The sequence below is a fragment of the Micromonospora sp. NPDC050187 genome, from assembly GCF_044459745.1.
In the GTDB taxonomy this organism is placed as follows: domain Bacteria; phylum Actinomycetota; class Actinomycetes; order Mycobacteriales; family Micromonosporaceae; genus Micromonospora.
Map to the genome: position 1 here is coordinate 1 of NZ_JBITJH010000024.1, position 57,671 is coordinate 57,671.

Here is a 57,671-nt window from a genome sequence, read left to right on the forward strand (position 1 = left end):
TGCGCCCGCTCCGCGGACGACAACCGTCTCCCTGGCATGAACCCTCATCCTCACGAGAATCCACCCCGTTGCAACAACCACTTGAACCCAAGCCGACCGGATGCCCCGACATGCCGTACCTCCAGTCGATCAGGGTCGGGCGCACGTGCCGATGGTCGACGGTGCGCGCGGCCCGCGTCGGGCGTCGGAAACGGCTCGTGGTCACGCCCGGTCCGGCCTACCATCTGCCGGTGATCGACCACGGACTCCGCGACCGCACCGGACGACTCGTCACCCTCCGCGAGGTGGACGACGGCAACTGGCGTGCCGTCGCCGACGTCGCGCCCCACGACGACCAACGTCGGTTCGTCGCCGCCCTGGCAGCCCGCTACCTGCTGCTCTCCGCCCGGGAGGACGTCTGGCGGTCGTTGGCCGTCCACGCCGACGACACGGTGGTCGGGCATGTCATGTGGGCCGTGGACGAGGACGGCTCGTACTGGCTCGGTGGCATGGTCGTCGACGCCGCCGAGCAGGGCCGGGGGCTCGGGTCGGCCGTCCTGCGGACCGTCACGGCCTGGCTGGCGGGCCAGCCGGGGTGCCGGGCGATCCGGCTGTCCTACCACCCGGAGAACGCCCCGGCGCGGCGGCTATACGAGTCGTCCGGCTTCCGGCCGACCGGCGACACCGAGGGTGACGAGATCGTCGCCGAGCTGAGCCCAGTCGCCGCGCACTGACTCCGGCCGCCGTGCCCTGACCTGGATCGACGCGCTGAGCCCGGCCGTCGCGGCTCGACCCGCGCTGACCCGCCGACGGCGCCTCGACCTAAGCGGACCCCGGCCGCCGCCGTCCGAACGGCCCTGGCCCGGCCGCCGCCGTCCGAACGGCCCTGGCCCGGCCGCCGCCGTCCGATCAGGTGAGCAGGCGCAGCAGGGCGGCGGTGCCCGCGCCGAGCGCGACCACCAGTAGGAAGGGCGCGCGCAACAGCACGGCCACCAGGGCGACGGCGAACCCGGCCGCCCGGGCGTCCAGCGCCAGGTGCGACCCGGTGGCGAAGGTCTGCACGGCGACGAGGGCGGCCAGCAGGGCCACCGGCAGCAGGGCGGAGGCCTCCTCCACCTGGGGTCTCTCCAGCACCGACCGCGGCACGGCGAGGCCGACGAGCTTGAGCAGGTAGACGCCGAGGGTGCCGAGCAGGATCGCGGTCCACATCAGCGGTCACCGTCCCGGCCCGCGCCCGGCACCGATGCGGCCTCGGTGCTCTCCCGCCGGTCCACGCCGGTCGGGACGGTGCCGGACCGGTCGCGCCGGCCGCGCAGGGCCACGAGCACCGCGACCAGTCCGGCGGCCAGGACCGGAAGACCGGCGGGCAGCACCGGGACGGTCAGCAGCGCGGTCACGGCGGCGGCGATGGCGACCGCCCAGAGACGCCGGTCCCGCAGCCGGGGCATGAGCAGGGCGAGGAACGCCGCCGGCGCGGCCACGTCGAGTCCGAGCGCCTCCGGGTCGGGCAGCACCTGGGCGCCGAACGCGCCGACCAGCGTGGCCAGGTTCCAGAACACGAAGACCGAGATGCCGGTGGCCCAGAACGCCAGCCGGGCCTGCCGGGGCTCGTCCCGGACCAGCGCCATCGCCGAACTCTCGTCGATGACGAGCTGCGCGCCGAACAGCCGCCGCAGGCCGCGTACCCGCAGCAACGACGAGAGGTTGAGCCCGTAGAGGGCGTTGCGCACGCCCAGCAGCGTGGCGGTGGCCGCGCCGGTGAACGCCCCACCGCCGGCCGCCAGCACACCGATCACCGCGAACTGGGACGCCCCGGAGAACATCAACAGCGACAGCGCGCACGCCTGCCACACCGAGAACCCGGACACCACCGCCAGGGCCCCGAAGGACAACCCCAGCGCACCGACCGCCACGCCCACCCCGGCCGCGTCGGCCAGCACCGCCCGCCGGGCCTTCAGCCAGTCCTGATCGACCACCGCGACACCCACGCCGTCCCCCCTCCCACCGGAGCCACCGAATCTCCGGCGCCCGACCGTGCCCATCATGCCGGCGGGCCGGAAGGGCAGGTCAGGCGGTGTCCCGGACGGCCTCGGCGAACACCTCCGAACGGTGCTCGAAGTTGCGGAAACGGCCGTAGCTCGGGGCGGCCGGCGACAGCAGCACCACCCCGTCCACGGGAGTGAGCTTGCGGGACAGCCGGACCGCCGCGACCAGGTCGTCGGCGAGTTCGGTACGCACCCGGGGCAGCCCGGCGAGGGCCTCGACGATCCGGGAACCGCTGTCCGGGATGCCGATCACGGTGATCTCCCGGTCGGCCAGGTGCTCCCGGAGCGGGGTGTAGTCCAGCCCCCGGTCGGTGCCGCCCACGATCACCGTCAACGGGCGGGTCTCGTACGCGTCGATCGCGTGCATCGCCGCGTACGGGCTGGTGGCGAGGGTGTCGTCGACGAAGGTCAGCCCCGACGGGTCGGCGATCTCGGTGAGCCGGTGGGCGAGCCCCTGGAACGTGGTGACCGCCGCCGCGACCTCGTCGGGCCGGGCGGTCACGTCCACGCCGAGCGCGTCGAGCACCGCCAGGGCCACGCACAGGTTGCCCGCGTTGTGCGCGCCGACCAGTGGCAGCGTCGTACGGGCAAAGAGCGGTCGGTCGGCGGCGTGGAACCACGGCGTGCCGTCCGGGCCGGTGGCGACGTGGAAGCCGTCGGGGCGGCCGGCGCGCACCGCCGGGCGGTCGCCCAGCTCGGCGGCGAGCCGCTCGTCGGTGCCGTTGACCACCACCGTCTCCGGGCCGTGGGCGAGCAGGTTGAGCTTGTCCCGGTAGTACTCCTGCTCGCCGCCGTGCGCGTCCAGGTGCTCCGGGAAGAGCGCGGTGACCACCGCCACCCGGGGCGAGTCGGTCAGGTCGCTGCACTGGTAACTGGAGAGCTCCAGCACGTACAGCTCGGCCTCGGGCAGGTCGAGCAGGGGCACGCCGATGTTGCCACCGAACACGTTCGGCCGGCCGAGCGCGGTGAGCAGGTGGCTGATCAGGCTGGACGTGGTGCTCTTGCCCTTGCTGCCGGTGACCCCGACGGTGCGGCCGGCGTGGTCGGCCATCCAGAGCGCGCTGCCACCGGTGACCGCCACTCCCCGGCGACGCAGCTCGACCAGCCACGGGTGGGTCTGCGGCACCCCCGGCGAGCGGACCACCACGTCGGCGGCGGCCAGCCGGGCGAAGCCCTCCTCCCCGGTGACCAGCGGCGCGACCTCGGCCAGCGGCCCGGACCAGTCCAGCGACAGGAAATTCGCGCTGTCGTCGACGGCGACCAGCGCCGCCGGTCCGTGCGCCGCGACGGCGGTCACCGCGGCCCGGCCCTCCCGGCCGGTGCCCCAGACGGCGACGGACCGTCCCCGCAGGTCAGACAGGCGCACAGGGGATCTCCTCCAGCCGGGTACGGGCTCATTTGTCACGGCCTAGTATGGCGTGTGCCCAACGAACAGCTCCGGCGGATGGACGCCTTCACCTTCCCGTCCCGCTCGATCGACCCGGCCACCGGCGAGGTGCGTCTCGACTACGCGCTGACCGGCCCGGACGGTGAGCGGCGATTCACCGAGGTGATCACCCTTCCGCCACCGCCCGAGCCGCCGTCGGAGGCCACCCTCGCCACTCTCGACCGGGTGCTCGACCTGCTGCACCTGGCCGCCGGCGTGAGCTACTACAAGGCCGCCGCCCCACCCCGCCTGGTCGCGCCCGCGCCGCTCGGTCCGGACGCCGCCGCACTGCTCACCGCCGTCTACACCAGCGGCCTCGCCGAGTACGCCTACCGCAACCAGTTGCCGCACGTGCTGGAGCTGACCCCGGAGATCCCGACCGGGTCGGTGCCCCCGGCGGCCCCGGTGGACACCACCGACCGGCGTCCCCTCTCGGCGGTCGGCGGCGGCAAGGACTCCATCGTCAGCCTGGAGGCGCTACGCCGGGCCGGCATGGAACCCGTGCCCTTCTCGGTCAACCCGAACCACGTGATCGACGCGGTGAACGCGGCGTCCGGGCTGACCCCGCTCGCCGCCCGGCGGCGGCTCGACCCGGCGCTGTTCGCCCTCAACGAGGCCGGCGCGCTCAACGGCCACATCCCGGTCACCGCGATCAACTCGCTGATCGCCGTGGCCACCGCCGTGCTGCACGGGCTCGGGCCGGTGGTGATGTCCAACGAGCGCTCCGCCTCCGATCCGAACCTGGTCTGGAACGGTCACGAGGTCAACCACCAGTGGTCCAAGGGCGTCGAGGCGGAGGGGCTGCTGCGGGCCGCGCTCGCCGAGCACGCCGGACTCACCGAGCCGTACTTCTCGCTGCTGCGCTCCCTGTCGGAGCTGCACATCGCCCGTCTCTTCGCCGCCTTCACCCGGTACGACGACGTGGTGACCAGCTGCAACGCGGCGTTCAAACTGCACGACCCGAGCGCCCGCTGGTGCCGGGACTGCCCGAAGTGCCGGTTCGTCTTCCTCGCCCTCGCCCCGTTCATGCCCCGCGAGCGGATCACCCACATCTTCGGCGGCGACCTGCTCGCCGACGACACGCAGATCCCCGGCTACCGGGAACTCCTGGGCGTGGACGGACACAAGCCGTTCGAGTGCGTCGGTGAGGTCGAGGAGTCGGTGGTGGCGTTGAGCCTGCTGACCGGGCAGGAGCAGTGGCGGGACGCTCCGGTGGTCCGCGCCCTGGTCGAGGCGGTACCGGACACCGCCTGGTCGGCGGCGGCGGACTCCGACGTGTTCACCCCGGGCGGGCCGAACTTCGTCCCTCCGGCGTACGCCAAGGCCCTGGACGCGCTGGCCTGACCCGCGCCGCCGCCCGTCGTGGCCGACCCGGTTCGGCTCCGTCGGCGCGTGCGGTTACCGCCACCGGGGATTGACACGAATAGGACCGTCGGGGATATTCCTAGCGGCATGTCGGAGCCCGAGAGGAGAGGCGAAGTCTGGAGTTTTCAACCGACACCGGCCACCTGAAAAACAACCGGAACTCCCCCTGCCACGCGGGCACGAATAAGGCTTAAGCGATGATCAAGAGAACCGTCGAGTTCGCCAAGCACCACACACCCAACCAGATGCGCATTCTGGTGCGACGGGCGCAACTCGAAGCCCACAACAGCAAAATGCGAATCACCGTTCCGGTGGTCGCCCGGTGCGAGTACGACAACATCTACCACTGTACGGTGCACAAGACGGGCAGCCAATGGATCAAGGCCCTGTTCAGTGATCCCACGGTCTACCGCCATTCCGGGTTGCTGCCCTACGATCCGCGCTTCTACAAGCGCCGGTCCCTGCCGGTCGTCCCGCGCGGCCGCGCGGCCCTGGCCCTTTTCCACTCCTATCCACGCTTCGAGAAAATCGAGAAACCCGGCACCTACCGCGCGTTCTTCGTGATCCGCGACCCGCGCGACATCGTCGTCTCGAGCTACTTCTCCCTCAGGAACTCGCACGCACCGATGGGCGACATCCCGCAGGCGCGGAAGATCCTGCGCGAGAAGCCGATGAAGGAAGGGCTGCTGTACTGCATCAATCGCCTCTCCGAGAGATACACATTCAAGCAACTCCGGTCCTGGGCGGTCGCCCCGGAATCCGAGACCTTCCGCCTGTTCCGGTACGAGAACCTGACCGGCGAACGGCAGATGGACGAAGTGGACCAGTTGATGCGGCACTGCGGGATCACCCTGCCGCCATCCGAACTGGAGGACCTCCTCGCCCGGTACAGCTTCTCCAAGATGCGGAAAGACCGGGAGAGCGCGGGGCAGATCTCCCACTACCGGAAGGGCAAGGCCGGCGACTGGCGCAACCACTTCGACGACGAACTCTACGAGGCTTTCACCGCGGCGACGGGTGACCTCGTGGAGGTCCTCGGCTACCCGGCGCGTGACCAGACTCCTTGAGGCGTGACCAAGGCTCCCTGAGAATGGTGCCGTCCATCCGCCCGACTCGGCGACGCTCGCCGACCGGCGGTCAACGGGTGCGGACGGCGTCCAGGGCGAGCAGGGCGACGTGCAGGGAGAGGCAGGCGTCCACCGAGTCCAGGTCGGCGTCGAGGATCCGGGCGATCCGGGCCAGCCGCTCGTAGAACGCCGGCCGGGACAGGTGCGCGGCGGCAGCCGCCGCGGACTTGTTCCGGCCCTGCTCCAGGTAGGCCCGCAGCGTCCCGAGCAACTGGTCGCGGGGATGCCGGGCGTCGTACGCCAGCAGCGGCCCGAGTTCCCGCTCGACGAAGGTCTGCACCCGAGGGTCCTCCCGCAGCAGGTGCAACAGCCCGGCGAGGCCGACGTGCGGCAGCCGGAACACCGGCAGGTCCCGCCGGTCCCGCCGGGCGGCGTCGGCGACCTGTCGCGCCTCGACCAGCGACCGGTGGGCCTCCCGGAGGCTGCCCACCCCGGAGCCGGCCGCCACGAGCACCGCGCCGGGCGTGCCCGGGGCGGGACGGGCGTCGACGCGTACCCGGCGCAGCGCGGCGGCGAACGCGGCCAGTGCCTTCGCCTCGACGGTCGGGTCGGCGAGCGCGAGCAGCGCCCCCACCGCCTGGTCGTCCAGCGCGCTGGTCAGCGCGGTCAGCTTCGCCTCCCGTAACGCCTGCCCGACGGCCTCGGCCAGATCCCGCAGCCGCGCCGGGCCGGCTTCCTCCGGCCCGTCGTCGGTGTCGTCGGCGCGGTGGCGGACGACCACGCCGACCAGGTGCCGCCGGTCCAGGGTGACCCCGATCGCGCGGGCCCGCAGGGCCACCTCGTCCACCGGTCGGGAGTGATCGAGCAGGGCGGTGAGCAGGGTCCGGTGCAGCTGCCGTTCCAGCCCTTCGGCGTCCCGGCGGATCAGCCGGCCGAGCGCCAGGGTGGAGGCGGCCCGTTCGACCAGGATGGTCAGCCGGGTCGGCGGGGTGGTCCCGCCGGGCGGGGCGGTGGCGGCCTCCCCGCCGGGCCAGCGCAGCAGCAGCCGACCCCAGTCCTGTTCCCGCGCGCCGACCGTGGTGACCAGCCAGCCACTGTCCACGTCGTACGCGGTGCGCCCGGCCGGCTGGATGCGCCGGGAGTGCTGCTCCCAGCCGTCGAGCAGCAGTTCCGCGCTCTCCCCCGCCGGGTCGTAGGCGAGCACCTGGCGGGCCAGGTTCTCCAGCACCACCGGGCAGGCGGCCAGCTCGGCGGCCTGCCGGACCACCTCCTGCGGCCCCGCCCCGGAGACCGACAGTTCGGTGAACCGCTGGTGGATCTCCTCGGTGGCGCGCAGTTCGTGCAGTTGGGCGTCGACGATCAGCGCGTGCACCGCCTCGGTGATCCGCACGAACGGGGTGGCCCGGCGCAGTTCCACCAGGGGCAGCCCGCGTCGCGCGGCGGCGGCGGCCATCACCCGGGGCACCCCGCCGAAGTACCGGCGGCCCAGCTCGACGACGAGGCCGGAGACCCTGACGTCGGCGAGCGTCTCGATGAACGCACGCAGCCCCGCGTCGTCGGCGGGCAGTCCGATGCCGGTGGTGAGCACCAGCTCGCCGCCCCGGAGCAGGGTGGCGATGTCCGGCACCTCGGCGACGTGCACCCAGCGCACCGGCCGGTCCACCGCCCGCTCCCCGGCGACCAGGCGCGGCGCACCGTGCCGGACCGGATCCAGCGCCAGCACCTCACGGACGGTAGGGAACACGGGCGATACGCTACCGTGCGTGATACCGCCTCCCCGCGCAGCACTGACGGGGGGGGCGGACCGGTCGGCCGGATCGGCCGCCCTGGTAACGCGGGCTCGTCGGCCGCGCGGGAGAATCGGCCCGTGCCGCTAGTGACCGTGACTGACCCTGACGACCCCCGCCTCGGCGACTACCACGCGCTGACCGATGTCGAGCTGCGTACCCGCTGGGAGCCCCCGCACGGGCTCTTCATCGCCGAGGGTGAGTTGGTCCTGCGTCGCGCCCTGCGCGCCGGCTACCGTCCCCGTTCGTTCCTGGTCGATGAGAAACGAGCCGACCAACTCGCGGACCTGCTCGACCTGGACGCCCCCGCGTACGCCGCCGCGCCGGACGTGTTGGCGCGGGTGACGGGCTTCCATGTGCATCGGGGTGTGCTGGCGAGCTTCCACCGGCAGCCCCTACGGCCGGCGTCGGACATCCTCGCCGGCGCGCGACGTGTCGCGGTCCTCGAGGACGTGAACAACCACACGAATCTCGGCGCCATCTTCCGGGGCGCCGCCGCCCTGGGGATCGATGCCGTCCTGCTCTCCCCGACCTGCGCCGATCCGCTGTATCGCCGCAGTGTGCGGGTCAGCATGGGCGAGGTGTTCGCGATCCCGTACGCCAAACTCGATCCCTGGCCACAGGCCCTGACCGACGTACGCGCGGCCGGGTTCACCGTCCTGGCGCTGACGCCGTCCCCCGACGCGGTGCCGATCCAGCGCCTGGCCGAGGAGCAGCGACGTCGGGCCGCCCTGCTCCTCGGCGCGGAGGGTGCCGGGCTGACCGAGGCGGCGATGCGAGCCAGTGACGTACGGGTCGTCATCCCGATGCGCCGGGGTGTCGACTCCCTGAACGTCGCCGCCGCCGCGGCGGTCACGTTCTGGGAGTTGGGGCGGGACGACTGAGGCAACCCCCGTCCTGACCCGTTCGGCGCGAGTCGTCAGTACTTCATGACGCAGTAGACGACGGTCGGGTTCGTGAACCGGTACCAGCGGTTCCACCGGTAGTCCCGGGTGCACCGGTCACCGTTCGAGGCACCGGGGACGATGTCGATGACGTGCACCGTGCCCTTCGCCTTGCACTTCGGGGCGCCGACGATCCAGCCGTCGCCGGTCGGGAACTTGTAGCAACGGTTGCGGACCAGGTGCAGCTCCAGGCACAGCCGGTAACCGTTCTCGGTGATGTACGCGGACCGGGGGTCGGCGCAGGCGTTCTGGGCGGCGTCCACCGACACCACCCGGTAGGTGCCCATGGTGCCGTTGCAGTTGCCGATCCCCTGGAAGTCGCCGGTCGCGCTGACGCTGATGCACTGCCCGATCCGGGCCGGCAGCGGTGCCGGCGCGCTGGTCGTGGGGATCGGCTCCGGCGGCGAGTAGGTGTCCCGGACCGACGGAGGTGGAGGTGTCGTCCACGACGGAACGGGCCCGGCGACGCCGGCCGATCCACCCGGCGACTTCCGTTCGGAGGTGTAGACCATCGCCGCGCGTACCCCGATTCCACAGATCCCGAGCAGACACAACGCCAGCAGAGCGGCGACCAGACCGATGACGAGGGGTGCGTTGCTCTTCGGCGTCGCCGGCGGGAATGGCGGCATACCGGGCACCGGTGCTCCTGGAACACCGGGAGCGGGATAGGTCGGCGGTGGTGGGGACGGATATCCGTGGCCGGGCGGTGCCACCGAGCCGGATTCCGCAGGAGTTGCGCCGGGCTGATCGGGCATGCCTGGCGACGGAGGCGATGTCACGCGGCGATTGTGGCACGCATCCATGAAGGACTGTCACCCACGTGCGGCACGCACTCGGCGTGCCATTCCGTCGCAGGCCCGAAATTCGACTTCGACCGGGAACCGTGTTGACGGGATCACTGCGGGTGAAAGCTTGATCGAGGCATTGAAGTGGCTCACCGGCAGCGGCATGATTGCCAGGCACCGGGGGGAGCGGCATCGGTTTGGGTGGACCAGCAGAGGTGGACCGGGCGTGGGGCGACCTGCGTCTCGTGGCCACCGCACACGCGGTGTCGACCTTCGGCAGCTTCCTGAACCTGGTGGCGCTGGGCCTGTTCGTGCTGCACCTGACCGGCTCCACGGTGCAGACCGGCGTCTTCATGGCCGTCCGCCTGGCCGCCGGTTTCCTCGCCGGACCGGTCGCCGGCCGGCTCGCCGCGCGCCTGCGCCGCCCGTACCTGATGATCGGCGCGGACCTGGTCGCGGCCGGCATGCTGACCCTGCTGGTGGTCGTCCCGGCCGGAGCGCGGACCACCGTGCTGTACGGGCTCGCGGTCGCGCTCGGCGTCGGGCAGACGCTCTGGGGCGTGGCGATGCGCGCGCACCTGCCCACCATGGTCGGGCCGGACCGGCTGACCCGGGCCAACGGGCTGGTGGTCACGCTCCGCTCGGTGGGGATGCTGCTCGGGTTCGCCTCGGCGGGCGTGCTCGTCGGGTGGCTCGGCTACCACGTGGCGTTCCTGGTCGACGCCGCCACGTACCTGCTCTCCGCCCTGCTCCTGGTCCCGGTGGCCCGGCGCACCACGGCCGCCGACCGGTCGGCCGCCACCACGGGCGACACGGCGGGAGCGACGGCCGTTCCGGGCGGGCAGCCCGCCACCGCCGGTCGGGCGTCCGGCCGGTTCGGCCTGCTCCGGGCCGTCGCCCCGGTGGTGCCGGCGATGATCGCGGTACGCGCCGCCGACGCCCTCGGCTCCGCGTCGCACAACGTCGGGCTGCCGGTGTACGCGACCCTGGTCCGCCCGGACTCCCCCGCCACGTTCGCCGCCACCTTCACCACCGCGTGGGCGGCGGGCAGCCTGCTCGCCGGGCGCTGGGCCGCCCGACGGGCGAAACGCTCGGGGCACGGCCCCACCGAACTGCCCTTCGGCGTGGCCACCTGCCTGATGTCGGTCTGTTTCGTGCTCGCCTTCACCGGCCTGCCGGTCTGGCTGCTGATCCCGGTGACCCTGGCGGCCGGCGCGGCCGACGGCTACGCCGAGATCAGCTACACCACCCGCCTCCAGGCGGTCGACGCCGACCTGCGGCCCCGCCTGTTCGGCTTCGCCAGCGCGGCGCAGAACGCCGGCTTCGGACTCGGCATGATCGTCTGCGCCGCGCTGCTGGACCGGTTCCCGCCGCTCCCGGTCGTCGGGACCGCCCACGGGCTGGCCCTGGCCGTCGCGCTCGTCTTCCTCGTCGCCCACGTCCGCCTCCGGGCCGCAGCACGCCGTCAACCTGCCGAGGTAGCCCCGTGACCGTTCCCCACCCGTCCGGCCGTCGTCCCGCCGTCAGCCACGGCGGTGACCTGCCCGACGACCCGAAGCACCCCCGGACCCTGGGCGAGGCGCTGACCCACGCGGCGGAACGCTTCCCCGACGCCGGCCTCCACCTGGTTGCCGCCGACGGCGGCACCGACCTCCTGACCCACCCCGACCTGCTCGACCGGGCCCGCGCGGTCCGCGACGGCCTGCGGACCCGGAACGTGGCTCCCGGTGGGTACGCGATCCTGCGGGTCGGCGCATCCGTCGAGTACTGGCCGGCGTTCTTCGGCTGCGTGCTGGCCGGGGTCGCGCCGCTGACCACCGCCGCCGGGCCCGACCACGCCGCGGACTCCCCGGCACTCGACGCGCTCCGGCACGCCTGGCGCACGCTCGGCGAGCCGGTGGTCGTCGCCGGGACCGCCGACGCGGCCGGGCTGCGCCGCCTCCCGCTCGGCGGGCGGGTGGTCACCGTGACCGAACTGGCCGACGGTCACCGGCCCGCGCCGGACACCGACCACCGGGCCGCGCCGGAGGAGGTGGCGATGCTGCAACTCTCCTCCGGCAGCACCGGCACCCCGAAGATCATCCCGTTGACCCACCTCGGCCTGTCCCAGTACGCCCTCGGCGCGCGGGAGATGCTCGACATCCACCCCGGCGACGTCCTGCTCAACTGGCTCCCGGTGGACCACGTCGCCGGGCTGCTCCTCTACCACCTCGGTGGGGTGTTCCTCGGCGCGACCAGCGTGCACGTCGACACCGAGCGGGTGCTGGCCGACCCGCTGCGCTGGCTGGAACTGATGCGCCGGCACCGGGTCACCCACAGCTGGGCGCCGAATTTCGGGCTCCGGCTGGCGGCCGACGCGGTCGCCCGTGACCCGGGCCGCCGGTGGGAGCTGGGACACGTACGGCGGATGGTCAGCGGCGGCGAGCAGTGCCGTCCCGAGACCTTCGACGCCTTCGTGGCGGCGACCGGCGTGCCGGCCGCCGCGATGACCCCGGCCTGGGGGATGTCCGAGACCAGCACCGCGATCACCTTCGCGTCCCTCGGCGAGCCGGGCTGCCGGCAGCTGGTCCGGACCGCCAGCCTCGACGGCGACCTGGAGTGGGCCACCGCCGACGACGATCCCGCCGACTGCGTCGAGTTCCTCTCGGTCGGCGCGCCCGCCCCCGGTGCCACCCTGCGTATCGTCGGCGCGGACGACGAGGTGCTGCCCGAGGGGCGGATCGGGCGGCTCCAGGTCCACTCGCCCCGACTCACCCCCGGCTACCTCGCCGACCCCGAGGCGACCCGCGCCGCCCTGCGACCCGGCGGCTGGTGGGACACCGGCGACCTGGCGTACATGGTGGACGGCCGGATCACCGTCACCGGCCGGGAGAAGGACCTGGTCATCATCAACGGGCACAACCTGCCCTGCCACGAGGTCGAGCAGGTCGCCGGGGAGGTGCCCGGCGTCGCCGCCGGACTGGTCGCCGCCTGCGGCGTACCGGACCCGCGCACCGGGACCGAGTCGCTGGTCCTGTTCCACGTTCCCGACCCCGACCCGGGCCGGCCGGCGCCGGAGGTGGCCCGGGACGTCACCGCCGCCGTGGCCCGACGCTGGGGCACCGCGCCGGCCCGGGTCGTCGTGGTGCCCGCCGCGGAGTTCCCCCGCACCACCGGGGGGAAGATCCAACGGGCCGCGCTGCGCCGCCGTTTCACCGCCGGCGAGTTCGACGCCGACCGTCGCCCGGTCCCGGCCGCCACCCCGCCGGCCGCGTACGCGGCCGCCCCGCCCTCCCGGGCGGCGGTGCGTCGGGCGGTCGTGGACGCGCTCGGCGACCTGCTCGGCGGGCCGGTCGAACCCGACCGACCGTTCTGGGAAATCGGCATCGGCTCGGTGCAGATCGTCCGGCTCCGAGCCCTGCTCGAACAGGCCCTCGGCCGGCCGGTTCCGCCGTCGGCGTTCTTCGCGCACCCGACCGTCGACGCGCTCGTCCGGCACCTCACCGACACCGCCCCCGCCGGCTCCACCGGCCCCGCCCCGGTCGACCGGGACCACCGGATCGCGGTCATCGGGATGGCGGGCCGTTTTCCCGGCGCGGCCAGCGTCGACGAGTTCTGGTCGAACCTCCTCGCCGGGGTGGAGAGCGTCCGCTTCTTCACCTCCGACGAACTGGCCGCCGCCGGGGTGCCGGACGCCGACGACCCCGGATTCGTCGCGGCCAGCGGCGTCCTCGACGACGTCGCCGGCTTCGACGCGGGCTTCTTCGGCATCAGCGCCCGGGAGGCCGAACTGCTCGACCCGCAGCACCGGCTCTTCCTGGAGACCTGCCAGCATGCGCTGGAGGACGCCGGATACGCCGGTGACGACGACCGGAACCGGGTCGGGCTCTTCGCCGGTGGTGGGATGAACCTCTACACCCATCACACCTACCTGAGGAACAACCTCGACGCGGCCACCCGGGCCGACGACCCGGCCACGGTGATCGGCACGGCACTGGGCAACCAGCCGGACTTCCTCGCCACCCGGGTCGCGTACCGGCTGGGGCTGACCGGGCCGGCGGTCACCGTGCAGACCGCCTGCTCCACCTCACTGGTGGCGGTGCACCTGGCTGCCCGGTCACTGCTCACCGGGGACGCCGACCTGGCGGTGGCCGGCGCCGTCGCCGTGCACGTCCCCCAGGTCACCGGCTACCGGCACACCCCCGGATCGATCCTCTCCGCGCAGGGCCGGTGCCGGCCCTTCGACGTCGCCGCCGACGGCACCGTCGGCGGCAACGGGGTCGCGGCGGTGGTGCTCAAGCCGTACGCCCGCGCCGTCGCCGACGGCGACCCGGTGTACGCGGTGATCCTCGGTTCGGCGGTGAACAACGACGGCGCGGGCAAGGTCGGCTTCACCGCGCCGAGCGTGACCGGGCAGGTCGAGGTGATCCGGCAGGCACTGCGGGACGCCGCCGTGCCCGCCGCGTCGATCGGGTACGTCGAGGCGCACGGCACCGGCACCGCCCTCGGCGATCCGGTGGAACACCACGCCCTCGCCGAGGCGTACGCGTCGGCCCGGCCGTTCCTCGGCTCGGTCAAGGCGAACATCGGCCACCTGGACAGCTGCGCCGGCATGGCCGGGCTGGTGAAGGCGGTGCTGGCGGTCCGGACCGGCCGGATCCCACCGCAGATCAACTTCACCCGGCCGGTGGTCGACCTGGCCCCCTTCAGCGTCACCACCACCGGCACCGGGTGGTCCGACTCCGGCATCCCACGCCGGGCGGCGGTGAGCGCCCTCGGCGTCGGCGGCACCAACGCGCACGTCATCGTCGAGCAGCCACCCGGGCCGGTCGTCGCCCCGTCCGCCACGGTGTCGACCGACGGTGCCGCAGTCGTCGCCCCGCCCACCATCCTTCCGGCCGCCACCGCGTCGGCCGCCGGTGTCGCAGCCGTCGCGCCAGCCGGTGCCGCGCCGCAGGGCACGCTTCCGCCGGACACCGTCCGCCCGCAGGCCGCCGCACCCGGCCTGCTGCCGCTCTCGGCGGCCGACCCGGCGGCGCTCACCGCGCTCGCCGCCCGTCACCGGGATCACCTGCGTACCCACCCCGACCTGGCGTTGGCGGACCTGGTGACCACCACGGGCCGAGGTCGCCGGCACCTGCGTCACCGCCTCGTCGCACGGGGCGACTCCCCCGCCGATCTCGCCTCGGCGCTGGACCGGTTCGTCGCCGGCAACGCCACTCCGGGCACCCTGGTCGCCGGCACGGCCGCCGCCGGGCCGGTCGTCCTGGCCTTCCCCGGACAGGGCGACCTCCGTCCGGTGCTGCTGCCGCTCGCGGACCGGTTCCCGGTGGTACGGGACGTCCTGGCCGAGGCCGCGTCGGCGTACCGGGACGCGGTCGGCGGTGATCTCCTCGCCCGCCTGCGGGAAGCCCCCGGCCCCGCCGGGGCCGCCACCGACCTGGCCCAGCCGGTGCTGGTCGTCGTCGGGCTGGCTCTGGCCGAGCTCTGGCGTTCCTGGGGTGTCACCCCCGACTACGTGCTCGGCCACAGCGTCGGCGAGTACACCGCCCTGGCCGTGGCCGGCGCGTTGCCGTTCGCCGACGCGGTACGCCTCGCCGCCTGGCGCGGCCGGCTCATGCACGACGAGATGGAACCGGGCGCGATGCTGGCGGTGCTCGCCGAGCGGACGGTCGTCGACGACCTCATTGCGGGCAGCCCGGTGGAGGTGGCTGTGGTGAACGGCCCCGACCGGCACGTCCTGGCCGGGTCACCCGACGACGTCGCCGCCGTCGCCGCCCGGGCGGCGCGACTCGGACTGTCGACCCGGCGGTTGCCGGTGACCCGGGCCTTCCACTGCGCCGCGATCGAGCCACTGCGGGACCGCCTGCGGGACCTGGCCGCGCGGGTGGACCTGCGACCCGTCCGGATGCCCCTGGTCAGCACCGTCGACGGTCGGGTTCGCGAACCGGGCTGGCGGCCCGACGCCGAGCACCTGTACCGGCAGGCGCGCGGGACCGTCGAGTTCCACGCCGCCGTCCGGACGGCCGTCGATCAGGACGGCCGGACGTTCGTCGAGGCGGGACCGGAGGCCGCGCTCACCCGGCTGGCCCGGTCGACGGCCACCTGGATCCCGTCCCAGCGGCGCGGACTCGATCCGGTCGACGGGGTGTGGCAGGCCGTGGCGGAGCTGTACTGCACGGGCACGCCGGTGGACTGGGCAGCGGTCACCGAGGACTGCGCCGGACGCCGGGTGTCACTGCCCGGGTACCCGTTCCAGCGCCGCCGGTACTGGATCGACACCCACCCGGTCCCGACCACGGCCCCAGCCCCGGCGCCGGCCTCGCCCTCAGCCTTGGTCCCTGCCCCGGCTTCGGCCCCGGCTTCGGCTCTGGGTTCGGGTTCGGGTTCGGCTCTGGGTTCGGGTTCGGCTCTGGGTTCGGGTTCGGAGATCGGCGGTGCTGCCCCGGCGGTGCGGGCAGCTCCACAGGACCCCGCACCCGACACCACCGCCCCAGCAACCGCCATCCCGACTGCGGCGGTCGGCGGTGCGGTGCTGGACCGGGTCCGCGCGTTGACCGCCGGCAAGCTGGGGCTCGACGTCGCGGCGGTCCGCCCCGACGAGACCTTCTTCGCACTCGGCGCGGACTCCCTGCTGCTGATCAGCATGTCCCGGGAGATCGACCAGGCCTACGGGGTTCGGGTCCCGATCCGGGAGCTGTTCGAGGTCGTCGACACGCCACGTCGACTCGCCGAGCGAATCATCGCCGGCTCCGGCCGATCCCTGGCCGAGCCTGATCCGTCGCGGTCGCCGTCGCCGTTGACGGTTGCGTCGCCGTTGACGGTTGCGCCGCCGTTGACGGTTGCGCCGCTGTCGCCGGGTGCGGCGCCTCGCCATGCGGGAAGTCGGGCTGTCGAAGGGCCCGGGACACCCCCACCTGCCGCAGCTGAAGTGGATCAAGGGGGTGACGCGCGGCCGGGAGAGGCAGCGGGACGTGGCGCGATCGAGGGGGCGGCATCGGGGGGCGATCTGAGCGCGATCATCCACCGGCAACTCGACCTGATGCAGCAGCAACTCGCCCTGCTCGGCGCGGTGGGGGCATCCGTACCGATGGCGGTGGCCGCCGAAGCCCCGGTCACGCCGGCGCAGGTGGGCGGGGCCGGTACGGCCGGAGCGGTCCGGCCCGGGGCAGCGGGGACGGAGGCGGCCGAAGACACCGTCGACGTCAGTCTGTACTTCTTCGGAGACTATCCCGACCAGCGCGCCGACGACCGGTACGGCCTGATCCTCGATGCCGCGCAGTACGCCGACGCCCACGGGTTCCACGCCGTCTGGTTCCCGGAACGGCACTTCCACTCCTTCGGCGGCATCTTCCCGAACCCGTCGGTGCTCGCCGCCGCGCTCGCCGTACGGACCAGCCGGATCCGGCTCAACGCCGGCTCGGTGGTGCTGCCCCTGCACCACCCGGTCCGGGTGGCCGAGGAGTGGTCCATGGTGGACAACCTCTCCGGCGGCCGGGTCGGGCTCGGTTGTGCCCCCGGCTGGCACGCCAACGACTTCGTCTTCCAGCCGGAGAACTTCGGCCGGCACAAGCAGGTGATGTACGAGCACCTGGAGACGGTGCGCCGGCTCTGGCGAGGCGACTCGGTCACCGCCCGGTCCGGCAGCGGCGACCCGGTCGACGTCCGGCTCTTCCCCCGGCCGGTGCAGGACGCCCCGCCGTTCTTCACCGCGATCGTCGGCAACCCGGACAGCTACCGGGAGGCCGCCCGGCGCGACGTCGGGGTGGTGACGAACCTGATGACCCAGGACGTCGCCCAGCTCGCCGAGAACATCGCCCTGTACCGGCGTACCCGCGCCGAGCACGGCCTCGACCCGGCCGCCGGCCGGGTGGTGGTGTTGCTGCACACGTACCTCGGCGACGACCTCGACCGGGTACGCGAGGCGGCGTTCGACCCGTTCTGCGCGTACCTGCGGTCGTCGTTCAGCCTGCTCGGACAGGTGGTGAACAGCCTCGGGATGAGCATCGACCTGGCCGACACCCCGGACGAGGACGTCCGGTTCGTGCTGTCCCGGGCGTACCAGCGGTACTGCGAGCAGCGGGCGTTGATCGGCACCCCGGAGAGCTGCCGTGACGTGCTGGACGCGGTACTCGACGCGGGCGCCGACGAGATCGCCTGCTTCGTGGACTTCGGGCTGCCCGCTCCCGCCGTCCGGGCCGGCCTGCCCTTCATCGACGCGCTACGCCGGGCCACGCCGCGCCGCCGGGCCACGCGAGCAGGCAGCCGGGCCACGCGGGCAGGCAGCCGGGAGGAGACTGCTCCGCTCACGCCCGGACAACGCCGGCTGTGGCTGGTGGAGCAACTCCACCCCGGCACGCCCGCCTACACCGAGGCGGTGGCGGTGCGACTGCGTGGCCCGCTGGACGTCGCGGCACTGCGCGCCGCGCTCGGCGACGTGGTGGCCCGGCACGCCCCACTGCGCACCACCTACCGCGAGGTCGACGGCGAACCCTGCCAGGTCGTCCGGCCCTCGGTACCGGTGGAGCTGCCGGTGCGGGACCTGGCCGGGCGGGCGGAGGAGGCGGCCGTCACGGAGGTGATGGCCGGGGAGAGCCGGCGGGTCTTCGACCTGGCCGAGGGGCCGGTGTTCGCCTTCACGCTGCTGCGGCTCTCCGCCGACCACCACGTGCTGGTGCTCGCGTTCCACCACCTGTCCACCGACGGCGGCTCGTACGCGGTGCTCACCCGGGAGGTCTCGGTCGCCTACCGGGCCCGGGTGGCCGGCACCGCCCCGCAGCTGGCCGCTCTGCCGGTCGACTATCCGGAACTGGCCCGGACCGTCGCCGCCGGACGGCATGCCGGCGCGGCCGACGGGGACCTGCGGTACTGGCTGGCCCGGTTCGACCCGCCGCCGCCCACCCTCGTCCTCCCCTCCGACCTGCCCCGTCCGGCCCTGCCCTCACCGGCCGGCCGGAGCGTCTTCACCGAAATCCCGGCCGAGCTGGCCGCCCGGATCCGGCGGTTCAGCGGGGCGGAACGGGTCACCCCGTTCACCACGCTGCTCAGCGCCTTCGGCGTCACGCTGTTCCGGTTCAGCGGGCAACCGGACCTGGTGGTCGGCACCGGGTTCGACGGCCGCGACGAGCGCACCGCCGACCTGGTCGGATTCTTCGTCGACACCCTGCCGCTGCGCCTGGACCTCACCGGCGATCCGACCTTCCGCGAGGTCCTCACCCGCGTCCGGGCCACCGCCGCCGACGCCTACGAGCACGCCGCCGTGCCGTTCGACGCCCTGGTCCGCGCGCTCGCCCCACACCGGGAGGCCGGCCGGCACCCGCTCTTCGACGTCGTCGTCGAGTACGAGACCGGCGGCGCGTTCGCCTTCGACCTGCCCGACGTGACGGCCGAACCGCTGCCGGTGGGGCTGGACAAGGCCCCGGTCGACCTCATGGTCTACCTGTCCCACGTCGACACCGTCCGCTGCCACGTCGAGTACCGCACCGAGGTGTTCGACCCGGTGACCGTACGCCGGTTGCTCGACCGCTGGGTCCGGCTACTCGACCGGCTGACCCGGGAACCGGACGTCCCGCTGTCCCGGCTGGCCGAGACCGTCGAGGTGTACGCCGGGCGGGACACCGCACCCACCGCCGATCGACTGCACGACCGGGTCCTCCGGCAAGCCGATCGGACGCCGGACGCTGCGGCGGTGGTGGGCGGCGCGACCCGCTGGACGTACCGGGACCTGCGGGTGTGGGCCGAGGCGCTGGCCCGGCGGATCGCCCTCGCGGGCGTCGGGGCGGACGATCTGGTCGCGGTGCTGCTACCCCGCCGGCCGGAGCTGGTCGCGGCGCAGCTCGGGGTGCTGCTCGCCGGGGCCGCATTCCTGCCTCTCGACCCCGACCTGCCGCCCGCCCGGCTGGCCGCCCTCCTCGCCGACAGCGGTGCCCGGCTGCTGGTCACCTCCACGGCGCTCGACCACCCGGCGGACCCACCCCGGATCCTGATCGAGGAGGTCCCCGGGGACGCGGATCCGCGCCGGCCACCGGGCGACGCCGGCCCGCCCGCCGTACCCGGCCCGGAGCACCTGGCCTGGTGCGTCTACACCTCCGGCTCCACCGGCCGTCCGAAGGGGGTGCTGGTACCGCATCGCCCGGCCGTCCGCGCCGTCACCTGGCACGTGGAGGCGCTCGGACTGACCGGCGCGGACGTCGTCGCCCACGGACTCGGCCTCGGCTTCGACGCGAACCTCGCCGAGATCTGGCCGGCGCTCACCGCCGGAGCGACCGTCCGGCTCGTGCCCGACGAGGTCCGCAGCGACCCGGCGGCGCTGTGCGCCTGGTGGGCCGAGTACGGGGTGACCGTGGCGTTCCTGCCGGCGCCTCTCGCGGAGCTGGTCTTCGCGTCCCCCGTGCCGCCCCCCGCCACGCTGCGGACCCTCGTGGTCGGGGGCAGCCAGCTGCGCCGCCGGCCGCCGCCCGGCTTCCCCGCCATCGTCGTCAACGCGTACGGCCCGACCGAGGCGACCGTCGTCACCACCGCCGGGCCGGTCCCTCCCGACGGCACCGGCCCGATCGACATCGGCGTCCCGGTCGCCGCCCACCGCCTGTACGTGCTCGACCCGCACGGTCGGCCCGTCCCACCCGGGGCGGCCGGCGAGCTGCACGTGGGCGGCGACGGGCTGGCCCGGGGCTACCTCGGTCGGCCGGCGGAGACCGCCGCCGCCTTCCCGCCCGACCCGTACTCGACCGTGCCGGGTGCCCGGATGTACCGGACCGGGGACCGGGTACGGGTGCGCGGCGACGGGACCCTGGAGTTCCTCGGTCGCTTCGACGACCAGGTCAAGATCGCCGGTCACCGGGTCGAGCCGGGTGAGGCCGCCGGGGTGCTCGTCCGGCTGCCCGGCGTCCGGCAGGCCACCGTCGTCGCCCGGTACGACCGGGGTGACGAGCCGTACCTCGCCGCGTACGTGGTGCCCGCCGACGACGGTGAGCCACCCGCCGCACGCGAGGCCCGGTTGACCGCCGCCCTGGCCGACCGGCTCCCGCCGTACCTGGTGCCCCGGGCGTGGGTGCTGCTGGACGCGCTGCCCCTCGGGGAGACCGGCAAGGTCGACCCGGCCCGGTTGCCCGCCCCGGAGGCGGCGACCGGCGACCAGGTCCCGCAGGCAGGTGTGGAACAGCTCGTCCACGACGCCTGGTGCGCCGAGTTGGGCGTGGCCCGGCTGCCGCTGGACGCGCCGTTCTTCACCGCCGGTGGACACTCGCTGGCCGCCGTCCGGCTCGCCAACCGGCTGTCCGGGCTGCTCGGCACCGAGGTCGGCGTGCACCGGGTCCTCCAGGCTCCCGGCATCCGGGCGATGGCCGCCGCCCTGTCCCGCACCACCGGTGCGGCCGGGGAGAGCGCGCCCGTGGAGGAGAACGCGCCGGCGACGTACCAGCAGGAGCTGATGTGGCACGGGCAGCGACGGGCCCCGAACCCGGCCGCCGTGCACATGCCGGTCCGGGTCGCCCTCACCGGCGACCTCGACGTGCCGGCGCTGCGGGCGGCGCTGGACGCCCTGGTCGCCCGGCACGGCGCGCTGCGGACCCGCCTGGTCGAGCGGGACGGGACAGTGACCCAGGAGGTGCTCCCCCACCGGCCGCTGGTCCTTCCCGTGACGAACGTGCCGGAGTCGGAGGTGGACGCCTGGTGCGTGACGACCGGCCGGGAACCGTTCCCGGAGGACGGACCGTGGCTGCGTGCCCGGCTGGCGCGGTTGGCCGGTGACCGGCACGTGCTCATGCTCGTCGTCCACCACCTCAACGGCGACGGTTGGTCCATCCAGCAGTTGCTGCGTGAGCTGGAGGAGGCGTACCCGACGCTGCGGTCCGGCCGCCCCCTCCCCCGCGAGCAGGCCGGTGGCCTCCGGTACACCGGATACGCCCGCCGGCAGCGGGACGCCGACACGCCGGAGCCGGTCCGGCGGTACTGGCGGGAGCAGTTGGCGGGCGCACCGAGGAGCCTGTCCCTGCCGACCGACCGGCTCCGGCCGGCAAAGCTGAGCGGCGACGGCGACGAGTACGCCTTCGACCTCCCCGCCGCCCTCGCCGAGCGGGTGCGCCGGGCCGCCGGATCGTCCGGCAGCGTCCTGCCCGTCCTGGCCAGTGGATGGGCGCTGCTGCTCGGCCGGCTCACCGGAACGGCCGACGTGGTGCTCGCCGCCCCGTACGCGCACCGGGAAGCCGCCGACGTCGAACCGGTCGTCGGTCTGTTCACCAGCGTCGTCCCGCTGCGGGTGCCGCTGGCCGGGGCGGGTTCCTTCGCCGACCTGGTGGCCCGCACCGACCGGGTGTTCCTGGACGCGCTGCGCCACCAGCCGGCCCCGGTGGGCGCGATCTACTCCGCCGTCGACCCGACGTGGCGGCCCGGAGAGCCGCCACCGGTCGGCACCGCCCTGTTCGGCTGGAACCCGGGGATCCCGTCGCTGTCCCTGCCCGACCTCGACACGGAGGTGGTGGACCTGGGCCTGGCCTGCGCCCGCCGCGACCTGGGGGTGGTGTTCTCACCCGTCGGGCCGGTGCTGCGCGGCGTGGTGGAGTACTCCACCGACCTGTACGACCGCTCCACCGTGGCCCGCTGGTGCGCCGAGTACGTCGACCTGCTCACCGCCGCCCTCGCCGACCCGTCCGGCTACCGGTCACCGCCAGTGGGGAGGGAGCCGGGCGACCCCCGCGACACCCGGCCCTGAGTATCGTCAGCCGATGACCGACCACCATCTCGACGACGTCCGCGCGCTGTACGACACCGTCGCCGAGAGCTACCACGACCTCGTTCCGCCCCGTTTCGCCGAGGATGCGGTCGGTCGGGGCATGCTGGCCGCCTTCGCCGAACTCGTCCGGGCCGACGGCGGACGCCCGGTCGCCGACCTCGGGTGCGGGCCGGGCCACGTCACCGGGCATCTCTCCGCGCTCGGTCTGTCGGTCAGCGGCATCGACCTGTCGCCGGCGATGGTGGCGATCGCCCGCCGTTCCCACCCCGCTCTGCGTTTCGAGGTCGGATCGATGACCGACCTGCCGCTGCCCGACGCGGGGCTCGGCGGGATCGTCGCCTGGTGGTCGATCGTCCACACGCCGCCGCAGGTCCTCCCGAGGATCGTCGCGGAGTTCCACCGCACCCTCGCTCCCGGTGGGCACCTGCTCCTCGGGTTCCACGTCGGCGACGAACTCGTCCGCCGCGACGGCGCCTACGGCCACCCGGTCACCGTCGAGTCCTACCGGCACCCGCCCGAGTGGATCGCCGGCCTGCTGGAGCGGGCCGGGTTCACCGTCACCGCCCGGCTGGTCGAGGGGACGGGCGCCCAGCAGGCGTGCCTGCTGGCCCGTCGGCCAGCCGCCGACTGACACCGCCCTCGCCTGCCCTTTCCCTTGACAGGATTTCTTGTCAAGGGAAAGGTGGGAGCATGTCCATCGAAGCTGTAGACGTCATCGCGGCTCCGGCCGCGGCGATCGTGGCGCTCGATCCGGTCCGGTCCCGCATGCTCGCCGAGCTCCGCCAGCCCCGCTCGGCGACCGAGCTGGCCCGGGCGCTCGGCCTGCCGCGTCAGCGGGTGCACTACCACGCACGGCAGCTCGAGGCGCAGGGCCTGGTGACCGGTGCCGGCGAGCGACGCTGGGGCGGGCTCACCGAACGGCTGCTCGTCGCCACGGCCGAGGCGTACCTCGTGTCCCCCGAGGTGCTCGGAGCAGCCGCCGCGCGCCCGTCGCCGGACGAACGCCCGGACCGCCTCTCCGCCGCCTACCTCGTCGCGGTCGCCGGCCGGGCCGTGCAGGAGGTCGGTGCCCTGCTGCGCCGGTGCCGGGAGACCGGGCAGCAGGCCGAGACGTTCGCCCTCGACGCCGAGATCACGTTCAGCACCCCGGCAGCGAGAGCCGACTTCGCCCGAGACCTGGCGGAGGCGGTCACCGCGGTGATCGCCCGGCACCACGTCGAGGGTCCGGCCGGACGACGGCACCGCCTGGTCGTCGGCGCCTACCCGATTCCGCAGAGCGCGCCAGCGGATGCTGGCCCGAGCAGAGAGCAGAGCCATGGCTGACATCCGAGCATCCGTCGACGACGGGGACGGCCGCTACCGCGCGGTCGCCGAGGTCGACGTTCCCGGCACCCCCGAGCAGGTGTGGGAGCTGATCGCCACGGGCCCCGGCCTGGAGACCTGGTTCGTCCCCGCCGAGGTCGACCCCGGGCCGGGGGGACGGATCGTCACGCACCACGGTTCCTACGGCGCCTCGGAAGGGACGATCACCGCCTGGGATCCGCCGCACCGCCTCGTCTTCGACGAGCCCGAGGAACTCGGTCCGGAGAAGCGGACCCGGACGTGGAACACCGAGATCCTGGTCGAGGCGGTCTCCGGCGACACCTGCGTCGTGCGGCTGACCAGCGGTTTCCTTTACGACGGCGACGAGTGGCGCGACGACGTCGACCAGACCCTCGACGGCTGGACCGCCGCGTTGCGCAACCTGCGGCTCTACCTCACCCACTTCGCCGGGCTGCCGGTCACCACGCTGCTCGTGCAGCACGAGGTGCCGGGATCCGTCGAGGTCCCGGACGTCGTGGACGCGGCCGGCCTGCGCACCGGGAAGGTCGGCGACCAGGTCGCCACCTCCGCACCGGCCCCGTCGCTGTCCGGCGTGGTCGAGCAGATCGACGACACGTCGGTCACCGTCCGCACGCACGAACCGCCCGGCCTCGCCGAGGTCGCCAGCATGCGGTACGGCGGAACGTCGTCCGTCATGGTCCGGTGGTACCTCTACGGCGAGCAGGGGCCGACTGTGCGGGAGCGTGAACGGCAGGCGTGGTCGGCCTGGGCCGAGGGCCTCACCGACACCGCCACCGGGTAGGTCCCCGGGGTGCCGGCGCGACCGTGGAAGGGACGCGCCGGCACCGGTGGCCGCCGGAGCGGGTCAGTCGGGTAGGCGGTCGAGGATCCAGGTGCAGAGTTCCTCGGTGATCGCGGTATGCGGAGTGGTGATGGAGGAACAGAGGAACTCGTCGAGTTCGCTCTCGTTCGGGTCGAGCGCGTCGACCTTGGCGTACAGGTCGTCCTGGTCGTCGAGATCGCGAATCGCGACGGCACTGACGGTGGGTACGAAACACACGGTCGGCTTCAGGAGGGTGACCCGGCCGCCGTTCTTCTCCAACGCGTCGGCGATGATCCGGTAGGAGTCCAGAGTGCCTCCCGGGGCACCGTCGATCTCCGGGAATCCGTCGGTGGCAACGACCTTGCGGGCGGGCGGGATGGTGCGGACCAACTCGGCGACCGTGACGTCGTCGCCGGTCGCCTGGATACGGAAGTTGGTGCCGGGAAAGAGCAGCCCGTCGATGGTCAACGCGAACTCGCCCGGTTCGACGGGAACCGGCATTCCCTCACCGGAGCCGTTGGCGACACCGATCTTCCGCGGGCGCATGGGCCACCAACCGACGGCCCGCAGTTGCTGAAGGAAATCCTCCCGGTCGGGATGTTGGCGGATCGTGCCGTCCTCGCTGTCGTAGTGCCGCCACAACATCTCCTTGGCGGCGGGACTGTTCATCTGGGTGGCGAAGTCGTTCGCGGGCCCGGGAATGAAATGGGCGAATGCCTGGATGCCGATTGGGATGTGGCCGCCCCGGTGCGGGGTGTCGTAGGAGAAGTAGAGGCCGGTCCGGTGCGGGATGTTCTCGTATTCCATGTTGGCGAGCGCGAACCGGGTGATCAGGCCGCCCATGCTGAACCCGCCGACGGTCAGGGAATCGTCGCCGACCTGGGATGCGATGGTCCGCTGGATCACCGCGATCGCTGCCTGCGCGTTGGCCGTGATCGGTGCGGTGCGTTCGTCGAACCCGAGGAGGATCACGGTCCGACCCCGTCGCCGAAGCGTGGTGATCAACGGGAAGGCACCGTCCAGCCCCTGGTAGAGCCAGTCCAGGTTGCTGCGGCCGAGGTTGAACCCGTCAGCCATGACCACCGGTCGCCGGATCCCGGGTGGGCCGTCTCCGTAATAGACCCGGGCGAAGCCGTGAGGAATTCCCTCGTCCCATTCCTCGTCCGCCGCCGGCACCTCGATCGGTACGGCCGGCGCGCCGGCCACCCGAGCCGCCAGGGACGTCCTGCCCACCGCCTGCTCCTGTTCGGACACGCGATTTCCCCTCTCGAATCCGCACGCCCGCCGCGCAGACGGAGTTGTCTGGGCGTGGGCGGCTGCGAGACTGGTGACCTCCACCATTACGAGGGACGATAGACCAGGAGTACCGGTGGCAATACTCCCCCGAAAGCGTGAAAGCGGGCTTGCGGAATTTCCACGTACAGGTTCCGTCATCCGTCCGCGACAATCATTCACGCCGAAGTTGGAGACCGACTCTGGAATTGTGCTCCGCACCCTCGGGGGGCGCCGACCGGATGCCTGGCGACCGAACTTTCGGCCTGGCAGTGGAGGTGGGACGTCCCTGTCGGCGAGGGAGACGATTCTGCCCCATTGGAACATATAGCAGACGGGGGGCCTTGCCGCAAGACCGCCCCGCGGGTCCAGAATTGCTCCCCGTCGGCCGTGCGGTCGACGGATACGGGAGGGAAAATGCGAATTCTTCTGTTCACCATCGGGTCCCGGGGAGAAGCCCAGCCGATGGTGGCGTTGGCAACCCGCCTGGCCGCGTCGGGGCAGCAGGTGGTGATGTGCGCACCGCCCGACTTCCAGACGTGGGCGGAACGGCTGGGCGTCACCTACGTTCCCGTCGGTCCACGGCTGCGCGGGACGGCCCGGCGGAAGGCTGGCGGCGTCCCTTCGCCCGAGCAGCGCCGGCACATGATCGAAGGTACGGTCACGGACCAGTTCACGGCCGTCGGCGCGGCCGCAGAGGGCTGCGACGTCATCGTGGCCGGCGGCGCGTTGGCGATCGCCGCGCGTTCGGTAGCCGAGCGACGTGGCATCGGCTACGTCTACACCGCGTTCGCTCCGGTCACGCTCCCCTCGCCACAACACGCACCACCGGTCCAGGGGATGCCGGGGCACGGGCCGGCGGAGGGCACGGTCGACAACAGCGCGCTCTGGGCCGAGGACGCGAGGGGTTGGGACGCCCTGTGGGGTCCGGCCCTCAACGCCCGACGAGAGGCCCTCGGCCTCCCGCCCGTCACGGACGTACGGAGTCACCTCTTCACCGGGGCTCCGTGGCTGGCGGCCGATCCGACGCTGGCGCCGTGGCCCGGTCCCGCGCAGCCGGACGTCGTGCAGACCGGCGCGTGGCTCCTGCCGGACGACCGGCCGCTCCCGTCCGAGGTGGAGGCGTTCCTCGACGCCGGCGAACCGCCGGTCCACGTCGGGTTCGGCAGCGTCCGCGCCCCCGAGGGCGTCGCGCGGGCGGTAATCGGGGCGGCTCGCTCCCTCGGCCGCCGGGTGATCGTCGGTCGCGGGTGGGCGCAGCTGTCACCGGTGGACGACGAGCCCGACTGTCTGGCGGTCGGTGAGGTCAACCAGCGGGTGCTGTTCACGCGGGTCGCCGCAGTCGTACACCACGGTGGCGCGGGCACCACCACCACCGCTGCCCTGGCCGGCGTACCGCAGGTGGTCGTCCCGCAGGTGTACGACCAGTTCTACTTCGCCCGACGCGTCGAGCGGCTCGGGATCGGCAGCGCGCACCCGTCCGGCGGGCCCACCGTCGACTCACTCGGCACCGCGCTCAATCGGGCCCTGGACCCCACCGTGACGGCGGCGGCCCGGCTCGTGGCCCGCAGCATCCGCACGGACGGCACCGCGACCGCAGCCCGGCGGTTGCTCGAGATGGCGTAGCGCCACGCTTCCCCCCTCCGTCCGACGGCGGGGAGGCCGGCACGCCATGCGGCATCTCGGCATCTCGGCATCTCGGCATCTCGGCATCTCCGAGCAGGATGATCGCCCGAGATGCCGCATGTTGACCGCCGTCAGGACCACCCCGCCGGGCGACCCCCGCCCGTCCCGGTGCGGACCCGGCCGGGGCGCACGACCAGCCGGACGCCGTTGGCCAGCAGGCCGACGCCGAGCAGGGTGAGCAGCGTGCCGGTGGCGCGTACCGAGCCGGAGTGGGCGATCCAGCGGTCGCCCAGCACCGGTAGGTGGGTGGCGGTGACCCGCTCCGGATCCGTGCGTCCGTCGTGGTCGACGAAGAGGAGCCGGGTGACCTGTCGGCCCTGGCCGAGCGCCGGGCGCTCGTCCGGGTGGGCGGCGAGCCAGGCCAGCGTGGCGCGGCGGTCCATCTCGGCACTGGCCGCGACCTGCGCGGGGCTCTGTCCGCGACAGTGCCAGATCCGGCCGCCCTTCTCGACCCGTACCGAGTGACACTCGATCCGGGTGAAGGTCTCGGTACGCAGGCCGAAGGCTCCGGTGCCCGCGGCGAGCACGGTGCCACCGAGTACGGTCACCAGCAGCCCGCCCAGCAGGAACGCCGCAGCCCGCCACCCGTCGCGCGCCGAGCGTCGCCCCATGGTCGGCCCCCTTCCCCTGCCGTCGAGGCTAGGAGGACCGCACCAGTTCCGCGCTACGTGCCCCGGACCCCGAGGGTGGCGAGGGCGGTGAGCAGGTTGTCCACGGCCGCCTCCGAGGCCCGGCGGACGCTCTCGGCCGTCGCGGCGCCCAGGTGCGGCGTGGGCACCACCCGGGGGTGGGCGAGCAGGGCCGACGGCTCCGGCGGCTCGCGGTCGAAGGCGTCGACCGAGTACAGCGCGATGCGGCCGGACTCCAGTTGCGCCAGCAGGGCCACCTCGTCGACGAGGGTCGACCGGGCGGTGTTGAGCAGGACCACGTCGTCGCGGAGCAGGGCCAGTTCGGCGGCGGTGAGCAACGGCCCGTCCGGTGACGGCGGGACGTGCAGCGACACGACCTCGCTGCTGCGGAGCAGGTCCGCCAGTGGCAGCAGCGGCACGTCGCCGCCGTCGGTGACGTACGGGTCGTGTGCCACGACCCGCATGCCGAGACCGTGTGCCAACTGGGCGAGCCGCCGACCGATCGCCCCGAACCCGACCACGCCGAGGGTACGTCCGGCGGCCTCCCGCCCGGTGCCGCGCCGCCACTGGCCGGCGCGGAGGGCGGCGCTGGCCTCGGGCAGTCCGCGCAGGCCCATGAGGGCGAGCGCGAGGGCGAGTTCGGCGACGCCCTGCGCGTTGGCGCCCCGGGCGGTGAGCACCTGGACACCGGCCGCGTCCGCCGCGATGGCGTCGATGGCGTCGCGGCCGGCGCCGTTGCGACTGATCACCTTCAGCGCGTCGGCACGGGCCAGGACGTCCGCGCCGATCGGCTCGACCCCGGCGATCCAGCCGACGACGCCCGGAACAGTGGCGGCGAGGTCCGCGCCGGTCGGCTGCCGGCCCGGGGTGGGGGTGACGACGGTGAAGCCGGCCGCCCGCAACCGCCGCACGGCGGGCGAGTCCGGGGCCGACATCGACCGGGGGGTGACCAGGATCCGGGGCGTGGTCACGACCGCACCTCCGGTGTCGTCGGGCCGAGCAGCGTGATCAGGCGCTCGACCTCCTTCGCCATGGCGTCGCGGGCCGGGGCGACGTACTTGCGCGCGTCGAGCAGCTTCGGGTCGGCGGCGAGCCGGTCACGCACCACGCCGGTGAACACCTTGTTGAGGTGGGTGGCGATGTTGACCTTCGTCATCCCCCGGGCCACCACGGCCCGCAGGGTCCCGTCGTCCACCCCGGAGGAGCCGTGCAGCACCAGGGGCACCGGCACGACCTCGGCGATCGCGGCGACCAGGTCCAGGTCGACCACCGCGTCGCGGGAGGCCATCGCGTGCGAGGTGCCGACCGCGACGGCGAGCGCGTCGACGCCGGTCTCCTCGCAGAACCGGCGGGCCTCGGCGGGGTCGGTCCGCACGCCCGGGGCGTGGACACCGTCCTTGCCGCCGACCTCGCCGAGTTCCGCCTCCACCGCAACGTCGTGGGCGTGGCAGTGCGCGACGACCTGGCGGGTCACCGCCCGGTTCTCGTCGTCGGGCAGTCGGGAGCCGTCGTACATGACCGAGGTGAACCCGAGGTCCACCGCCTCGTGGACGAGGTCGACGTCCTCGGCGTGGTCGAGGTGCAGCGCCACCGGGACCGTCGCCGCCTCGGCGAGCGCGCGCGCGGCCAGGGCGAGGGGCCGCAGGCTCCCGTGGTAGCGGACCGCGTTCTCGCTGATCTGCAACACCAGCGGCGCGCGGGCCGCCTCCGCGCCGCTGACCAGCGCCTCGGCGTGCTCCAGCAGGGTCGCGTTGAAGGCCCCGACGCCGTGTCGCGCGCTGCGGGCGGCGGCGAGGATGGGACGCGGGTCGGCGAGCGGCATGACTTCTCCTATGTCGGTGTTCGGTGGTGGCCGGCCGATGGCACGGCGGCGTGCGCCCGGGTCGCCGCGCGGGCGGCGTCGAACCGGGCGCGGGGCTGCGCGTAGGCGGCGGCGAGGTCAGGCCGGGGGTCGACGCGCAGCGCCGCGCGTCGGGCCGACCGCAGGGGCGCGGTGTCCGTCCAGGTGCCGGTGCCGAGCAACGCGAGGGCCGCGGCGCCGAGCGCGGCGCCGTGCTGCGCGTCGTCCGGACGGCTGACCGGGCGGCCGAGCAGGTCGGCGAGCACCTGGAGCATCAGTCGGCCCCGGGCGCCGCCGCCGGTGGCGGTGACTTCCCGGTCGACCGGTGTCCCGGCGAGCATCGTGCGCGCGGCGTCGGCCAGGCTGAAGCCGATGCCCTCGACCAGGGCGCGGGCCAGGTGGCCGTGCGTGTGCCCGAGGTCCAGGCCCAGGTAGGCCCCCCGCACGCCCGGCCCGCCCTCGGCGACGGTGCCCCCGGCGAGGGTGGGCACGCAGGTCAGTCCGTCCGCGCCCACCGGCACGGCGGCGGCCTCGTCGAGCAGGGCGTCGAGGTCGTCGTCCCGGCCGAGCAGGGCGGCCAGCCAGGTCAGGCTGCTGCCGCCGCCGAAGGTCGACAGGGCCGAGACGTACAGGCCCGGCAGGACGTGGTCGAAGACGTACGGCCGGCCCACCGGGTCGAGCACCGGGTCGGTCCCGGCCACCGTGACCCAGTTCGAGGAGCCCAGCGAGAGGTACGCCTCGCCAGGGCGGTCCAGGCCCGCGCCGAGCGCCATGCACGAGTTGTCGACCCCGCCGGCCACGACGGGCACCCCGGCGGGCAGGCCGGTGGCGGTCGCGGCGTCCGAAGTGAGCCGGCCGACCACCCCGGTGGACGGCACGACCGGAGGCCACCAGTCGGCGGGCAGCCCGAGGGCGGCCAGCACGTCGGGCAGCATCCGGCGGCTGGCGAGGTCGTAGGCGCCGCTGCCCGAGGCGTAGCTCGGGTCGGTGCGCTGCACCCCGGTGAGCCGGGCGTTGACCCAGTCCTTGCTGCCGAGGATCCGCGTGGTCCGGGCGGCGACGTCCGGGTGGGCGGCGCGCAGCCAGGCGACCTTGAAAACGGTGTACATGCCGCGCGGGAAGCCGTTGCCGGTGCGGGCGTACCAGTCGGTCTCGTCGGCGTCGGCGAAGTACGCCGCCGCGGCGTCCTCCCCCCGGGTGTCGGACCAGATCGGCACCGTGTCCAGCAGCGACGTGCCGTCCGCGTCGACCGGCACCATCGCCAGGCTGTGGCCGGACAGCCCGACCGCGACGACGCGGTGCCGGCCGGCGTCGGCGGCCAGCAGTTCCCGCGACGAGCGGACGACCGCGGCCCACCAGTCCGCCGGGCGCTGTTCGTGCCGTCCCGGTGCCGGATAGGTCGTGGGGTAGGCGGCGAAGGTGGTGGCGACGACCCGGGCGGCCGGGTCGACGAGCGCGGCCTTACAGCCTCCGGTGCCCAGGTCGACGGCGAGCACGACGTCGCTCATGCCAGCTCCCTCCGCTCCGGCACGCCCTGGTACGGCAGTCCGGAGCGCATCTGCGCCAGCAGGGTCTTCATGTCGCGGACGTCCCCGAGCGCCGACTCGCCCCGGCGGAGCAGGGTCATCGTGGCGATGGTGTCGACGACCACGAGCTGGGCGAGTCGCGAGATCGTCGGGGTGTAGACGTCGGTGTTGTCGAGGGACTCCACGATCAGGGCGATGTCGCTCAGCTCCGCCAGCGGGGACAGCCCGCCGGTGATCCCGACGACGGTCGCCCCCCGGTCCCGGGCGACCCGCACGGTGTCCAGGATCGAGGCGGTGCGACCGGTGTTCGAGATGGCCACCAGGACCGTCGACGGGGTGCTGGTGGAGGCGGCGAGGAACTGCTGGTGCGTGTCGATCGGCGCCGAGCAGGGCACCCCCAGCAGGGGGAACTTCTGTTCCGCGTCCATCGCCACGATGCCCGAGGCGCCGAGCCCGATGAAGACGACCCGGCTGGCGGCGACGATGGCCGCCACCGCCCGGTCGAGGGCGGTCAGGTCGAGGTGGCGTCGTACGTGGTCGAGCGAGGTGATCGAGAAGTCGAAGACCTTGCTGACCGTGGTGGCCGTGTCGTCCTGGGCCTCGATCACCGACTGGGTGGCCGGGATGCCGAGCGCGACGCTCTGCGCCAACTGGATGCGGAAGTCGTGGAATCCGTCGCAGCCGATCGCGTTGGCGAACCGGACGATGGTCGGCTGGCTGACCCCGACCGTCTCGGCGAGTTCGGCCAGCGTCATCCGGACCGTCCCGTGCGGGTCGGCGAGCACCGCGTCGGCGACCTTGCGCTCGGAGCGGCGCAGCGTCTCCAGGCCCTTGTTGATGCGTTCCAGCACGGTCCCGGCGTTCATCGGGCGACCGCCAGGGCGAGGGTGCCGTCGTGGCGGGGGACGCGGACCGTGACGCCCCGCCGGGCGGCGGCATCGAGGTCGAAGGAGGCCGGATCGACGGTGTTGAAGTCAAACATGCCCCAATGATGTGGCACCAGGGTGTCGATTCCGGCGCGCACGCAGAGCTCCACGGCCTCGGCGAAGTCGAAGTTGCCGGGTACCCCGTGGGCGAGACGGTGCGCGTCGCGTCCGTTGACCGGCAGCAGCGCCACGTCGACGGCCAGGTCGGCGAGCCGCTCGGCCTGGCCGTCCCACGGGGCGCAGTCGCCGGAGTGGTAGACGCGGACACCGCCGGCCTCGACGACGTAGCCGAGGAAGTGGTCGTCGCCGTTGCCGTCCCGGACGCGTTCCTCGTGGGCGGCCGGCACCGCCGTGACCGTGAAGGGCCCGTAGTCGATGCGGTCGCCGTCGGCGAGGGCGTCGATCCGGGCCCGGGGCACGCGGGAGCGGCGCAGCGCCTCGTCGAGGACCGCGCGGGGGCAGGCCAGCCGGAGGTCCGGCTGGGCGGCCATCAGCGGGACGAGGGTGTCCGGGTCCATGTGGTCGGTGTGCGCGTGCGAGCAGAGCACCGCGCGCAGCGGCGGCAGGCCCGTCGGGGTGACCGGGGCGGGGAGCATCCGGACGTGCGGAAACGTCGTGCCGGCGTACTTGTGGGCCAGCGAGTCCGACAGGTACGGGTCGACGAGCAGGTGCGCGTCGCCGTCGGGGCCGGTGGCGGTGAGCCAGAACCCGGCCTGCCCGAGCCAACGCGCCCGCACCGTCACCGGAGCTCCTGCGCCGCGTCGTAGAGCCGCTCGAAGTCCGGTCCCTCGGTGGGGATGTCGAGGTCGAAGACGGCGTCGATGGCCCGGGTCCAGCCGTGCACGAAGTAGCGCCAGCCGTCGGAGACGGTGAGCGCGTCGGCCTCGGCCCGGTTCCGGGCCTGGCGCAGGAAGCCGAGTTCCCCCCGGTAGTTGAACTCCCAGGCGTACCCGCCGTGCGGGAAGGTGGCGTCGTCGCTGAGCGGGGAACCGGGCCGGTCCTTGCCCATGCCGGTGGCGTTGACCACCAGCGCGCCCGGGGCGAGGTCGGCGAGCAGGTCGTCGTGCACGTCGCCGGGGGCGAGGCGGTGGGTCCGCCAGGTGATCCCGGGGTCGCCGGTGGCGACGTCGGCGCTGATGGCGGCGAGCCGCTGGTCGGCGATGTCGGTGACGGTCACCCGGGCGGGGGCGTCGTCGCCGGCCCGGTGGGCGAAGTAGTCGCAGAGGGCGAGGGCGGCTCCGCCGGCCCCCATGACCAGCACGTCCCGGCCGGCCATGCCCGGCACGATGGACCGCAGGGCCATCTGGCTGGTGACGGTGTCCAAGGCGAGGCCGTCGATCCAGCCGTCCCGGGCCACCAGCGCGCTGGTCTCGGCCAGCCGGGCAGCGTCGTCGTTGACCTGCCGCAGCAGGTCACGGCTGGCCGCGTAGAGGTCGAGCTTGTGCGTGGTCACCAGCGCGCCACGGGAGTGCTCGTCGTCGCGCAGGTGCGCGACGACCTTCCGGTAGACCTCGGGCTCCGCGCCGACCGGCACGTCGATGCCGACGAGGTCGACCCCGTCCAGGCCGAGGAGGGGACGCCAGGCCGCGAAGACCCGGTGGATCGCCGACGACGTGGTGCTGACGCCGATGAAGTACATCGTCGGCCGGGTGGCCGGCCGCAGGTCGTCGGGGGTCACGGGGTCGCCTCCGCAACCAGTTGGACGGCGTACGCGGTGTTGATGCCGAACCGGGTCGCCCCGGCGTCGAGCAGGGCGTGGAGCTGGGCCAGCGACCGGATGCCGCCGGACGCCTTGATCTCCCGCTCACCGCCGGCGATCTCGCGGATCGCCCGGACGTGTTCGGGTGTGGTGGGCACGCCCTGCCAGCCGGTGCCGGTCTTGAGGGAGGCGGCACCGGCGTCGACCGCCACCCGGGCCGCGTCACGCAGCTGGGCGGCGTCGAGCAGGCCCACCTCGAGGATGACCTTGACGGGTACCCGGCCGTCGACGGCCGCCAGCACGGCGGCGACGTCGCGGGTGGCCGCGGCGAGGTCGCCGGAGCGGACCAGCCCGACGTTCATCACCACGTCCATCTCCTGGACGCCCGCGTCAAGGAGCCAGCGGGCCTCGGTCACCTTGACCGGGGTGGCCGAGCCACCGGAGGGGAAGCCGACCGGGGATCCGGTGTTGGTATGCGACCCGTCGAGCAGCGGGCGCAGCACGGGCACCCAGGACGGCAGGACGTGCGCGGCGACGAAGTCGCCGGCGAGGGCGTGGCGGGCCAGCGCCTCGACGTCCGCGCGGCCGTGCTGGGCCTGGACGGCACTGATGTCGATCATGCGGGCCAGCGCGTGGCCGCTCAGGTCAACGGGGGACATAGGAGCCGTTCTCCTCCAGGCGCCAGCCGTCGCCGTCGGCGACGACCCGGTGCCGCATGCCGCCGGAGCGGGCGATGATGTCGTAGTCCTGGCCGGCGTCGGCCGGGTAGCAGAAGAGCGTGACCAGGTCGGTGTCGCCCAGGTTGACGCTGCGGTGGATGTGCGCCGGCGGCACGTACGCGACGACGCCGGGGCGCATCTCGGTCACCACGGTCTGACCGTCGAGGGTCTCCATCAGCATCAGTCCGTGGCCGGACAGGCAGTGGTAGATCTCGGTGCGGTCCTGCTGGGCGTGGATGTGTCCCCGGGTCATGTGGAACTCGGTGCCGACCCGGCCTGGCGACAGAGTGGAGATCCCGGTGATCAGGTCACCCGCGTCACCCGAGGGACGGAACTCGTCGACGTGGTAGATCACCCGGTCGGACTCGGTCGCGAGGCGCGCGTCGAACGCCCCGGTGTCGGTGAACAACCCGGTGAGGTCGGCCAGCTTCTTCTCGTAGCGACCGGTGCGTCCGGTCATCCCCTCCGGCGTGACGACCAGGGCCGGTCCCTGCTGCGGTGTGGTCACCGTGTTCCTCCTGCTCCGTCGGCACGGACCCCGGTACGGTCCCCACCTGCCGGCTCACTTTGTAGCAAAGTTACAAGACGCTGTCACCCCGCCGCATCACCTCGTCGAGCCGTTTGTAGTGGAACGACCCCGAATTTCCCCGGTTACCGAACCAGCCGGCCCAGCAATAACGGAATATCCTATCAAAAGGGACTCGGTGATGTAGTTGAGCTACCAAACTCCAGCTCACGAACCTAACGATCAGGAAACCTGCCGTTGACATGCGATGGGCCGAATGTAGTGTTGCTCCCAACCGAGCGGGCCTACGCCTCGATCACCAGGACGTACGTCACGGTGTCCGTCGAAGGCCCTCCGGTTCCTCGCACAGACGGGGGACGCCCCCGCCCACCACCCCTGGAGGAACAGATGTCCCACCGGACACGCGGCAAGGCGCTCGCCCGTAGCGTCGCCGCACTGCTGACCGTCACCCTGGCCGTAGCGGCGTGCGGTGGCGGGGACGAGGCGGGCAACGGCGAGCCGGCCGACCCGATCGCCGGGCGTCCCACGCCCACCGACCAGGCCCCGGACTCCGAGGTCAAGATCGCGATGATCGGCTTCGCCAACAACCCCTACTGGGTCTCGGTGAAGTCCGGCGCCGACTACGCCGACCGGGTGCTGGGCGACAAGAAGGGCAAGGTCGACTGGATCGTCGCGGGCGACAACATCGACGTCCAGACGGTCTCCAGCGCGATCCGCGCCGCCGACGCGCAGGGCTACAAGGGCGTCGGATTCTTCATCGCCGGCGAGGGCAACTGCGCCGACATCAAGACCCTCTCCGCCAAGGGCATCAAGATGGGCGCCTACAACACGCTCTTCGACTGCGTGGGAACCTCGGGCGGCACCATCAACTACGCCCAGGAGCAGTACAAGGCCGGCCAGACCGCGGCCCAGGAGATGATCAAGGCCGCCGGTGACAAGGCCGGCAAGGTCGGCATCATCGTCAGCCAGTTCACCGCGCCCGGCTCCGAGCAGCGCCGGCAGGGCTTCGTCGACGGGCTCAAGGGCTCGAAGCTGACCCCGGTCAACCAGGGCGTCGAGGCCAAGGACTCCGCGTCCAACACCTTCTCGGCCGCGCAGAACTTCCTCCAGTCCAGCCCCGACCTGGTCGGCATCTACGCCACCGCCGGTGGCCCGTTCGGCGCGGCCCAGGCCGTGGCCGCGGCCAACAAGCAGGACGCCGTGAAGGTGATCGGGTACGACATCACCACCGAGAACATCGAGGCCATCAAGAACGGCTCGATGTACGGCGTGATCGGCCAGGACGCCTTCGGCCAGGGCTACAACACCGCGATCGAGCTGTTCAACGCGGCGGTCACCGGTGACCAGCCGGCCGAGGTGAAGCAGGAGGCGGTCGCCCCCTTCGTCACCAAGGACAACCTCGCCGAGCACGACCCCTCGACCCTGCCGCTCGGCACCCCGGGCGCGTCCTGATCGGGAGAGCCATCCCCTCATGGAACCGACACCCCATGCGGACGGTGTCAGGTCGGCGGCCCTCGCGGCCGTCGGCCTGACCAAGTCCTTCGGCGCCGTCCGGGCGCTCCGCGACGTGTCGCTGGAGTTCCCGGCCGGCCAGGTCACCGGCCTGCTCGGCGAGAACGGCGCCGGCAAGTCCACCCTCATCCGCCTCTGCTCCGGCCAGATGCAGCCGGACACCGGCCGGCTCGTCCTCGACGGCCGGGAGGTCTCCTTCGGCAACCCGCTGGAGGCGATCGCCGCCGGGGTCGTCGTGGTCAACCAGGAACCGCTGCTGATCAGCGAGCTGACCATCGCCGACAACCTGTTCCTCTACGACCTCGGGGAGCGCCCCGGGTACGCGGTCGCCCGCCGTGGAGCGAACGTCCAGCGGGCCCGCGAGCTGCTCGACCGGCTCGGGATGACCAGCTACCTGCCCGACCCGTCGACGCTCTGCCGCGACCTGTCGGCGGCCTCCCGGCAGATGGTCGACATCGTCCGGGCGCTCTCCCGCCAGCCCAGGGTGCTCTTCCTCGACGAGCCCAACTCCAGCCTCACCCACGAGGAGTCCGAGCGGCTCTTCGCGGTGATGGCCCGGCTGCGCGACGAGGGTGTCGCGGTGGTCCTGGTCAGTCACCGGCTGGCCGAGGTCTACTCGATCGTCGACAACGTGATCGTGCTGCGCGACGGCACGTTCGTCGCCGCCGGGCCGCCCGACGAGATCCACCAGCAGCGCGCCGTCGCCCTGATGGCCGGCGAACGCAAGCGGGCGGTCGTGGCGGAGGTCGCCGCCGACCGGGCCGACACGATCGCCGGGGCCGAGGTGGCGCTGGAACTGGAGGGCCTGACCGGTGACGGTTTCACCGACGTCAGCTTCACGGTGCGCCGGGGCGAGATCGTCGGCATGTCCGGGCTGGTCGGAGCGGGCCGTACCGAGATCGCCGAGGCGGTGATCGGGCTGCGTACCCCGACCCGGGGCGGCATCAGCGTCGCCGGCCGGCCGGTGCGGATCTCCGGACCCGGCCGGGCCCAGCGACTCGGTCTCGCCTACGTGGCGGAGGAACGCCGCACCGAGGTCTTCCACGCCCAGAGCGTCGGCTACAACCTGACCGTCCGGGTGCTGTCGAGCCTCGGTCGGCTCGGCTGGGTCTCCCCCCGCCGGACCAACGCCAAGGCGCGCGAGCTGACCGAACGCTTCGGCGTGAAGGCTGCCTCCAGCGAGGCGCTCATCACCTCGCTCTCCGGCGGTAACCAGCAGAAGGTGCTGCTCGCGCGGGCCCTCGCGGCCAAACCGAAGGTGCTGATCCTCGACGAGCCGACGCGCGGCGTCGACGTCGGCACCAAGGCGGAGATCTACGCGACGCTGCGTGCGCTGGCCCACGAGGAGGGCCTGGCGGTCTGGTTCATCTCGTCCGAACTCGAAGAGGTCGTCGAGCTGGCCGACCGCGTGGTGGTCGTTCGCAACGGACGCGTCACCCTCGATGCCCCGAACAACGCCGGACCCCAGCCCATCGTCGCCGCGGCCATGGGCGCGACCGAAGGAACGACATGAGTGCCACTCTCGCCAAGCGGCAGGAGCGCTCCTGGAAGGACAGCGCCCTGTCGCTGGTCAAGCGCCAGGAAACCGGACTGTTCGGCGTCATCGTCGTGCTGGCCCTGGCGGTCAGCCTCGCCAACGAGAACTTCCTGCGTAAGGACAACCTGTACAACGTCCTCCAGACGGTGGTCGTGGTCGGCATCATCGCCGTCGGGCAGACATTCGTCCTGATCGCCAAGGAGATCGACCTGTCGGTCGGCTCGGTGCTGGCGCTCTCGGCGGTCACCGCCGGCTCGGTGTACGGCAGCGGGGCCAACCCGTGGGTGGCCGCGGCCGTCGGCATCGGCGTCGGCGCGCTGTGCGGTTTCGCTGTCGGCTCCGTGGTCGTGCTCGGCCGGGTCAGCTCGTTCATCGTCACCCTCGGCATGCTCTCCATCGCGCGGGGCCTGACCCAGCTGATCACCGGCGGCCTGCCGCAGACCATGCCGAGCGAGCTGTCCTTCATCGGCCAGGGCCGGGTCTTCGGCGGCATCCCGGTCAGCGTCATCATCTTCCTGGTGCTGGTGCTGCTCGGTCAGCTGCTGCTCACCCGTACCGTCTTCGGCCTGCGGGTGACCGCCATCGGTGACAACGACGCCGCCGCCCGCACCGGTGGTATCCCGGTCGCGTGGACCCGGGTGCTCACCTTCGTCCTGATCGGCACCCTCGCCGGCGTCGCCGGGATCGTCTTCTCCACCCAGGTCGGCGTGGCCGAGGCCCAGGCGGGCCTGGGCTACGAACTGGACGTCATCGCGGCGGCCGTCATCGGCGGCGCCAGCCTCTCCGGCGGCCGGGGCTCGATCATCGGCGCGTTCCTGGGCGCCTGTCTGCTGGGCGTACTGCGTAACGCGTTCATCCTGCTGGCGCTCTCGCCCTTCCTCCAGCAGCTCAGCATCGGTCTGGTCATCGTCCTGGCGGCGATCTTCGACCAGTGGCGCCAGGGCAACCTGCACCACCTGCACCCGCGCAAGCTCCGTCAGCAGCTCGTCCGCCGGAAGGCGTGACCTCCGTTTCCGGGAAAGGACCCGCGACCATGAAACCGCAACCCTTCCGCCAGCACGACCAGCGTGTCGTCCGTGCCTTCGTCGAGGCCCGCCGGGGCCACACCGCGACCGAGCCGCGGTTGAAGTTCGGCTGGAGCAACTGGGGCTTCGGCACCGAGGACCTGGCGGCCACGGCGGCCCGCCTGGAAGAGAACGACGTGCGGTACATCGAACTGCACGGCAACCTCTACTCCCCCGACCTCGGCTACCGGCCGGACGAGACCCTCCGGGTGCTCGGCGACCACGGCATCACCGTCTCCGGGGTCTGCGGCATGGTCACCCCGAACCAGGAGTTCGCGCACAACCTGCCGCACGTCCGGGCCCGCGCCATCGAGTACTTCCGCCGCCAGGCCGAGTTCACCGCCGCGGTGGGCGGCTCGTACCTGCTCTTCGGCGCGGGTTCGGTCGGCCGGCCCACGGCGTTCGACTCCTACGAGCTGGAGCGGTCCGCCCAGACCATGCGCCTGGTGGCCGACGACTTCGCCGCCGCCGGCATCCGGGGCGCGGTGGAGCCGATCCGGCCCGAGGAGACCAGCGTGGTGCACACCTTCGCCGAGGCGCTGCGCCTGCTCGACCTGGTGGACCACCCCGCCATCGCACACATCAACGGGGATCTCTACCACATGCTCAGCGGGGAGCTGCACATCGGCGCCACGCTCCTCGACCACGGCGACCGTATGATCAACCTGCACCTGGCGGACACCAACCGGCGTGCCCTCGGACACGGCCTGCTCGACCTGGACGTGGTGATCATGGCGCTGTACGCGGTCGGCTACCAGCGGGGCGACAACTACTGCTCGGCCGAGCCCCTCGGGGCCGGCGGCAACCCGTACGCCGCGATGAACCTGCCGCCGCAGCCGGAGCGCCTCGACGAGCTGGTCCGGGACACCGTGCGCACGTTCCGCGAGCGCGAGGACGAGGTGCTCGGCGCGAGCGACGAGGAGCTGTACGCCCTCTACCAGATCGACTCCGAGTAGTGACGATGCCGGCGTTCACGCTGCACGTGGTCTGCCCCAACCCGGCCGTCGACCGGCTCCAGGTGGTGGAACGGTTCCGGCCGTTCGAGGTCAACCGGGTGGCGGAGGTGCGCAGCCTCCCCGGCGGCAAGGGCCTGATCGTGTGCCGGGGCGCCCGTCGCCTCGGGGCCACGGTCACCGCCCACGGCTTCGTCGGCGGTGCCACCGGCCAGGTGATCCGCGACGGGTGCGGCGACCTCGGCGTGCACGACCGGCACGTCGGGATCGCCGGGGAGACCCGGGTGACCCCGGTCGTCATCGACCGGGCCACCGGCCGGTCGACGGTGCTCAACGAACGCGGCCCCGAGGTCACCGCCGCCGACCAGGACCGGCTGCTCGCCGGCCTGGCGGAGACGGTCTCCCCGGGCGACGTCGTGGTCGCCACCGGCAGCCTGCCGCCGGGCAGCGCCGCCGACCTGCACGCCCGGGTCGCCCGGCTGGCGCTCGACCGGGGCGCGACGGCCATCGTCGACGCCCACGGCGAGCCCCTCGCCCGGGTCGTCGAGGACGCCCGCGCCACCCGGCCCGTCGGTCGACTGGTGGTCAAACCCAACGCCGAGGAACTCTCCGGCGTGCTGGGCCGCCCGCTGCCGGACCGGGCCGCGACCACGGCCGCCGTACGCGACCTGCACGCGGCCACCGGGGTCACCTTCGTGGTCACCCTCGGCGTCGACGGGGCGGTCTGGGTCGACAGCGGCGACGACCTGGCGGTGGACACCCCGCGCGTGGAGACGGTCAACGCGACCGGCTCCGGCGACTCCTTCCTCGCCGGCCTCGCGGTCGCCCTCGGTCGGGGCGACGACCCGGCGTCGGCCCTGGTCCTGGCCTCGGCGATGGGGGCCGCCAACGCCGCGTCCCTGGAACCCGACGTCGACCCGGCGCTGGTCGAGCGGCTCCGGCACGAGGTCACGGTGAGCCGGGAGGCGGGCGCCCGATGAGCCAGTTCATCGGCGTCGACATCGGCACCACGCGGACGAAGGTCGGCTGCTACGACGCCGACGCCGGCCGGCTGGTCGCGCTCCGGCACGCCCCCACCGTCGTCGACCCCGATCCGTGGGGCGGCCGTCGGGACGCCACCCGACTCGCGGCGGCCGTCGGTGACCTGCTGACGCAACTGCTGGCCGATCCGGCGGTACGCCCCGACGACCTGGCCGGGATCGGGGTCGGGTCGGTCGGCGAGGAGGTCGTGCTGCTCGCCGCCGACGGCACCGTCACCGCGCCGGTGCTCGCCTGGTTCGCCGGCCACGGCCAGCAGGCCAGGGCGGCCCTCGGCGAGGGCAGCGACTGGGCCGACACGGACGACACCTTCTCGGTGTTCAAACTGCGCTGGCTGGCCGAGCACCTGCCCGACGACCTGGCGGCGGCGCGCACCTTCACCTCACTCGCCGACTTCGTCGCCCGGGACCTGCTCGCCGACCGTGCGGCCCCGGTGTTCCTCAACGTCTCGCACGCCTCCCGCACCGGGCTGCTCGACGTCCGGGCCGGCGTGCTGCATACCGACGCCCTGCCCGACCTCGGCCTGACCACGCTGGCCCTGCCCGACCTGGTCGACAGCGCCACCGTCGTGGGCCGCACCTCGGGCGACGGCGTGCTGCCGGCCGGGGTGCCGGTGGTGGCCGGCGGCCACGACCACATGTGCGGCGCCTTCGGCACCGGCGTCCGCGCCGCCGGGGACGTCTACGTGTCGGCCGGCACCTCCGAGGCGCAGGTGCTGCTGGTCGACGCCCTGCCCGACGTGGTCGACGCCGGACTGGACACCGGGATCTTCGTGGCCGGCGGCCTGCGGTTCGTGCACCGCGCGACCCCGTCCGGCCGGTACTACCAGGCCTGGCACGACATGCTCTACTCCGGAGTCCCCGACGCGACGATGTGGGCGGAACTGGAGCAGGCCGTCGAGCAGGTCGACCCGGCCACCATCGACGCCGGACTGCGTAGCCTCCGTCTCGCCGTGCTGCCGATGGACGTCACCCGGGCGCACGTGCTGGCCAGCCTGCTCAAGGGGCTCGCGGTCGAGGCCGAGGCGACCACCGTCCGGCTGGGCCGGCTCGGCGGCGTCGACATCGCCGACGTCACCGTCGCGGGCGTGGCCGCCGGCTGGCCCACCTGGCGTCGACTGCGGCAGGACGCCACCGAGCGCCGGCTCCGGTTCGTGGACGAGCCCGAGGCGACCGTCCTCGGCGTCGCCGTCCTCGCCCAATACGGTGTCACCGGCCGGGCCGACGTCCCGGTGCACCTGACCAGCACCCGATCCTGAGGAGACGACGATGGAACCGACTGAGCTGCTGCGCACGAACCGCCTCGTCCCGGTCGTCGTCCTCGACGACGCCGCGCACGCCGAGCCCCTCGCCGACGCGCTGGCCACCGGCGGCCTGCCGGTCGCCGAGGTCACCTTCCGCACCCCGGCGGCGGCCGAGGCGATCGCCCGGATGGCCGCCCACGGCGGCGTCACCGTCGGCGCGGGCACCGTCACCACCGTCGACCAGGTCGACCAGGCGGTCCGGGCCGGCGCGCGGTTCGTCGTCTCCCCCGGGTTCAGCGCGGGCGTGGTCCGCCGCTGCCAGGAGCACGGCATCTTCGTGCTGCCCGGCGCGAGCACCGCGACCGAGGTGATGACCGCCCTCGACGCCGGCGTCGACGTGCTCAAGTTCTTCCCGGCCGGCACCTCCGGCGGGGCCCCGGCGGTCGCCGCGCTCTCCGCGCCGTTCCCGCAGGTCCGCTTCGTCCCCACCGGCGGCATCGACGCCGACTCGGCCGCCGACTACCTGCGGCTGTCGTCGGTGCTCGCCGTGGGCGGCAGCTGGATGGTGCCCCGCAAGGCCATCGCGGCCGGCGAGTTCGCCCACGTCGCGGAGCTGGTCCGCACCAGCGTCGCCGCCGTCGCCCGCTGACCCGTCCTCAGACCACGCCGATCGTCGTCGCCAGGCGCGCAACGTCGGCCGGCACCGGTCCGCCGCGCACCAACTCCGCCACCACGGTACGGGCGACCGGGCGGGACCGGATTTCGGCGGGCGCGATGTGGTTTGCCGCGACCAGCATCCGCAGCAGTTGCGGGTAACGGGCGTGCTGGTAGGTCAGCCAGGCATGCTCCACGCTGCGGCCCAGCTCGGCAGGTGATGGTGCCGGCTGGGCATACTGGCCGGCGCGGGGGACGTTGTGGAGCGCGAGGGCAGCCCACATGCCCTCCACGCCCTTCACGTCGGCGGCGACCGCCGGGGGCAGGGCGTCGCGGCCGAGCAGCACCACCGGATCGACGCGGAGGACGCTGGCGATGTCCTCGATGACCGAGAACCTGTCGAGAGCACGGACGCCCCGCTCGACCTTCTCGACCCAGCTCTTGGACTTGCCGATCCGGTCGGCGAACACCTGCTGCGACATCCGCCGCCGCACCCGCCACTGCGTGAAACGGGTGAGATCCCGGGCGTCTCTCAGCCGGGCAGACCGCACACCGCGCCGGTCTCGCCGTGCTGACCGCCGAGGCGTTCGTCATGCAGGCACACGCCCACGCGAGTGCTCACGACGAGAAGGCGTGCACCGCCGTGCTCCATCGGGCCGAACGGATCCTCGACCGGGCCGACCGCAGCAGCGACCCGCAGTGGCGCTGACCACGCGGCTGCGCTCGGCCCGAGCCGCCCGTTAGCCTGGCCCGGCGACTGTCGTCCACAATCCGCTCACCATGGATGGTCCACCGGGTCAGCGTCACCTGCTCGTCCGTCACCTCACCAGTATCGGTCTCCAGCCACGCGGAACTCCGCTCAGCGAGGCGTACGGAGCCGGTCGAACCAGTCCCGGAGGTCGAGGTCGGCGTCGGACCCGGTGGGTGGGGTACGGCGGTCGGGATCGTCGCCGAGGGCGAGTTCCCGGCTCGGCGGGGTGAAGTCCACCTCCGGCTTGCCGTCGGTTGCGGTGTCGACCACCCGGGCCACCGCCGCCACCACGCCGGACTGCGCCGAGATGCCCACCCGGTCGGTGGGGTCGTCGGGGTTGGCCGCGATGCCGGCGACGGCGACCTGCGGGGTGTACGCGACGAACGACTTCGTGGCGTCCTGGTCCGAGGTGCCGGACTTGCCGGCCAGCGGGCGACCGCCGACGATCCGGTCGGCGGCGGTGGCGGTGCCGCCGGTGCACCGGCCGTACGCGGGGTCCTGGCCGACCGGGCAGCGGGCCGCGTCGGTGGCCGCCCGCGCCACGTCGGCGTCGAGCACCTGCCGGCAGGACGGGTCGCCGACCGGGAGCTTCGTGCCGTCCGGCCCGGCGATCGAGAGCACCGGCAACGGCTCGCAGTACGTGCCCTCGGCGGCCACCGTGGCGTAGGCGTTGGCCAGGTCCAACGGGGTGGTGGCCGACACGCCGAGGGTGAAGGCCCCCCAGTCGCCGGCCTCGGTGCGGGCCAGGTTCTCGTCGAGGTCCGAGCGGAACCGGATGCCGAGCCGCTGCGCCATCTCGACCACCTTGGCCGGTCCGACCTCCTCGGAGAGGCGGACGAAGTAGGTGTTCACCGAGCGGCCGAAGCCGTCCCACATGGTCCGGTAGCCGTTCATGCTGGCCGGGTCGGCGTTGGCCGGGCACCACCGGTCACCGCAGACCGCCGTCGTGTTCTCGGCGGGGTGGCGGGTGACCAGCCGGGTCGGCGCGTAGTACTCCGTGTCCAGGGGCATCCCCGACTCCAGGGCCGCGAGCATGGTGAACAGCTTGAACGTCGACCCGGCCTGATAGCCGTCGATGGCCCCGCCGCCGGCCACGAGCTGGTTGACCGTGTTCGGGCGGTTGTCCTGCCCGTCGGGGTTGGCGGCGAGACTGTAGTTCCGGTTGACGGCCATCGCCAGCACCCGGCCGGTGCCCGGCTCGACGGCGGCGATCGGCAGCGCCCGGGACTCGTCGGAGTCGAAGACCGCCAGCGACTGCCGCAACGCGCTCGCCTGCACCGCCGGGTCCAACGAGGTCACGATGGTGTACCCGCCCCGGTCAAGGGCCTGCTCGCGTTCGGCGACCGTGCTGCCAAAGGCCGGCTGCTCCAGCCACCAGCTGCGTAGGTAGTCGCAGAAGAAGCCCCAGTCGGCGTGGTCGCCGGAGAGGGCGGTGCAGCCGTTGGGCTGCTCGGTCGGGTCGAGCGTCAGCTCCTCGGCGCGGGCCCGGTCCGCCTGCGCGGCGGTGATCGCGCCGGTGACCACCATCGAGTCGAGCACGTACGAGCGGCGGACCAGGGCCGCGTCCCGGTCGCCGTCGATCGGGCTGTACTCGTTCGGCGACTGCACCAGCCCGGCCAGCAGGGCTGCCTGGGCGAGGGTCAGCTCCGCCGGGGTCACGCTGAAGTACCGCTCGCTGGCCGCCGCGATGCCGTACGCCCCGGAGCCGAAGTACGCGATGTTGAGGTAGCGGGTGAGGATCTCGTCCTTGTCGAGGGTCTGCTCCAACGCGGCCGCGTACCGGATCTCCTGGAGCTTGCGTCCGACGCTCACCTCGGTCGCGCTCTCCCGCTCCTCGGCGGTGCGCTCCGGGTCGCTCTTGAGCACGTTACGGACGTACTGCATGGTCAGCGTGGAGGCGCCCTGCGTCGTGCCCTCCTTGGCGTTGCTGACCAGGGCGCGGGCCAGTCCGCGCAGGTCCACCCCGCCGTGGGAGTAGAAGCGCCGGTCCTCGGCGGCCACCACCGCCTGTCGTACGAACGGTGCGATCTCGGCCAGCGGCACGTCGCGGCGGTTGACGTCGTAGAAGCTGGTGATCGGCGTCCGCCCGTCGGCCGCGTAGACGATGGTGCGCTGGGCGGGGGCCGGGGTCCGTAGCTCCTGTGGCAGGCCGCCCCAGACGTCGCTGGCCGACTTCATGGCCAGGCCGAACAACAGGTTGCCGGGGAACACGGCGGCGGCCAGGACGAGACCGGCGAGGACACCGCAGAGCACCACGGTGGCCAGGCGGCCCACCAGCGATCGGGAACGCATTTCCCCAGGTTGACGCGGTTTTCCGAACATCGCCCACCTCCTGCTGCGGGTTGCCAGGAAACTCACGGCGGCCCGCCGGTCCCCGGTCGAGCGTCTGGGATGCGATGGGACACGGTGTCCGGTTCGTCCCGATGGTTCCCCGCTCATCGGGAGCCGGCCGGTGGCGTGGGGGTGGCGAGACTCGCGGCGGCGGCGTCCCGGACGATCTGCTTCGGCACCAGCCGGCCGGCGCGGTAGGCGATGCCGATCCCGGCGACCAGGGCGAACACCGCGCCGAAGGTCTGCAACGAGCCGAACAGGGCACCGCCGAGGCCGAGCAGGGGCGCGGCGATGATCAGCATGACGCCGTCGCCGATGCTGAACACCCCGGAGCGGGCGACCGCCCAGCCGGTGAGCGCCCAACCGACGCTGTAGCAGGTCGCCCCGATCAGGACCAGGCTCCGGGCGGTGGTGCCGAACACCGGGGTCTGCTCGGTGAGCCCGGCGAACGGCAGCATCAGCACCGTACCGGCGAGGCTGACCAGCAGCCCCGTCGCGGCGCTGCGGCGACTGCGGGTGGTCACCAGCAGTCCGGCCAGCGCCAGCAGGGCGAGCAGGCCGATCCAGACCGCCCCGACCCAGCCGACCAGGTAGAGCGGCCGACCGTCGGCGGGGTACGGGTCGTTGCCGACGCCGCCGTCACTGGCCAGGGCCACCGTGCCGTAGAGGATCGCGTACGCCGGCAGCAGCCACACCGAGGCGCGGGCCAGCCGGCGCATCGACCAGGCCCAGGTGGCGTTCGTGGCCGGGCCGCCCGGAGTGGGCTCGACGACGAAGGGCAGCACCCCGAACCCACCTCCGGTACGACGGGAGCCGAGGGGCCCCGTCGGGTCGTGCGCCCCGGGCACCTCCGCGCGGGAACGGACCGGTCTCGTCGGATCGTTCATGCGTCACCTCGCTCTGCTCCGGGGCCGGTCGGGCCCACCGACCGCGCGGTCGGCGAGGCGGACCGGCCCGGTGGCCGCAGACGCGTACGGCGCCCCGGCACCTGGTCACCATCGGTCCTCAACACCGATCGTGGCAGGCACCGGAGCGCCGCATGAGTGCTATTCGCTTTTTGCCCCGGTCCCGGGGTCGGTGCCGTTCGCCCTGGTCAGCCCCGTTCGCGCTGGTCGGCCGGGTCCTGGAGCAAGCTCTGCGGAGAGACCGGCTCCGGCGCGGGCAGCCCCTGCGGACCGTTGCCGCCGGTGACCTGCGCCTCGGCGACGCGTACCTCGTCGTGGATCTTCTGGGCGGCGGCAGCGGCGGCCTGCGCGGCCTCGGCGGCCTCCCGCTCCACGTCGCTCGCCCCGGACGAGGCCTGCGGCGTCGGGGCGTCGCCGACCATCTGGCTCAGCCCGCCGAGCGCGCCACCCATGCCCTCCAGGGCCTTGGTCAGCTCGGCCGGCACGATCCAGACCTTGTTGGCGGTGCCGTTGGCGATCTGCGGGAGGGCCTGGAGGTACTGGTAGGCGAGCACCTTCTGGCTCGGGTTGGCCTGGTGGATCGCGTCGAAGACGGTACGGATGGCCTTCGCCTGGCCCTCGGCCTGGAGGATCCGGGCCTGCCGGTCACCGTCGGCCCGCAGCACCGCGGACTGCTTCTCACCCTCGGCGGTGAGGATCTGCGACTGCTTGTGCCCCTCGGCGGTGAGGATCGCGGCGCGGCGGTCCCGCTCGGCGCGCATCTGCTTCTCCATCGAGTCACGGATGCTGGCCGGCGGCTCGATGGCCTTGATCTCCACCCGGGTGACCTTGATGCCCCAGCGGCCGGTGGTCTCGTCCAGCACGCCGGAGAGGTGCCGGTTGATCTCCTCCCGGCTGGTCAACGCCCGCTCCAGGTCCAGCGAGCCGATCACGTTCCGCAGCGTGGTCACGGTGAGCTGCTCGATCGCCTGGAGGAAGTTCGAGATCTCGTAGGTGGCCCGGACCGAGTCGATCACCTTGAAGTAGAGCACCGTGTCGATCGAGACGACCAGGTTGTCCGAGGTGATCACCGGCTGCGGCGGGAAGCTGACCACCTGCTCACGCAGGTCGACCTTGGTGCGGACCGCGTCGACGAACGGCACGAGCAGGTTCAGCCCCGGGTTCAGCGTGCGCCGGTAGCGACCGAACCGCTCCACCACGTCCTGGCGCTGCTGCGGCACGATCCGTACCGCCTTGGCCAGCGCCACCACCCCGATCAGGGCCATGGCGACAAGCAGTACCGCGATCACCAGTTCCATACGTTCACCCTTCCGATCCGGGCAGCGCGCCCGGAGAGATGTCGTCCTGCCAGACCAGGGCGGTCGCGCCCCGCACCTGGATGACCTGCACACGTTGACCGGGCGCGAACACCTGGGTGGCGTCGTACGGCCGGGCGCTCCACAACTCGCCATCGATCTTGATCAGACCGCCGTCGGTGTCGACGCGCTCCAGCACCAGCGCGGTCGCCCCCTCCAGGGCCTCCACCCCGAACGGCTGCCCACCGTCCTCGGTCGCCGAACGGCGGTGCTTCTCGATGGTCGGCCGGGCGGCGAGCACGGTCAGCGCGGAAACGGCCGCGAAGACCACGGCCTGGATCGCCACCGGCGCGCCGAGCGCCGCCGCTCCCGCCGCGGCGAACGCGCCGACCGCGAACATGAGCAGGAACAGCGTCGTCGTGAAGATCTCGGCGACCGCCAAGACCACACCCAGAACAATCCACAACACCGCGTCCACGTCTTCGATACTGGCACGTCGGCGCACCCCTATCCCACTTTGAAGATCAGTAAGCTCGGGGTCACATCCCGTACCCGCCCTGAAGGAGCGACATGTCCCTGTTACCGGAGACCATCCGCCGGGTGGACGGCCTCGTGGCCGAGACGCAGGTCACCGGCCGGGTACCCGCCCTGCTGATCGGCGTGGTCCGCGACGGGGCACTCATCCACCTCAGCGTCGCCGGAGAGCACCCGCGCCCGGACGTCGACCTCCAGTTCCGGATCGGCTCGATCAGCAAGACCATGACCGCGGTGCTGGTCATGCAGGAACGCGACGCCGGACGGCTCGCTCTCGACGACCCCCTCGACCGGCACCTGCCCGGCACCCCGCTCGGCGCGCTCACCCTGCGCCAACTCCTCGGCCACGCCAGCGGCCTGCAACGGGAGCCGGACGGGCAGTGGTGGGAACGCGCCGAGGGCGCCGACCTGGCCGCCCTGCTCGCCGGGCTGACCACCGAGAAGAACCCGTACCCGCCGCACCGGGGCTACCACTACTCCAACCTGGCGTACGGGCTGCTCGGCGGGGTGCTGGAACGGCTCACCGGCACCGGCTGGTACGACCTGCTGCGGGAACGGATCCTCGAACCGCTCGGCATGCGCCGCACCACGTACCAGGCCACCGAGCCGTTCGCCCGGGGCTACGTGGTGCACCCCTGGCACGACACGCTCCGCGAGGAGCCCCGGACCGACACCGGCGCGATGGCCCCCGCCGGCCAACTCTGGGCGACCGCCGCCGACCTGGCCACCTGGGCGGCCTTCCTCGCCGACCCGGCACCGGAGGTGCTCGCCGCCACGACCCTGACCGAGATGTGCGCGCCCGTCGTGATCAGCGACCTCGACTCCTGGCGCGGTGGTCACGGCCTCGGGCTGGAGCTCTACCGCCAGGACGACCGGGTGTACGTCGGCCACGGCGGCTCGATGCCCGGGTACGTCGCCGCCCTGGCGGTGCACCGCCCGTCCCGCACCGGCATCGTCGGCTTCGCCAACTCGTACGGCTTCCGGGTCGGCGGGATCGGTCCACTCGGCCAGCAGGTGCTCACCACCGTGCTGGACGCCGAGCCGACGCGTGCGACGCCGTGGCGTCCGGCCACCGCGCCGCCCCCGGCCGAGGTGGCCGAGCTGACCGGGCGCTGGTGGTGGATGGGGCACCCGACCGACGTCACCTGGGACGACGGCGCGGGGCACCTGGTGACGTACGGCCGGGGCGGGCGGACGCTCCGCTTCGCCCCGGAGGGGCCGGACCGTTGGCGGGGCTGCTCCGGCTCGGAGGACGGCGAACTGCTCACCGTGCTGCGCGACGGCAGCGGCCGGGCGGTCGCCCTGGACGTGGCGACCTTCGTCCTCACCCGCAGCCCCGACGAAGCGCCCTGATGGTCGGGCTGGGGTGGTAGCAGGGGTCCCCTGCACGACAAAAAGCGGCAACAAGGGTCCCCTGCTACCACCTCAACCCCCACCTCAACCCCCCACCCCGACCGGCAACTCGGGTTACCGGTCGGCGTCTCGGGACGGGTCGGTGACGAAGTCGATGAGGCGTTCCATCGCGTTGATCAGTGGGGTCTCCACGTCGGCGAAGCTGTCGACCCGGGAGAGGATGTGCCGCCACATGTCCGCCGGGTCGGCCACGCCGAGCGCGGCGCAGACCCCCTCCTTCCACGGGCGCCCCGGCGGCACCACCGGCCAGGCCCGGATGCCGAGCGCGGCGGGCTTCACGGCCTGCCAGACGTCCACGTAGGGGTGTCCGGTCACCAGCACGTACGGCGAGTCGACCCGGGCCACGATGCGGCTCTCCTTGGAGCCGGGCACCAGGTGGTCGACGAGCACCCCGAGCCGTCGGGTCGGACCGGGGGCGAAGGCGCGCACCTCGGCGTCGAGGGCGTCGATGCCGTCCAGCGGCTCCACCACGACTCCCTCGACACGCAGGTCGTCGCCCCAGATCCGTTCCACCAGGGCGGCGTCGTGCACCCCCTCCACCCAGATCCGGCTGGCCTTCGCCACCTGGGCGCGTACCCCCTCGACGGCGATCGAACCGGAGGCGGTGCGGCGGCGGGCGGCCGGCACCGGCGCTCGCGTCGGCCGGCGCAGCGTGACCGGCTCGCCGTCGAGCAGGAACGCCGCCGGCAGCAGCGGGAAGTTGCGTCGCCGGCCGTGCCGGTCCTCCAGCACCACCGCACCGGTCTCGAAGCCGACCACCGCGCCGCAGAAGCCCGAGTCGGCGTCCTCGACCACCAGGTCGGGTTCGGCGTCCACCTCGGGCACCGTCCTGCGCCGCCGCCAGTCCCCCGCCAGCACGTCCTCGCCGTATCGCCTCCCCATGGGCGTGACGGTAGCCGCCCGTGCGGGCCGGACCACGCAGGCACGCCGCCCATCGCCCAGGTCAGCACGGGTCGAAACGGGGCAAGACGGGGCAGGCCGTACGGCCCCCGCGACGGTCGAGACAGAGCCGCCGTCACGACGTACCCTTCTCTGCATGTCTCCCGCAACGGGCGCGGTCACTCTCGCTCCGCGCCGGTCGAGCCGGTTCGTGGCCTGGGTGCGCGCGTGGCGCGCCGGGCTGGTCCCGTTCGACGAGGTGCCGGACGCGGTGGCCGGCGACGAGGAACATCTCGTCGCCGACGCCCCGGGCACCTGGACGGACGTGCCGCTGCGCGACGCCCTGCCCACCCTGGCCCGCCTCTCCCCGGACGAGATCCGGCTGGTGCTGCCCGCGCCGGGCGACCCGCGCGGTTTGCCCGGTCCGGGCGACTTCACCGGTGCGGCACTGCTCGCCGGTGAAGCGGTCGTCGCCGGTGGACTGGGCCTGATCCCGGAGGTCCGCACGCACACCTCCGGGTCCGGGATGATCTGGGAGACGGTGCTGTGGCGGTTCTACCCGCTGCCGGCCGACGCCCCCACCGCCTCGCTGGCGATGCCCTGCGCCGCCGAGGCGGAGGCGGAGCTGGCCACCGCGCTGGCCGAGACCACCGCCGCGCTGACCCGGTTGGACGTCGCCCAGTGGCGGCCCGAGCTGGCCGGCGCGCTGGCCGCGCTGCGCCGCCCGGACGGCGCGACCGACCTGCCGCCCGGCTTCGACCCACGGTCGCGGCGGCTGTTCGCCCGCGCCGCCGTGCTCGACCGGGTGCTCGCGCTGGCCGAGCACGCCGCACCGGGTGGTGCGGTCAACGGGTACGAAGCCCAGCAGCGCGACGCCGCCCTGCGCCCGCTGACCACCGCCTGCCGGCGCGCCCTGGCCGCCGCCTGCAACGCCCCGCTGCGTCCCTGACCGGACGCTCCGGACCTCGACCGGCCCCACCCCGCGTTCGGCAGCGCGCATCTGCGGCCCGGTGACCGGGGCACGCGGCCGGGGCGCGGCTCAGATCTCGTCGATCAGGTCGACCACCGAGTTGACGATCCGCGACGGCCGGTACGGGTACCGCTCCGCCTCGGCCCGGGTGCTGATGCCGGTGAGCACCAGGATGGTCTCCAGCCCCGCCTCGAGGCCGCAGAGGATGTCGGTGTCCATCCGGTCGCCGATCATCGCGGTGCTCTCCGAGTGCGCCTCGATGGTGTTCAACGCCGACCGCATCATCATCGGGTTCGGCTTGCCGACGAAGTACGGTTCCACCCCGGTCGCCTTGGAGATCATCGCCGCGACCGAGCCGGCCGCCGGCAGCGCCCCCTCCACCGACGGGCCGGTCACGTCCGGGTTGGTGCAGATGAACCGCGCCCCGCCGTTGATCAGCCGGACCGCCTTGGTGATCGCCTCGAAGCTGTAGGTGCGGGTCTCCCCCAGCACCACGTAGTCCGGCTCGAAGTCGGTGAGCACGTACCCGACCGCGTGCAGCGCGGTGGTCAGCCCCGCCTCGCCGATCACGTACGCGGTGCCGCCGGGGCGCTGGTCGGCCAGGAACTGGGCGGTGGCCAGCGCGGCCGTCCAGATCGCGTGCTCCGGCACCTCGAAGCCCATCCGGTTGAGCCGGGCGCACAGGTCGCGCGGCGTGTAGATGGAGTTGTTGGTCAGCACCAGGAACGGCTTGCCGGAGGCGCGCAGCCGGTTGACGAACTCCGGGGCGCCCGGCACCGGCTGGCCCTCGTGCACCAGCACGCCGTCCATGTCGGTGAGCCAACTGGCCACCGGCTTCCGCTCGATCATCATGTTCCTCAAGGGTGGGTCGGGACTTGCGCTCGGACGGGGTCAGGGACGGCGGGCGGGGACGCAGCACGCCGTCGGGCAGGTGTCCCAGCAGGGCACCTCACCCAGCCGGCGCCGCGACGTGGCGGCCGGATCGAGCCGCTCGGTGACCAGTTCCCGGACCATCGTCACGAACCGGGGGTCGGTGCCGGGGGTGCCGGCCCGGACGAAGTCCAGGCCGAGCTGCCGGGCCGTGGTCAGAGCCTCGGTGTCCAGGTCCCAGACCACCTCCAGGTGGTCGGAGACGAAGCCGATGGGGCTGACCACCACGCTGGTGACGCCCTCCCCGGCTAGCTTGCCGAGGTGGTCGTTGACGTCCGGCTCCAGCCACGGCACCTGGGGCGGCCCGGAGCGGCTCTGCCACACCAGGTCGTACGGCAGGTCGGGAGCCGCCGCGGCGGCGACCAGCCGGGCCGTCTCGTGCAGTTGGGCCTCGTACCGACCGCCGTGCGGGCCGGCGGTGGCCGCCATCGAGGTGGGCACCGAGTGCGCGGTGAAGACCACCCGGGTGGTGGCCCGCCGCGCCGGGTCGAGCCGGGCCAGTGCCGCCCGGACCGCGTCGACGTGCGGCTCGACGAAACCGGGATGGTCCCAGAACTGGCGGAGCTTGTCGACCACCGGCGCGTCCGGGCCGACCGCCGCCCGGGCCGCCGCGATGTCCTCCTGGTACTGCCGGCAGGAGGAGTAGCCGCCGTACGCGCTGGTGACGAACGCCAGCGCCCGGCGTACCCCGTCGTCGCGCATCTGGGCGACGGTGTCGGCGAGCATCGGGTGCCAGTTGCGGTTGCCCCAGTACACCGGCAGGTCGAGGCCGTTGGCGGCGAAGTCGGCCCGGATCGCGGCGAGCAGGTCACGGCACTGCTGGTTGATCGGGGAGACCCCGCCGAAGTGCTGGTAGTGCTCGGCGACCTCGGCGAGCCGCTCCGGGGGGATCCCCCGGCCCCGGGTCACGTTCTGGAGGAACGGCACCACGTCCTCGGGCCGCTCCGGGCCACCGAAGGAGACCAGCACCACCGCGTCGTACGCCATGCCCCCATTGTTCCCCGCGCGCCGGGGCGGTCCCGCGACGGCCCCTCGTCCCCGCACGGCGAACGGCCCCCGCTGTGGCGCAGCCGACAGCGGGGGCCGTGGTGACGCGGTCAGGCGCCGAGGGCGTGGTACCCGCCGTCGACGTGGACGATCTCGCCGGTGGTGGCCGGGAACCAGTCGGAGAGCAGCGCCAGGCAGGCCCGCGCGGCCGGCTCCTGGTCGGTCAGGCTCCAGCCCAGCGGCGCCCGCTCGGTCCACGCCGTCTCGAACTGGTCGAACCCGGGGATGGACTTCGCCGCGATGGTGCGCAGCGGGCCGGCGGCGACCAGGTTGCTCCGGATGCCCTTCGGGCCCAGGTGCAGCGCGAGGTAGCGGGAGGCGGACTCCAGCCCGGCCTTGGCCACGCCCATCCAGTCGTAGACCGGCCACGCCTTGGTCGCGTCGAAGGTGAGGCCGACCACGGAGCCGCCCGGGGACATCAGCGGCAGCGCCGCCATGGCCAGGGACTTGTAGGAGTACGTGGAGACGTGCAGCGCGGTCGCCACGTCCTCCCAGGGGGCGTCGAGGAAGCCGCCGCCGAGGCAGCTCTGCGGGGCGAAGCCGATCGAGTGCACCACGCCGTCCAGGCCGTCGGCGTACTCGCGGACCTTGTCCGGAAGGCCGGCGAGCTGCTCGGCGTTGGTGACGTCGAGTTCGATCACCGGAGCCGGCTGGGGCAGCCGCTTGGCGATCCGCTCGACCAGCGAGAGCCGCCCGTACCCGGTGAGCACGACCTGCGCGCCGTTCTCCTGGGCCAGCTTCGCCACCGAGAAGGCGATCGAGGCGTCGGTGATGACGCCGGTGACCAGCAGCCGCTTACCGGCCAGCAGTCCGGACATGTGGGATCTCCTCCGTCGTTGTGTCGGTGCGGGTGGCCGGCGTCAGTGGCCCATGCCGAGGCCGCCGTCGACCGGGATGACCGCGCCGGAGATGTAGGCGGCGGTGTCGCCGGCCAGCCAGGTGACGACCCCGGCCACCTCCTCGGCGGTGGCGAACCGGCCGGCCGGGATGGCACCCAGGTACTGGTCGCGCCGCTCCTGCGGCAGCGCAGCGGTCATGTCGGTGTCGACGAAGCCGGGGGCGACGACATTGGCGGTGATGCTGCGGGAGCCCAGCTCACGGGTGATCGACCGGGCCACGCCGACCATGCCGGCCTTGCTGGCCGCGTAGTTGACCTGGCCCATGCCACCGTAGAGGCCGACCACCGAGGAGACGAAGATCATCCGGCCCCAGCGGGCACGGAGCATCTTGCGGGAGGCGCGCTGCGCGCACCGGAAGGCCCCGGTCAGGTTGGTGTCCAGCACCCGGGTGAACTGCTCCTCGGACATCCGCATGAGCAGCGTGTCGTCGGTGATGCCGGCGTTGGCGACGAGCACCTCGACGCCGCCCAGCTCCGCCTCCACGGCGGTGAACGCCTCGTCGACGGAGGCGGAGTCGGTGACGTCGCAGCGGACCCCGAACAGCCCCTCGGGGGCGTCGCCGGAGCGGTAGGTCACCGCGACCCGGTCGCCCTGCTTGGCGAAGGCCTGCGCGATGGCCAGGCCGATCCCCCGGTTGCCCCCGGTCACCAGCACGGTACGGGCCACGAGTCCCCCTTGCGCGAAAAACGAGTGCACAGACGGGTTGGAGACTAGGGGTTACCGGCAGGTAAGCGTGAACCCGGGAGAGGTCCTGCGCGTGGCGCGACCCGGCGGGAACCACACCGGACGCGGGTGTACGATGATCCGCGTTCCGGGCCCCGTCGACCGCTGGAGGTGATCGCTGTGCGAGATAGCGATCCTCCCAGTCGTGGCCGGGCCGTCCGTCAGTCCCACTGAGCCACGACTCAGTCCGGGCTGACCCGTTCCCGCTCCCCGCGTTCCGCACCGCCGCCCCGGCCGTCCTGCCGTGGGTTTCGGTCACCCCGCCCGTTTCCCCGGGCGGTCGCGGGTGGAGCCCCCCGGTCACGACTGGTGTGCGCGTCCTGTCCCCCTCCCCCGGTTCCGGCCCTGCGCCCGGACCGTCGAGTCGCCACCGGAGTGCGTCCATGAGCCGTTACGTCGCCCCGCTGGGCTTCACCCTCGCCGCCGTCTGGGTGGCCGTCCTCTTCGTCCTCACCAGCGGAAGTCACTGACCCCACCAGCGGAAGGTACGGTCGCCGCGCGGTGGCGGGACCGCCGTCGACACGCGGTCACCGTGTCGACGACAGCCCCGCACCGGCGTGCGTGGCCCGGGGTCAGAGGATGCGGGAGGTCCAGAGCAGACTCGCCCCGGCCGCCGCGAGCGCGAAGAGCAACGCCACCCCCGCGTACCACTGGGTGATCTCCCGGGGTTCGGTCCGGAACCCGATCGAGCTGCCCATATCCTGGTACACCTGCTTCAGCTCGGTCACCGAGGCCGCCTCGTAGAAGTGCCCCTCGGTGGTCTCCGCCAGGTCCGCCAGGGCCAGCCGGTCCACCGGCACCCGCTGGGCCTGACCGCCGATGTCCACCTGCCCGGAGTCGGTGCCGAAGGCGATCGTGGACACCGGCACGTTCGCCGCCTGCGCCGCCGCCGCGGCCTCCTCCACCGACCGGCCCGCCGTGCGGAAACCGTCGGAGAGCAGCACGATCCGGGCCGGCGGGATGCCCGCCGCGCCGTCGGCCGGCACCGACCGGATCGCCTCCAGGCAGGTGAAGACCGCCTCCCCGGTCGCGGTCGCCTCGGCCAGCACCAGCCCGTCGATGGCCGCGTTCACCGCCGACCGGTCCTTCGTCGGCGGCACCAGCACGTTCGCCGACTTGGCGAACGAGACCAACCCCAGGTTGTACGACTCCGGCAGCTCACCGACGAACTGCTTGGCCGCCTCCTGGGCCGCCTGCAAACGGTTCGGGGTGACGTCGTCGGCCTGCATGGACAGCGAGACGTCGACGGCGAGCATGACGGTCGCCCGTTCCAACGGCTCCCGGGTGTCGATCGCCGGCCGGGCGGTGGCGGTGGCCAGCGTCAGCAGGCAGAGCAGCAGCGCGACCGCCGCGACGTGCCGCCGCCAACCCAGCCCCTTCGGAGCGAGGGTGCGCAGCAGGTCCACGTTGGTGAACCGCATCGCGTACGCCCGGCGGTGGCGTTGCCGCCAGACGTAGAGCGCGGCGACGGCGAGCACGGGCAGCAGGGTCAGCAGCCACCACGGTTGCAACATACGGATCATCGAGTCGTCCCCCGGGTGCGGGCGTGCCGCTGCGCGGCCACGAAACGCACCATGTCCAGCAGCCAGTCGGTGTCGGTACGCAGACGCAGGTGGGCGGCGCCGGCCGCCCGCAGTTCGCGGGCGATCGCCGCGCGCTGGGCGGCGGCCGCCTCGGCGTACCGGCGGCGCAGCCGTGGATCGGCGGTCTGCACCTCGTGCAGCTCCCCCGTCTCCGGGTCCACCACCGGCAGCACCCCCACGTCCGGCAGGTCCAGCTCGCGCGGGTCGACCACTTCGATCGCCAGCACGTCGTGCCGGACCCGCAGCTTACGGATCGGTCGTCCCCACTGCTCCGGCGGTGCGAGGAAGTCGGAGATCACCACCGCCACGCCACGCCGCCGGGGCGGCCGGTTGA

At 73.3% G+C, this 57,671-nt stretch carries 46 protein-coding genes and 1 pseudogene (1 of these 47 running past the window's edge); 20 read left to right on the top strand and 27 right to left on the bottom strand.

From position 1 onward, the window contains the following. Positions 1-230 precede the first annotated feature (230 nt). Complete coding sequence (locus ACIBJE_RS27075) at positions 231-713, top strand: GNAT family N-acetyltransferase (protein WP_396753076.1); 483 nt, start codon at positions 231-233, stop codon at positions 711-713. A 175-nt stretch (positions 714-888) separates the two neighbouring features. On the opposite strand, the gene ACIBJE_RS27080 is transcribed toward ACIBJE_RS27075, so the two are convergent. From ACIBJE_RS27080 to murD, 3 genes are all read right to left on the bottom strand, one after another. After that, on the bottom strand, positions 889-1,188 hold the full coding sequence (locus ACIBJE_RS27080; protein ID WP_396753078.1) for an AzlD domain-containing protein: 300 nt from the start codon (positions 1,186-1,188) through the stop codon (positions 889-891). Next, positions 1,188-1,955, bottom strand: coding sequence for an AzlC family ABC transporter permease (locus ACIBJE_RS27085; protein WP_396753080.1), 768 nt, complete (start codon positions 1,953-1,955; stop codon positions 1,188-1,190). Before ACIBJE_RS27085 ends, ACIBJE_RS27080 begins: the two co-directional genes overlap by 1 nt. 91 nt (positions 1,956-2,046) lie before the next feature. Continuing rightward, on the bottom strand, positions 2,047-3,390 hold the full coding sequence (gene murD / locus ACIBJE_RS27090) for a UDP-N-acetylmuramoyl-L-alanine--D-glutamate ligase (RefSeq protein WP_396753082.1): 1,344 nt from the start codon (positions 3,388-3,390) through the stop codon (positions 2,047-2,049). A gap of 54 nt (positions 3,391-3,444) precedes the next feature. Here murD and ACIBJE_RS27095 point away from each other — a divergent pair, with 54 nt between their 5' ends. Next, complete coding sequence (locus ACIBJE_RS27095; protein WP_396753084.1) at positions 3,445-4,794, top strand: hypothetical protein; 1,350 nt, start codon at positions 3,445-3,447, stop codon at positions 4,792-4,794. A gap of 218 nt (positions 4,795-5,012) precedes the next feature. Next, positions 5,013-5,882: a sulfotransferase domain-containing protein gene (locus ACIBJE_RS27100; protein WP_396753086.1), complete on the top strand. Its 870-nt coding sequence runs from the start codon at positions 5,013-5,015 to the stop codon at positions 5,880-5,882. A gap of 70 nt (positions 5,883-5,952) precedes the next feature. Here the strand turns inward: ACIBJE_RS27100 and ACIBJE_RS27105 are convergent, their stop codons facing one another. Then, the gene (locus tag ACIBJE_RS27105) at positions 5,953-7,626 is read right to left on the bottom strand and encodes a PucR family transcriptional regulator (RefSeq protein WP_396753088.1); all 1,674 of its coding nucleotides are present in this window, start codon (positions 7,624-7,626) and stop codon (positions 5,953-5,955) included. Positions 7,627-7,698: 72 nt separating this feature from the next. Here ACIBJE_RS27105 and ACIBJE_RS27110 point away from each other — a divergent pair, with 72 nt between their 5' ends. After that, positions 7,699-8,553, top strand: coding sequence for a TrmH family RNA methyltransferase (locus ACIBJE_RS27110; RefSeq protein ID WP_396753151.1), 855 nt, complete (start codon positions 7,699-7,701; stop codon positions 8,551-8,553). A 35-nt stretch (positions 8,554-8,588) separates the two neighbouring features. Here the strand turns inward: ACIBJE_RS27110 and ACIBJE_RS27115 are convergent, their stop codons facing one another. Then, positions 8,589-9,251: a hypothetical protein gene (locus tag ACIBJE_RS27115; protein ID WP_396753090.1), complete on the bottom strand. Its 663-nt coding sequence runs from the start codon at positions 9,249-9,251 to the stop codon at positions 8,589-8,591. 344 nt (positions 9,252-9,595) lie between these two features. Between ACIBJE_RS27115 and ACIBJE_RS27120 the strand changes: the two genes are divergently transcribed. From ACIBJE_RS27120 to ACIBJE_RS27140, 5 genes are read left to right on the top strand one after another with little or no spacing between them, the layout of a single operon-like run. Further along, on the top strand, positions 9,596-10,888 hold the full coding sequence (locus ACIBJE_RS27120; RefSeq protein ID WP_396753092.1) for an MFS transporter: 1,293 nt from the start codon (positions 9,596-9,598) through the stop codon (positions 10,886-10,888). Continuing rightward, complete coding sequence (locus ACIBJE_RS27125) at positions 10,885-22,086, top strand: amino acid adenylation domain-containing protein (protein WP_396753094.1); 11,202 nt, start codon at positions 10,885-10,887, stop codon at positions 22,084-22,086. Before ACIBJE_RS27120 ends, ACIBJE_RS27125 begins: the two co-directional genes overlap by 4 nt. Before the next feature lie 13 nt (positions 22,087-22,099). Continuing rightward, positions 22,100-22,738 carry a class I SAM-dependent DNA methyltransferase gene (locus ACIBJE_RS27130; protein WP_396753096.1) on the top strand — a complete coding sequence of 213 codons (639 nt, stop codon included), beginning with the start codon at positions 22,100-22,102 and terminating at the stop codon, positions 22,736-22,738. Positions 22,739-22,797: 59 nt separating this feature from the next. Continuing rightward, positions 22,798-23,430 carry an ArsR/SmtB family transcription factor gene (locus tag ACIBJE_RS27135; RefSeq protein WP_396753098.1) on the top strand — a complete coding sequence of 211 codons (633 nt, stop codon included), beginning with the start codon at positions 22,798-22,800 and terminating at the stop codon, positions 23,428-23,430. Then, entirely contained in the window at positions 23,423-24,232 is an 810-nt protein-coding gene (locus ACIBJE_RS27140; RefSeq protein WP_396753100.1) for an SRPBCC domain-containing protein, read from the top strand. Before ACIBJE_RS27135 ends, ACIBJE_RS27140 begins: the two co-directional genes overlap by 8 nt. Before the next feature lie 63 nt (positions 24,233-24,295). On the opposite strand, the gene ACIBJE_RS27145 is transcribed toward ACIBJE_RS27140, so the two are convergent. Further along, on the bottom strand, positions 24,296-25,507 hold the full coding sequence (locus tag ACIBJE_RS27145) for an esterase/lipase family protein (RefSeq protein ID WP_396753102.1): 1,212 nt from the start codon (positions 25,505-25,507) through the stop codon (positions 24,296-24,298). Positions 25,508-25,942: 435 nt separating this feature from the next. Here ACIBJE_RS27145 and ACIBJE_RS27150 point away from each other — a divergent pair, with 435 nt between their 5' ends. Then, positions 25,943-27,151: a glycosyltransferase gene (locus ACIBJE_RS27150; protein WP_396753103.1), complete on the top strand. Its 1,209-nt coding sequence runs from the start codon at positions 25,943-25,945 to the stop codon at positions 27,149-27,151. Positions 27,152-27,282: 131 nt separating this feature from the next. Here the strand turns inward: ACIBJE_RS27150 and ACIBJE_RS27155 are convergent, their stop codons facing one another. From ACIBJE_RS27155 to ACIBJE_RS27195, 9 genes are read right to left on the bottom strand one after another with little or no spacing between them, the layout of a single operon-like run. Next, positions 27,283-27,822: a hypothetical protein gene (locus ACIBJE_RS27155; protein ID WP_396753105.1), complete on the bottom strand. Its 540-nt coding sequence runs from the start codon at positions 27,820-27,822 to the stop codon at positions 27,283-27,285. Between the two features lie 53 nt (positions 27,823-27,875). Beyond that, entirely contained in the window at positions 27,876-28,811 is a 936-nt protein-coding gene (locus tag ACIBJE_RS27160; RefSeq protein ID WP_396753107.1) for an NAD(P)-dependent oxidoreductase, read from the bottom strand. Then, positions 28,808-29,662, bottom strand: coding sequence for a ketose-bisphosphate aldolase (locus tag ACIBJE_RS27165; RefSeq protein ID WP_396753109.1), 855 nt, complete (start codon positions 29,660-29,662; stop codon positions 28,808-28,810). Before ACIBJE_RS27165 ends, ACIBJE_RS27160 begins: the two co-directional genes overlap by 4 nt. An 8-nt stretch (positions 29,663-29,670) precedes the next feature. Then, complete coding sequence (locus ACIBJE_RS27170; protein WP_396753110.1) at positions 29,671-31,188, bottom strand: FGGY-family carbohydrate kinase; 1,518 nt, start codon at positions 31,186-31,188, stop codon at positions 29,671-29,673. Further along, complete coding sequence (locus ACIBJE_RS27175) at positions 31,185-32,072, bottom strand: MurR/RpiR family transcriptional regulator (protein WP_088983124.1); 888 nt, start codon at positions 32,070-32,072, stop codon at positions 31,185-31,187. Before ACIBJE_RS27175 ends, ACIBJE_RS27170 begins: the two co-directional genes overlap by 4 nt. Then, positions 32,069-32,875 carry an MBL fold metallo-hydrolase gene (locus ACIBJE_RS27180; protein ID WP_396753111.1) on the bottom strand — a complete coding sequence of 269 codons (807 nt, stop codon included), beginning with the start codon at positions 32,873-32,875 and terminating at the stop codon, positions 32,069-32,071. The genes ACIBJE_RS27175 and ACIBJE_RS27180 overlap by 4 nt, the downstream gene beginning before the upstream one ends. Then, positions 32,872-33,810, bottom strand: coding sequence for a hypothetical protein (locus ACIBJE_RS27185; RefSeq protein ID WP_396753112.1), 939 nt, complete (start codon positions 33,808-33,810; stop codon positions 32,872-32,874). The genes ACIBJE_RS27180 and ACIBJE_RS27185 overlap by 4 nt, the downstream gene beginning before the upstream one ends. Continuing rightward, positions 33,807-34,490, bottom strand: a complete 684-nt coding sequence (gene deoC / locus ACIBJE_RS27190; RefSeq protein ID WP_396753113.1) for a deoxyribose-phosphate aldolase — start codon at positions 34,488-34,490, stop codon at positions 33,807-33,809. The genes ACIBJE_RS27185 and deoC overlap by 4 nt, the downstream gene beginning before the upstream one ends. Further along, positions 34,477-35,058, bottom strand: a complete 582-nt coding sequence (locus tag ACIBJE_RS27195) for a glucose-6-phosphate isomerase family protein (protein ID WP_396753114.1) — start codon at positions 35,056-35,058, stop codon at positions 34,477-34,479. Before ACIBJE_RS27195 ends, deoC begins: the two co-directional genes overlap by 14 nt. A gap of 405 nt (positions 35,059-35,463) precedes the next feature. Here ACIBJE_RS27195 and ACIBJE_RS27200 point away from each other — a divergent pair, with 405 nt between their 5' ends. Genes ACIBJE_RS27200 through ACIBJE_RS27230 form a run of 7 tightly spaced genes read left to right on the top strand, consistent with a single transcriptional unit; the run spans position 35,464 to position 43,072 of the window. Next, positions 35,464-36,528, top strand: coding sequence for a sugar ABC transporter substrate-binding protein (locus ACIBJE_RS27200; RefSeq protein WP_396753115.1), 1,065 nt, complete (start codon positions 35,464-35,466; stop codon positions 36,526-36,528). A 19-nt stretch (positions 36,529-36,547) separates the two neighbouring features. Continuing rightward, entirely contained in the window at positions 36,548-38,101 is a 1,554-nt protein-coding gene (locus ACIBJE_RS27205) for a sugar ABC transporter ATP-binding protein (protein WP_396753116.1), read from the top strand. Beyond that, a complete protein-coding gene (locus tag ACIBJE_RS27210; RefSeq protein WP_396753117.1) occupies positions 38,098-39,129 on the top strand; it encodes an ABC transporter permease in 1,032 nt (343 codons plus the stop codon). Before ACIBJE_RS27205 ends, ACIBJE_RS27210 begins: the two co-directional genes overlap by 4 nt. A 29-nt stretch (positions 39,130-39,158) precedes the next feature. Next, positions 39,159-40,145: a sugar phosphate isomerase/epimerase family protein gene (locus ACIBJE_RS27215; protein ID WP_396753118.1), complete on the top strand. Its 987-nt coding sequence runs from the start codon at positions 39,159-39,161 to the stop codon at positions 40,143-40,145. Positions 40,146-40,150: 5 nt separating this feature from the next. Beyond that, positions 40,151-41,122, top strand: coding sequence for a 1-phosphofructokinase family hexose kinase (locus ACIBJE_RS27220; protein WP_396753119.1), 972 nt, complete (start codon positions 40,151-40,153; stop codon positions 41,120-41,122). Beyond that, a complete protein-coding gene (locus ACIBJE_RS27225) occupies positions 41,119-42,438 on the top strand; it encodes an L-fuculokinase (RefSeq protein ID WP_396753120.1) in 1,320 nt (439 codons plus the stop codon). Before ACIBJE_RS27220 ends, ACIBJE_RS27225 begins: the two co-directional genes overlap by 4 nt. Positions 42,439-42,448: 10 nt before the next feature. Further along, positions 42,449-43,072: a bifunctional 4-hydroxy-2-oxoglutarate aldolase/2-dehydro-3-deoxy-phosphogluconate aldolase gene (locus tag ACIBJE_RS27230; RefSeq protein WP_396753121.1), complete on the top strand. Its 624-nt coding sequence runs from the start codon at positions 42,449-42,451 to the stop codon at positions 43,070-43,072. 7 nt (positions 43,073-43,079) lie between these two features. Here the strand turns inward: ACIBJE_RS27230 and ACIBJE_RS27235 are convergent, their stop codons facing one another. Next, complete coding sequence (locus ACIBJE_RS27235; RefSeq protein WP_396753122.1) at positions 43,080-43,628, bottom strand: helix-turn-helix domain-containing protein; 549 nt, start codon at positions 43,626-43,628, stop codon at positions 43,080-43,082. On the opposite strand from ACIBJE_RS27235, the pseudogene ACIBJE_RS27240 reads away from it, so the two are divergent. After that, a pseudogene (locus ACIBJE_RS27240) lies at positions 43,610-43,780 on the top strand (XRE family transcriptional regulator); the annotation flags it as partial. The gene ACIBJE_RS27235 and the pseudogene ACIBJE_RS27240 overlap by 19 nt on opposite strands. Positions 43,781-43,936: 156 nt before the next feature. Here ACIBJE_RS27240 and ACIBJE_RS27245 read toward each other — a convergent pair. The 4 genes from ACIBJE_RS27245 to ACIBJE_RS27260 form a co-directional block, all read right to left on the bottom strand. After that, positions 43,937-46,120, bottom strand: coding sequence for a transglycosylase domain-containing protein (locus tag ACIBJE_RS27245; protein ID WP_396753123.1), 2,184 nt, complete (start codon positions 46,118-46,120; stop codon positions 43,937-43,939). Positions 46,121-46,263: 143 nt separating this feature from the next. Then, a complete protein-coding gene (locus ACIBJE_RS27250; protein WP_396753124.1) occupies positions 46,264-47,046 on the bottom strand; it encodes a hypothetical protein in 783 nt (260 codons plus the stop codon). 206 nt (positions 47,047-47,252) lie between these two features. Beyond that, the gene (locus tag ACIBJE_RS27255) at positions 47,253-48,362 is read right to left on the bottom strand and encodes an SPFH domain-containing protein (protein ID WP_396753125.1); all 1,110 of its coding nucleotides are present in this window, start codon (positions 48,360-48,362) and stop codon (positions 47,253-47,255) included. Positions 48,363-48,366: 4 nt separating this feature from the next. Beyond that, positions 48,367-48,837: an NfeD family protein gene (locus ACIBJE_RS27260; protein WP_396753126.1), complete on the bottom strand. Its 471-nt coding sequence runs from the start codon at positions 48,835-48,837 to the stop codon at positions 48,367-48,369. Positions 48,838-48,929: 92 nt separating this feature from the next. Between ACIBJE_RS27260 and ACIBJE_RS27265 the strand changes: the two genes are divergently transcribed. After that, positions 48,930-50,246, top strand: a complete 1,317-nt coding sequence (locus ACIBJE_RS27265) for a serine hydrolase domain-containing protein (protein ID WP_396753127.1) — start codon at positions 48,930-48,932, stop codon at positions 50,244-50,246. A 114-nt stretch (positions 50,247-50,360) separates the two neighbouring features. On the opposite strand, the gene ACIBJE_RS27270 is transcribed toward ACIBJE_RS27265, so the two are convergent. Continuing rightward, positions 50,361-51,188 (bottom strand): DUF3097 domain-containing protein, encoded by an 828-nt coding sequence (locus ACIBJE_RS27270; RefSeq protein WP_396753128.1) that lies wholly within the window; start codon positions 51,186-51,188, stop codon positions 50,361-50,363. Between the two features lie 154 nt (positions 51,189-51,342). On the opposite strand from ACIBJE_RS27270, the gene ACIBJE_RS27275 reads away from it, so the two are divergent. Next, on the top strand, positions 51,343-52,134 hold the full coding sequence (locus ACIBJE_RS27275; protein ID WP_396753129.1) for a hypothetical protein: 792 nt from the start codon (positions 51,343-51,345) through the stop codon (positions 52,132-52,134). 90 nt (positions 52,135-52,224) lie between these two features. Here ACIBJE_RS27275 and ACIBJE_RS27280 read toward each other — a convergent pair whose 3' ends face one another. The 6 genes from ACIBJE_RS27280 to ACIBJE_RS27305 form a co-directional block, all read right to left on the bottom strand. Then, entirely contained in the window at positions 52,225-53,004 is a 780-nt protein-coding gene (locus tag ACIBJE_RS27280) for an HAD-IIA family hydrolase (protein WP_396753152.1), read from the bottom strand. Positions 53,005-53,046: 42 nt separating this feature from the next. After that, a complete protein-coding gene (locus ACIBJE_RS27285) occupies positions 53,047-54,072 on the bottom strand; it encodes a ferrochelatase (RefSeq protein WP_396753130.1) in 1,026 nt (341 codons plus the stop codon). Positions 54,073-54,182: 110 nt separating this feature from the next. Next, positions 54,183-54,950, bottom strand: a complete 768-nt coding sequence (fabI, locus tag ACIBJE_RS27290; RefSeq protein WP_396753131.1) for an enoyl-ACP reductase FabI — start codon at positions 54,948-54,950, stop codon at positions 54,183-54,185. A 42-nt stretch (positions 54,951-54,992) separates the two neighbouring features. After that, positions 54,993-55,697: a 3-oxoacyl-ACP reductase FabG gene (gene fabG, locus ACIBJE_RS27295; RefSeq protein ID WP_396753132.1), complete on the bottom strand. Its 705-nt coding sequence runs from the start codon at positions 55,695-55,697 to the stop codon at positions 54,993-54,995. A 629-nt stretch (positions 55,698-56,326) separates the two neighbouring features. Next, complete coding sequence (locus ACIBJE_RS27300; RefSeq protein ID WP_396753133.1) at positions 56,327-57,277, bottom strand: VWA domain-containing protein; 951 nt, start codon at positions 57,275-57,277, stop codon at positions 56,327-56,329. Next, positions 57,274-57,671 carry the final stretch of a DUF58 domain-containing protein gene (locus ACIBJE_RS27305; protein WP_396753153.1) on the bottom strand. 598 nt of this gene lie beyond the right edge of the window, so only the last 398 of its 996 coding nucleotides appear in the window; its start codon lies beyond the right edge, outside the window — the gene reads right to left on this strand; the stop codon is at positions 57,274-57,276. The genes ACIBJE_RS27300 and ACIBJE_RS27305 overlap by 4 nt, the downstream gene beginning before the upstream one ends.

Bases quoted from the DNA above. Each gene is read 5' to 3' on its own strand.
- ACIBJE_RS27080 (WP_396753078.1), bottom strand. From the start codon at position 1,188: ATGTGGACCGCGATCCTGCTCGGCACCCTCGGCGTCTACCTGCTCAAG.
- ACIBJE_RS27215 (WP_396753118.1), top strand. From the start codon at position 39,159: ATGAAACCGCAACCCTTCCGCCAGCACGACCAGCGTGTCGTCCGTGCC.
- ACIBJE_RS27225 (WP_396753120.1), top strand. From the start codon at position 41,119: ATGAGCCAGTTCATCGGCGTCGACATCGGCACCACGCGGACGAAGGTC.
- ACIBJE_RS27130 (WP_396753096.1), top strand. From the start codon at position 22,100: ATGACCGACCACCATCTCGACGACGTCCGCGCGCTGTACGACACCGTC.
- ACIBJE_RS27205 (WP_396753116.1), top strand. From the start codon at position 36,548: ATGGAACCGACACCCCATGCGGACGGTGTCAGGTCGGCGGCCCTCGCG.
- ACIBJE_RS27245 (WP_396753123.1), bottom strand. From the start codon at position 46,120: ATGCGTTCCCGATCGCTGGTGGGCCGCCTGGCCACCGTGGTGCTCTGC.
- ACIBJE_RS27285 (WP_396753130.1), bottom strand. From the start codon at position 54,072: ATGGCGTACGACGCGGTGGTGCTGGTCTCCTTCGGTGGCCCGGAGCGG.
- ACIBJE_RS27255 (WP_396753125.1), bottom strand. From the start codon at position 48,362: ATGGAACTGGTGATCGCGGTACTGCTTGTCGCCATGGCCCTGATCGGG.
- deoC (WP_396753113.1), bottom strand. From the start codon at position 34,490: ATGTCCCCCGTTGACCTGAGCGGCCACGCGCTGGCCCGCATGATCGAC.
- ACIBJE_RS27300 (WP_396753133.1), bottom strand. From the start codon at position 57,277: ATGATCCGTATGTTGCAACCGTGGTGGCTGCTGACCCTGCTGCCCGTG.
- ACIBJE_RS27150 (WP_396753103.1), top strand. From the start codon at position 25,943: ATGCGAATTCTTCTGTTCACCATCGGGTCCCGGGGAGAAGCCCAGCCG.
- ACIBJE_RS27265 (WP_396753127.1), top strand. From the start codon at position 48,930: ATGTCCCTGTTACCGGAGACCATCCGCCGGGTGGACGGCCTCGTGGCC.
- fabI (WP_396753131.1), bottom strand. From the start codon at position 54,950: ATGTCCGGACTGCTGGCCGGTAAGCGGCTGCTGGTCACCGGCGTCATC.
- ACIBJE_RS27250 (WP_396753124.1), bottom strand. From the start codon at position 47,046: ATGAACGATCCGACGAGACCGGTCCGTTCCCGCGCGGAGGTGCCCGGG.
- ACIBJE_RS27220 (WP_396753119.1), top strand. From the start codon at position 40,151: ATGCCGGCGTTCACGCTGCACGTGGTCTGCCCCAACCCGGCCGTCGAC.
- ACIBJE_RS27100 (WP_396753086.1), top strand. From the start codon at position 5,013: ATGATCAAGAGAACCGTCGAGTTCGCCAAGCACCACACACCCAACCAG.
- ACIBJE_RS27175 (WP_088983124.1), bottom strand. From the start codon at position 32,072: ATGAACGCCGGGACCGTGCTGGAACGCATCAACAAGGGCCTGGAGACG.
- ACIBJE_RS27165 (WP_396753109.1), bottom strand. From the start codon at position 29,662: ATGCCGCTCGCCGACCCGCGTCCCATCCTCGCCGCCGCCCGCAGCGCG.
- ACIBJE_RS27200 (WP_396753115.1), top strand. From the start codon at position 35,464: ATGTCCCACCGGACACGCGGCAAGGCGCTCGCCCGTAGCGTCGCCGCA.
- ACIBJE_RS27155 (WP_396753105.1), bottom strand. From the start codon at position 27,822: ATGGGGCGACGCTCGGCGCGCGACGGGTGGCGGGCTGCGGCGTTCCTG.
- ACIBJE_RS27270 (WP_396753128.1), bottom strand. From the start codon at position 51,188: ATGGGGAGGCGATACGGCGAGGACGTGCTGGCGGGGGACTGGCGGCGG.
- ACIBJE_RS27275 (WP_396753129.1), top strand. From the start codon at position 51,343: ATGTCTCCCGCAACGGGCGCGGTCACTCTCGCTCCGCGCCGGTCGAGC.
- ACIBJE_RS27140 (WP_396753100.1), top strand. From the start codon at position 23,423: ATGGCTGACATCCGAGCATCCGTCGACGACGGGGACGGCCGCTACCGC.
- ACIBJE_RS27230 (WP_396753121.1), top strand. From the start codon at position 42,449: ATGGAACCGACTGAGCTGCTGCGCACGAACCGCCTCGTCCCGGTCGTC.
- ACIBJE_RS27210 (WP_396753117.1), top strand. From the start codon at position 38,098: ATGAGTGCCACTCTCGCCAAGCGGCAGGAGCGCTCCTGGAAGGACAGC.
- ACIBJE_RS27170 (WP_396753110.1), bottom strand. From the start codon at position 31,188: ATGAGCGACGTCGTGCTCGCCGTCGACCTGGGCACCGGAGGCTGTAAG.
- ACIBJE_RS27135 (WP_396753098.1), top strand. From the start codon at position 22,798: ATGTCCATCGAAGCTGTAGACGTCATCGCGGCTCCGGCCGCGGCGATC.
- ACIBJE_RS27280 (WP_396753152.1), bottom strand. From the start codon at position 53,004: ATGATCGAGCGGAAGCCGGTGGCCAGTTGGCTCACCGACATGGACGGC.